Genomic DNA, 57671 nt, shown 5'->3' with positions numbered 1-57671 from the left:
AGATCTGTGCGCTGCCGCCGCTGCGCGGGGTACTGCCAATCAGGGGTACATTCTGTGGCGCCAGCAAGGTTGCCAGACGCGGGTCGAGCATCGGTGCCAACGGCGAAATCAGGGCGAACACGCGCTCCTGCTCCAGCAATTGCTGTAAGGCATGCTCGGCGCTGACCGGGTCGGAGCCAGGGTCCAGTACGACCAGCTCCAGGCGCCGCCCGTGAATGCCGCCTTGCTGGTTGAGTTGCGCTACCCCGTCTTCCAGCACTGCACGTACCACCTGCCCGGCTTCGGCCAGCGGGCCGGAAGCCGGCAGCAAGGTGCCCAGGCGCAGTACGCCCTCCTCTATGCCGGGGTCGCGCTCCTGCGCCAGGCGCTTCAGGTAGGCTGTGAGGTTGCGCTGGTCGGCCATGGTCAGTTCGAAGCGTGGCATGGCCGGGTCCAGGCGGTTGCCAGCCGGGTCTACGCCATGCTGGATGGCCCTGGCCAGGCTGCGGTCGGTATAAGCCGGGTAGCTGCGGCCATTGGCTTCGCGTGCGCCCTGGCCTTGTGCCAGGCGCTGCCAGTCCAGGTTGGGTGGGCGCACGCCGCCTTCGGCGCGGCCACGGCCGTCGTTGCCGTGGCAGCTGGCGCAGGGCAGCACGCTGGCGGGCACGCGGATGTCGCTGGCGCCGACCCGGGCCTGCAATTGTGCATCGCTGCTGGAGACCCCCTCGCGGTAGAGGCGCTTGCCGGCTTGTTCGTGCTCGGTCAGGTCCAGGGCCAATGCACCGCTAGACATGGCAATACCTAATGCGAATGCCAGATAGCGCAATACTCCCTCAATGCCGGCACGAATCCCTGTAGGAGCGGCCTTGTGTCGCGATCGGGCGCGCAGCGGCCGCAAAACAGGCACACCCGCAGGACCTGATGAAACACATTCGCAGGTTCTGCGGCCGCTGCGCGCCCGATCGCGACACAAGGCCGCTCCTACAAGGGTTCGCGTCGGCAGTGGTGAAGTATTGGGCATGATGCTCACCGGCCTGCCAAAGGCTGGGTCAGCAGTTGCATGCGCTGGGCTATGGCTGCGGGCGGTGCATCCGGGCGGATCTTGCTCCAGCGTTTGCCCGCTACATCGCCGGCAATCAGCTGCGTGGAGTGCTGCTCGGGGCTGGGCAGGAACTGGCCAATACGGCCAAGCACCAGGTCGACATTGGCCTTGTCACCGGTCAGAAACAGCCAGTTCGGCCCATCAACCCCCTGCTTCTCGGCAAACGCCTTGAGTGCTTGCGGGGTATCGTTGAGCGGATCGCTGCTGATCGACACGAAAGTCACCTGGCTGGCCAGTTGCGGCCCCATGGCCGCGCGCACTTCGCGCAGCTTGCGGGTGATCAGCGGGCAGGCGTCGGTGCAGTGGGTGAAGATCACGTTGAGCATGACCACGTTGTCCTTGAGCACATCACTGTAAAAACGCAGCTCGCGGCCGTTCTGGTCCTTCAGTACGGTATCGGTGAACCAGGTCTGGGCATCGCGGGTGCCGCCGCCACTGGTCATCGTCTGAGGCGCGGGCTGCGGCACGGGCGCCTGCTCCACATGGCCTTCATGGGCAAACGCCATCGAGCCGAGAATCCACAGGCAGCCGCCCAGCACCAGCCAGTCGAAACCGCGCATGCCGCCGCGGCGGGAGGTTACATTGCTCATGGTTGCACCTCATGGTGGTCGGCAATGGCCGTGCTCTTGGCATGCACCCGACGGGCGCTGAGTCGGTTGATTTCTTCTATCAGTACCGTTGGGTCGGTGAAGCCGTAATACCGCGTCCAGTGCCCGCTTCGCCCGTCACCCACCAGAATCAGCGGCGGGTGCTGACGGAGGTCGGCGCTGAAGCTGCCCAGGCCCTTGAGGGTTTCGGTGACAGCGTACGGCGTGCCGGTCAGCCAGCTCCAGCCCGGCCCCTTCTGGAAGGCCTTGGCGTAATCTTGCAGGCGTTTGGCATCGTCACGCTGAGGGTCGACGCTGATCGACACCATGTGGATCTCTTCCCCTACCCGGCCACCCAGCTGTTGCTGGACTTTGCCCATGATCGACGACACCACCGGGCACACCGTGGTGCAGCTGGTGTAGATGAAGCCCATGACCACCAGATGGTCATTTACCAGGTCTTTCTCCAGGCGTACCGGCATGCCGTCCTGGTTCAGCAGGGAGACGTCGGCAAAACGCACACTGGTCTTTTCCTGGTGAGCCGCCGGCGGCTGCTCGGCATGGCCTTTGTGGTCGTGGCCGGCGTGGGCCATGGCAAGGTTGCTGGCAAGTGCCAGGCTCAGGGCCAGCAGTTGGAAACAATGCTTGGCGTTCATCGCACACTCCTCATGTCAGTGTGGGAAGCGCTGGTCGCTGCGGCCGGCAGGACGCGCAGGCTGGTGTAGTTTTCTTCGGCAAACTTGCGGCCCAACGATGGCGACTGCACATGCAGGTACCAGGCGCCAGCTTCGGACAGTGTCAGGGCTGCCTGATAGACACCCTCCCCCACTTCCAGCAACTGCAGGTTGCGCGGCATTGACGACGGCGCCAGGAAGTAGCGCAGGCTCAGGTCGTTCAGGCCCAGCCGCGGCTGACCGTCGTCACCGACGATACGCACCCGTGCGGTAATGGCGCTGTGCAGTGGCATGGGTTGGTCCAGGCCAATGAACTCCGCATGCGCGCCCTTGCGCTTGCCGGCATTGGGCGCTTCGGCAACATCGGCACTGAAGCAGTGGATGATCTGCGGCTGGTTAAGCAGGAAAGCCACGTCGAACTTGCCGGCAGCGGGCAGTTTCACCGTCGAGCCGTACACCCCGGGCGCCACCTCACGCAGGCTGCGGTCAACGACCAGGGCAGCACGGGCCTGGTGACCACGGTTGTTGTAGCCGGACATCGGCGCGTTCATGCCCTCGGCGTAGAAGTAGGTGGTGTTGTCCACCGGGTTGACCACGAACACCGAGTTGTCATCACGCGACACCGACAACCCCTGGGCCAATGGCAGGTCGCCGGCCTGGCGCGGCGCTGCCGGGCCGGCCTCGAAGCCCTGGACGATCGGCGAGCGCCCTTCGCCCAGGCTGGACAGGTTGATCATGGTCACTTTCGGGGAAGCCAGGCCGCGCACATAGGCATAGCCCTTGGTAAAGGTCAGCTGATAGGGTTCGGCCGCCACCGGAATGTGGTGGATCAGCTTGTCGGTACTGGCATCGATCACCAGGGCCTGGTTCTCAAGGGTGTTGAGTACGACGCCGTAGCGGCCATCGCTGCTGAAGCGCATTGGCCCCAGGCCCTGCTCGGCCTTGACCGTGTGGCGCAGCTGGTGGCTGCGGGCATCGAACACCCTTACGCTGCCTTCCTCGCCATCGACCACGTAAACGGCCTGGGACAGCGCCGAGTAGCTGACCGACAGCGGGTGCGGGCCAACCTTGATGGTTTTGGCCAGGCGCATTTCCGGGATATCAATAACGCTGAGGGTGCCGCTGTCGCGGTTGCTGACGTAGGCAAAACGCGAGTCGGCGCTGAAGGCGATTTCGTGGTGCCCGGTGCCGGTGTTGAAGCTTTTCAGGGTGGTACGCCCTGGCACGTCGATCACCGTCACCCCACCCTTGGCCGGGTCACTGCTGTTGTTGCCCACCCACAACCGGTGCTGGTCCGGCTGCAAGGCTACGCGCAGCGGCTGGTCGCCGGCGTCAAGGTCGGCCACGCGGGTGAAGGTTTCGGTATCGATTACCGCCACCTTGCCGCGCTCGGGGATCGACACGAACACCTGCTTGTCGTCGCCGGTAGCCACCCAGTCCATGGGCCGCCCGGGCAGGTCGATGCGGGCCATGGTGCTGGTCACGCCGCCCACCGAAACGGTCGGATCAATCACCGTCAGGCTGGCGTCGTTGTTCAGCATCAACAAAAAGTAGCTGTTCAGGTCGAGCAGCGGCCTGGCGCCGATGCTGCTTTTGAGAAACAGCGCGACCCGCGCCTTGCAGCTTTGGCTGCGGTCGCCGGTCGGGGCCGACTGCGCCGGGTCGATCCACGCCCCCGGGGCCATGCCCGACAGCGGCTGGCCACTGGCCTGGTCGCTGACCTTGAAGCGGATGCTGGCGAAGGCGCCTTCCTTCAACTCGCCCCCGGCCAGCGGCCGGGCCTCGAAATCCACGGTCACGCCGTCCCGGCTGAGCCGGTGCAGGGCCTGCGGGTCGGCAGGTTCCTGCAACAGCTCGCGGGGATCGCACCAGAGCTTTTCATACGCCACGCCCAGGCCGATCAGCGCTACTCCCAGCAATACCCCCAAGCAAGCAGGGCGAGTCTTGTTATTCATGCTCGCGCTCCCCTTCCGTCACTGCGCCGGGGCCGTTGCCGGCGGCGCTTCGTTGGTCACCCGCAAAATCCCCCACAGCCCAGAGAGGTTGCCGTAGGCGGCGTAGTCGCGGAACAGGTAGTCACCCGCCACCGCGTTGGCACCGCCGGCACTCGGCAGCATGAAGCTGAAGTGCGCCGCTGGCAGTACGCTCTCCTGGGCACCGATGTACATGGCCATCGGGTTGTAGCCGAAGCGCACCGAACCGATGCCAGGCAGGCCCATCGGGTAGCCGTCCACGTCACTCTTCTCGGCCTGGTAGTTGTGCAATGGCCACAGGTGCCCGTCCAGCTGGTAGGTGATGCCACGGCTGCCACCACTGGGCATCAGCACATGGCTGCGCACTGGCTGGCCCGGCTTGGCGTACAGCACCGGGGTTTGCGGGTCACCGCCAACCAGGGCGTTGCTGTAGGCCATGTGCGCGTTGGGCACATCGGCAAAGCCGAAGCCATCGGCATGGCCGAACGGTGCATCCGGCGCCAGGCCAAAGCGCAGCCACAGCGGTTCGGTCTTGTAGTTCATGGCCATGTTGCCGTTGTCTTTCGGGTCCCCCGGCACGCCATTGCCTTCGGTGGCGATGCCTTCGACCGGGCGGCCGTCAGCCCAGCGCATGTTCATCGAGCGCTGCCACACCGTTACCAGGTCGCGGTAATCGGGTTGGCCAGTGACCTTGACCGTGGCCTGGGCCCGGCTGGCGGTGTCCTCGGTCCAGGTTGCGGTCTGCGGCAAGATGCTCATGCCACCCACCAGGCCTTTTTGTGGCTGCTTGATGAAGTCCGACGGCATCAGGTTCAGGCCACCAAACTCGATTGCCGTGGTGTTGATGTTGTCCACCGTGCGGCCCAGTTGCAGCACCGGTTTGCCCTCACGCTCCAGGTGGCCGGCGTAGTACTGGTACACCCGGCTTGGGTAGGCACCGCTGTTGCCCACCCGGGGTGGCACGGTCTGCGCCGGGTTGGCACCCACGTTGGCACCGTCGGACTTGGTGATGTCGTAGGCCAGCAACTGGGCATGCAGGCCCACATGGCTGGACGGCCGCATCAGGTTGTTGTTGAAGGCGGTGGAGCCTTCGCTGTCGAAGCGGTCACGCTTGACCACGTTCTGCATCACGGCCGTGCTTGGCAGGTCTGGCATGACCTGTGGCAGGCGGTTTTCCAGGGTGATGCTGATGCAGTCCCCGGCGTTGGCACGCAGCACCAGCGGCTCCACCGGTACGCCGGCTTTGAGCTTGCCGGTGGTGGCGTCCAGGTCGGCCTTGCGCACATACAGCACGGCGGTCGGGTCATGCAGTGGCGCACTGTGGCCACCCACGGTAAAGGTGGTGCCGTCCTCCTCGTCGACAACCGTCACCTGCGGGATGCTGGTCTTGCGGCTGTTGAACACCAGGGTGCCGCCATTGGCCTTCAGCGGGCCGCCGACATGCTGGCCCACACCGGCCGGGTCGTTGATGCTGACGCCGTTGCGGTTCTCGAGGATGTCGTTGGCCAGCGCCGCGACAATCTCGTAGCTGCGCTTGACGGTGGTACGGGTACCGATGCCGTTGGGGTTGGCCGTGGTTTTCGGGCAGATGCCGTCAAAGTTCACGGTATTGCGCATGGCCACGGGTTGCGTGTTGTTCGGCAGCGGGAAAAGGTCGGCGCGTTGTGCGGTGTAGTTGCGCATCACGCCCCAGATGCCGTTCCAGTAGCCTTCCAGGGCTGCGTCCATGGCGTACAGGTAATCGCCGTTGGTGGCAGCAGAACTGGAAATCATCGACACCGGTGCCATGAAGCCCATCTGTTCGGAAATACCGATCATCTGCGAGGCCTTCCAGCCCGAGTTGGAGCTGTTACCGAAGCCCGAACCGTTTTGCAGCCACTTCACGCCGTGCAAGGTCACGTTGTGCTCCTCCTCGTGGCCACCGGCGTGCAGGCGCAGCCGTACGTTGTCGCCAGAGTAGGTGCGCAGCATGGGCGTGAACGGGTCCCCCGGCTCGCTGCCGGCCTTGTTGATGTGGGGTGGGAACAGTGTGGTGCCGCCGGTAGGGCCAACCGCCGAGGTGATCGCCGAAGGCGCCAGGTTCATGGCCGGGATCGCACGGTCGGTACGGCTCTGCAAGGCATAGCTCAGGTCGCCGGCCAGGCCGTCAGCCTGCATGCCGCGCTTGCCATCGGGGCCGACCTTGTTCGGGTCGAATACCCGCAGGGCCAGCGGCTCGTTGCGGTAGTTGACGACGAACATGCCCGGGTCATCGACCGAAATCGCCTGCGGGCAAGGCCGGCTTGGGCAGCCGGGGGCCAGGCCACCGCGCGACTCGACCACCGATTCAAGCAGGTTGGATGCCTTCTGCCGTACCGGCGGGTTGATGGCGTAGCGGAAGCTGTCGGCTGTGGCCGGGTAAGACTGGCCATTGGGGATGCCGTCCGGGCCTGCGCCCACATAAACACCCGCTTCATAGGCATGCTGGAAGTCGCTGTATTCAAGGAAGAACTCGCGGTAGCTGTCGTTCTTGCCATCGCCATCGTGGTCGCCAGTCTTGATCACCGCTTGCCACGAGGTCGGCCCGCCATCCTGGCGTGTGGCCGGGTTGTACAGTTGCTCGCCGGTTTCGGCGTGGTACCAGGTAGAGCCGGCAGGTTCGGCCAGCACGGTTGCATACAGCCCCAGCTGCTGGTGGGTGGATGGGCCGAGGTGGTCGTGGGTAAAGATGGTGCCCAGGCCACGGTCGACGTTGTTCACGTTCACCAGCGGGTCGGCGAACCAGCGTTGCATGGCTGTGCGCGCGCCCAGCCAGTCGGCCCGGCCAAAGCGGCCAAAGTACGGGTGCTGCTTCGCTTTCGGGCAGGCGGCGGTGCCGTCGCGGCTGTCGCCTTCAGTGCAGCCGTTATAGGCGCGGATGGCATGCACACGCTCGACCACGCTGCCGGGCGAGAGCACCCCGTCTTCATAGTTCCAGCCATTGGCCGAGCCGTCGGCGGCAGTCAGGTCCCACTTGGGCAGGTGGATGTGCTGGCCAATCACGTCGGTCGGGGTACGCACCTGGTAGTCGTCCATTTCGTAGTACGACGGGATCAGGTTGGTGTGGGTGTACATGGTGCAGTCGAAGGTGTTCATGCGCATCACCAGCGGCTCTGGCGGGCGCTGCTTGGTGATCACCGGCCAGGCGTCTTCCCACAGCGCCAGGATACGCGCCTGCGGGAAGTGGTAGCCGACCTTGTTGTACACCGCGTCGAACTGGATATTGGCACCTTTGTAGATGCGCGGGCGGTCGGCGGTGAAGGTGGACGAACCACGGAAGCTCATGCCGGTCAAGCTCTCGCCGCTCGCAAACTCGCCTACCCCCGAGGTTTGGGTCAGGCGCTTGCCGCGGTCATCCATGCACGGCTCGTAGAACGGCGCGCCGGCAGTGGGCAAGGCGCCGTTGGTGCGGAAGGCCTTGGCCACCGGCTGGCTGCCAGGGATCAGGGCGAAGCTGGGGTGCTCGGCCTTGGCGTGGAACTGCATGGCGGCCTGCTCGACATCGGTTCCTTCTTCGGGCAGGTAGATGGGCTTGGCTTTGTGCACCACCTTGGAAAAGTCCAGCTTGGTGGTGGTGGTCACGGCCTCGCCACCGGCAGATACACCGTCCAGCGCATGACGGCCCAGGCCGCCATCCCAGCCGTCTACCTGGTTGGCGTCAAGGTTGGCCCACAGGGCCTTGCCGCTGTCTTTCAGCTGCCGGGCCAGGGCCGGGTCAAGCATGTCCAGTGGCGGGGTTGGCGGGCGGTTACCGACACTGCTTTCCATGCCACCGATCCAGAACGGGTAGCCTGGGTTTTTCAGGCTGCCATCGGCGTCGCGGTTGGCATCAGTGCGGTCGACCAGCGCCAGTGAGCCGACGGCTTTGTGCACCGGCGCCTGGTTGGCGTGGTCGTCATCGCCTTCGTCCTCGTTTTCGTCATCATCGTCGTTGGCGGCTACCAGTTGCTCAGACAGTTTGGGTACCACCACCACCTTGCCAGGCATCGGCGCCATGGCTTTGCCAGGCAGCGGCACGATGGCCGGGATCGGTGTACCCGCAACGATTTCGCCATCGGGCAATGCCCGGGCGCCAGCGGCAGGCTTGCCGCTGCGCTGGGCAAACGGCGTGCTGTGGAAACCATTCTCGCCCTGCCCGCTCACTTCCAGCCGGGTGCCTTCTTCGAACACATCGTGCACCCGCCACATGGCCCACATGCCCTGGGCGAAGTGCGGGTAGAAGTGGCAGTGGTAAATGGCATCGCCTGCCACGCGGTTGCGGTTGCCCGACCCGCCGTTGGCAATCTCGTAGGTGTAGCCGATACCCGGGCCGATGCCTTGGGCGTCGATGTAGTCGGAGTTGTCGTCGTTGGGGTTGAACAGCCACTGGTGACCATGCAGGTGGAAAATGTGCTGTTCATGGCCATTGTGGGTGTTGCGGAATTTAGTGAAATCGCCAATGTAACTGTGGTGCACGTTGGCTGGCTCGGCCGGGTAAAGCGCCATGCTGGCCTTGACCCCCATGGCGCTGGCCGGCGGCGTCTGGCCTGGGCGAATGTTCTCCAGGCCGACGTTGGCCGGTACGTCCACCAGGGTGCCGATATCGCCCACGGTGTGTGCGCTGAGGAAGAACTCCTCGTAGGCGCACGACAGGCAGTCATGCATCGGCCCCACACCCAGGCGGTTGGCGACCACTTCAGCGCCCATGCCGCCGGAGCCGTAGTTGATCATGAACGAATCGCGCGTTGGCTCCAGCACATGGCCCATCACCGGGTCCGCCCAGTAGCCGGGGAAGGCCTGGGTGGCGGCCACTTCATCGGCGAACTGCGAGGCAAAGTCGCGAAATGCTTCTAGACGGTTGGGCAATGCGGGGTTGCGCTTGTTGACGCTTTCCAGCGGGTAGGTCGAACGCGGGAAGCTGCCGTCCGGGTTCGGCCCCATGACAATGGCGTCGGTCTCGCTGTTGAGAATTTCATTGCCGTCGACCATGGCAATGATCGGCTTGCCGGCCTTGCCCTCGCTGATCCACGGTTGAGTCTGCGGGTAACGGGCCTGGTAATCGATGACCGGTTGGCCGGTGGCGGTACGGCCGGTGGTGGCCAGGCGCATTTCTTCTTCGGTCAAGGTGTTGCGGAAGGTTCGCCCACCTTTGGGGACGACCACCACCTGGCCAAACAGGCCATTGGCAACGTTACCTGCACCACCCTGGCCGCCAAAAGTAGCGCCCTGACTGGTGGCAGCAAAGGCCCCCTCGCGCTCGGCGTACAGGGTGTAGCTGCGGGTGTTGCCGGGCGATACCAGGAAGTTGCCATTGCGGCCGGTGTTGGCGGCGATATCGCCAATGCTGTTGACCGCCTGCATGCCGTTCACCTGGAAGCCGACATGCCGGTCATTTACCTGCTCATCAGCGACGAAGTCCTCACCGCCTTCGTTCCCGACTTCGTTCTCCGGGCCTTCCTCTTCGCCTTCCTCCTCGCCTTCGGCTTCGTTTTCTTCAGGATCGATGCCGTGCTTGTTGGGGTTGGCCTGGTAGGCCAGCAGGTTGGTCAGGTTGACCGTGAGGCAGTCACCGGCGGCTACCCGCAGCACAATCGGCCGTGGGCGCTTGTCCGGGCGCAGAGTGACCTTGCCCGGTACCGCAGCCCCGCCCTTGCTGAGGGGGACTTGCTTGTCGTCCACCACATCTTCACGAAGCGCGAACATCATGCCATTGGCGTTTTGCGCGCCAAGGCGGTTGAACATCAGTGGCTGGTCCAGTGCCACCACATTGGCGACCAAGGTGCGCTGGCACTGCACGGCCGCCTCGCTGGTCGATTCCCAGCCTAACAGGGCCAGAACGAGGGATGACAGAAGGGGGCCTTTGCGTGGCGTAGACATGCTGCACCTCCAGAACACAGGAACTCTGCGGAGGTGTGGAGCAAGGTGTGTGCCAGGAGAAGATATCTAATATTTTCAAATGGTTGCGTAGGTAACCGAATCGGATTGGGGAGGATCACCCGGCGGTTTTCCCCGATTTGGGGGCAACGGGTTGCACGACTGAAGGCGACGCAATCACTGTGGGAGCGGCCGTGGCCGCGAACACCGGCGAAGCCGGTGCCATGCACCGAGTAGCCTGCTTCGCGGGCACGCCCGCGCCCACAGAGTGGAGGGTACGACGTCAGCCGACCAGACCGCGTACGCAGAAGTACAGAATCGACGGCCCCATCAGGCACCCCAACCCGGTATGGAAGGTGGCGGTCAACGCGCCATACGGCACCAGCCGCCGATCCGTCGCGGCCAGCCCGGCCGTCACCCCCGACACCGTCCCTGCCAACCCGCCGAACACCATTGCCGAGCGCGGGTTGTCCAGGGCCAGCAGGCGCGCAGAAACTGGGGTGAACACCATCACCAGGATCGCCTTGATCAGCCCGGTGGCAATCGACAGGGCCATCACGTCCGAACTTGCACCCAGCGCCGCCCCGGTCACCGGCCCGACGATATAGGTCACCGCCCCCGCGCCGATGGTGGTCATGCTCACCGCATCGCGGTAACCGAAGGCATAGGCCACTGCCGCACCGACAATGAATGGCAGCACCGTGCCCAGCAGCAGCGCCACCAAGCCAATCATCCCGGCTTTGCGCGCTTCGGTGGCCTGCACCTCGAAGGCCGTGGCCACAATGGCGAAGTCCCGCAGCATGGCCCCGCCCATCAGGCCGATACCGGAGAACAGCGCCATGTCGGCCAGGCCTTTCTGCCCGCCCGTCACGGTGCCGCCTACCCAGGCCAGCACCAGGCCGATGACGATGGCGATGGCCGAGCCGTGCACCCGGCCGAAGGTGAGGTACTTCGACATCACAACCGACAACCACATGATTGCGCCTACCACTGCAAAGGCAGTGATCAGGCCGTTGTGCTCCAGGGCATTTTCAATGATCGGCCACATGTTCAACGACCTCCTGCAGGGGCAACCTGCGCGCGGGTTTCGGGGGTGGTTTCAAGCGCGGGCAAAGGCTCGCCACGGTGGCTGCGGCTGATCAGGGCGATGGTCGCGCCGCACACCAGCACCGCGCCCACTGCCGCCAGCAGCGCTACCGGCCCGCCGTGCAGAGCAGTAACCACGTTCTGCTGGGCGGCCATGGCCACCACCACCGGGATGTACATGGCGCCCCAGAAGCCCACGCCAAACTCGCACTCCTTGCTCATGCCACCGTTGCGGTGCATGTACAGCCGTGCGCAGATCAGCAGGATCATGGCGATGCCGACCCCGCCCACATTGGATTTCACGCCCAGCAACACGCCCAGGAAGTCGCCGACGATAACGCCGGCAAGCGTGCAGACCGCCAGCAGTGCCACACCATAGATGATCATTGTTGTTGTCCTCAGGTTGTGTCGAAGTTGCTTGTTGTTGTTCTTCGTAAACACACATTGATGCGGCCTGCACGGTCATTGTGGGAGCGGGCGTGCCCGCGAAGCAGGCGCCTCGGTGGATGGCACGGGCTTCGCCCGTGTTCGCGGGCTTGCCCGCTCCCACAGGGGTCGCACAAGCTTCCAGATTCAAAACAGGACAGCTCCCAGAATGACAGCGTCTGCCGACTGACATCATCGGTCGTCAGCCACCTCCTGGCGCAGCAGCGCATCCAGGGTGTCCCACCGTGTACCCTCCACGGCCACTACCCTGCCCTGTTCGAACACTGACCGGGCCAGCCCGCTGAGCACGCTGCCGGGTGGTATTTCCAGGTGCAGGCGCACGCCACGTTCAAAGGCGTTGCGCAACGTAGCGCGCCAATCGACCACCCTTGCCATGTTGCCCGCCAGGTCGTCGCGCAGGCGCTGTAGGTCGAACACAGGCCGCGCGCTGCTGCCGCTGAGGTAGGTAATGCGTGGGCGCTGCAACTCGACCGTGGCGAAGGCGCTGGCAAGTTCCGCTGCCGGGCCATCCAGCAACGGGCAATGCGACGGCACGCTGACTGCCAGGCGTCGGGCCACGCCCTGGCCTTGGCGGCGAGCCCTGGCGGCGACCGCAGCCATCGCCGTATCGCTACCGGCGATGACGATCTGGTTTTCACTGTTGAGGTTCGCGACATGCACCTCGCCCCCCACCTCGCTCAGCAAACACTCGACACTGGTCAGGTCCAAGCCGCTGAGTGCAGTCATGCCGTAGCCTTGCGGATAGGCGCACTGCATCAGCTCGCCACGCAGAGCGACCAAGCGCACGGCATCGGCAAACCCCAGGGCGCCCGCCGTAACCGCCGCTGGATAGGCGCCAATCGACAACCCCGCCACGTAATCCGGCGCTGGGCTGCGCTGCATCAGCCAACGTGCCCAGGCCACGCCACTCAGCAGCAGGCACAGCTGAACAGCGCGGGTAGACTGCAGTGCTTGCCGGCTGTCCAGCGCCAGCGCAGCCTGGCCTAGGGTATCGCTGGCTTCCTCCAGCAGCAGCCCTGCGCCCTCAGGCAGACGCTGCAGCATGCCCTCCTGCTGGGCTCCCTGGCCGGGGAAGGCGAACAGGCTACTCATGCGGCACGCTCCATCACTGCCCAAGGGTCGCTGACCAGGCGCGGGCCATGGGGCGACTTGAGCAGCACGCGGCGGGCAAAACCGGCCCATTCGCGCAAGGCAATGGCACCTGCCGGGGTTTCCAGTTGCACATCGATACGGCACGGCGCGCAGTCGAGGATATCCAGCATCTCCCGCGCCTGAGCACGGGTCAGCGATTGTGGTGTGCGCAGCAGCAGGTCCAGGTCACTGTCGGCATGTACCACTTCCATGCCGGTCGCAATCTGGTACCCCACCCCGCCCGTCGGCCCCCAGGCCAGGCCGCTGGCCTGCAATACCGGGGTGACCGAGGCCAGTGCCTGTAGCGCAGGCCATGGGCTTTGTACGTGCACCCGCAGCGCTTCGGGGCCTTGCTGACGCTGGATATCGGCCAGGCGCATCAACGCACCCAAGCGCTGCGCCCGGCCCTGACCACGCACCCCAACCGCTACCCAGCCATCCTCACAGGAGGCACGGCGCACCACCACCGGTCGGCCGCTTGCCAGCACGTTCTGTGCCCACTGCGGCGCGTCGGCGGGCAAGCCCGACACGGGCATCCCCCACAGCAGGTCGTGCGGCCTTGGCGCGTTCATCTCAAGCGCCCTGCCACTGGCGGCGCAGCTGTTCGCGTACCTGGCGCGAGGCACTGCGGTTTTCTCCCGCCAGCCGCGACGACAGGTCGGTGGAGCTACCAATATCGCGCACCGCTTCTGCCAGGCAGGCACGCACCTGAGCAATGTCGGCGGCGCTCGGTGCCTGGGCGTTGTCTACTGTCAGGCGGCGCCACAGCAGGCCCAGCGAGGCGTAGCTGGCCAGGTCGTAGGCCATGGGCGGCACTTCGGCGGCCAGGGCCTCAAGCTGCTCGACGCTGCGCAGGGTAATCCGCGCCGCAGCCGCTTTGCCCATGGCGTGCACCATGACCCCGGTGTCGTCCAGGGCGATCAGGCGCTGGGCCTGGTAGCCGTGGGCCAGGAAGGCGCCGGACATGGCCTTGCCAACCAGCAGACCGATCACCGGGTGCCCGGCCAACCGCGCCTCGGCGTAGGCCTGCACGGCACCGGCCAATGCCTGGTGAATGCCCAACGCTTCCTCACGGCGGCCATAGGCCTGGCTGGGCACATCGATCACCGCGACAATGGCGCGCTTCTGGCCGTTGCGGTCAGCCTCCACCGCCTCGCTCACCGCCTTGGCCAGGCCCCAGCCTTCCAGCAGGCCGACCTCGCCCGAGCGGGCACGGGGGAATGGGTTGTCGGCATCGGGCACCACGGCGATGAAGCGCGCCAGGCGGTTGTCCAGTTCGCCGTCAATCACCCGCAGCGATGCGGGATAACCTGGCAAGGCTTGCCCGCCGGCCAGGCCCGGCAGCCAGTTCAAGGCACGGTTCATTGGGCTTCTCCTTGGTAAAGGACGCGCACGGCGGCGGCATCCAGTTGCGGGCAGTCTTCGCCCAGCCGGGCCAGCCGGTCGAGGAACCAGACGTGCTGGCTGGCGCGGTCTTTGGAGGGTGTGTCGAGCAGTTGCAGCAAGCGTTCGCGCAGCGCATCGATATCATCGGCCACATAGCCGTCCACCAAGCCGCTGGCATGGCGTTGTTCGCCGCCGGTCAGGCTCCAGATGAAGGGACGGTCCTTGGCGTCGTATTCGCCGATGCCGGCCTCCTGTTCGATCACCTGCGGGCCGTTCAGGCCCAGGCGTGCTTCGCGGGTAACCAGCAGGTGGCTGCACAGGCCCGCAGCAATGGACATGCCGCCAAAGCAGCCCACCGAACCTGCGATCAGACCGATCACCGGCTGCAAGGCCCGCAGCTCGACAATGGCCGCCTGGATTTCGGCAATCGCCGCCAGGCCCAGGTTGGCTTCCTGCAGGCGCACACCACCAGTTTCCAGCAGCAACACGGCGCAAGTGGGGATGCCATTGCGGTTATCTTCGATGGCCAGTTCCAGCGCGCCTGCAATCTTGGCACCGCCCACCTCGCCCATGCTGCCCCCCTGGAAGCCACCTTCGATGGCCGCGACCACAGCATGGCGCCCATTCAGCCGGCCCTTGGCGATAACCACACCGTCATCGGCCTGAGGCACGATGCCCTGGCGCGGCAGCCAAGGCGACATCAGCCGGTCGAACGGGCCCAGCAACTCCCGGAAGCTACCTGGGTCTAGCACGGCACGCGCCCGCTGCCGGGCGCCCAGTTCGACAAAGCTGCGGCTGCGCAGCAAGCGTTCGGTGTCAGTCATGGGCAATCTCCTCGAAGCCTTGCTCAAGGCGCAGGCGCACCACGCCCGGGGTGGCGCCAAAGTCATGGATGTCGATGTTCACGGCCGGCCACGCACGGCCCTCGAACAGGCGCTGGAACAGCTGCGCCCAGCGGGCGCCACTGCCGTTGACCGAGGTCACCACCTGGATGTGCAGGCTGCCGGCAGTGCCAGGCTCGATCAGCACTTCGAGGTCGCCGGAGCTGACGCAACCCACCAGCGTGCGGCCGCGGCCCGGTTCGGCGGCGGGGAATTGAAAATTCAGGGTTTCCATGTCACAGGCTCCCGGCTTTGTCGAGGAACAGGCAGGCGGCCAGCAAGTCGGCGGCGCCGCCCGGTGAGGCGTTCAGGTGCAGCAGTTGCCGGTCCAGCTGGCGCAGTTGCCGGCGCCCCGCCAGTGTGGCGCTGCCGCCTTCGGCCAGTACGGCGTGGGCACCTTGCTGGACGGCAGCCAGCCCGGCCGGGCCGCTGCGCCAGAGCACGCAGGTGTCGCTGAGCACGCTCATGATCGCCAGTAACGCGTCGAGCCGGGCGTGCTGCTCGCTGGCACCGGCGGCGCGGCTGCGCTGCAGCTGTGGCAGGCCGTGGGCGATGACGGCGGGGAAGCCTTGTTGTGCCTGTTCGCGGGCGCCGCCGCTGCCGTAGCGGTGGCGGACCTGCAAGCCATGGCTGTGCTGGTGCGGCATGGCCGGGTCGTCGAGCAGGGCTATACGCCCGGCGCGGGCGGCCAGGGTGCAGGCGTCTGCCTGGGTATCGAGGGCCGTGGACGCTACCAGCAGGCCCAGTGCCCAGATGGCGCCGCGGTGAGTGTTGACCCCGTGGGTGGCGGCAAGCATCGCGGCCTCGCCTTCGCGGCCGAGTTGGCCCAGTGAGGCCCGTAGGGCCTGGCCAACCTGACCGCTGGACTGGGCGGCTTCGGCCATGTTGCGCAGGCATGGCCACAGGGCCAGGGCCGAGGCGTGCATCAGGGCCAGGGTCATGTCGTGGTGGGCGCCGTTGCTGCGGCGGTCGACCAGCCCGGGTTTGGGGGACAGGTCGGCTTCGTCGATCAGGGCTTCAACGGCCAGGTCGGCGAGGTGGTCGGCCAGGGGAATTTCGGTTGCCTGGGCTGGCCTCTTCGCGGGCTTGCCCGCTCCCACAGGGACTGCACAAGGCTCAAGGACAGTGGTAAGCCTGTGGGAGCGAGCATGCTCGCGAAGCTGCACATACGGTTGCAAGTCGAGTGCTTTCATCACCAACTCCTGAACCGTGCAGGCGGGTTGTAGAGGCCGCCGGACCACTCGACCAGCTCGGCAATGCTGCGCGCGGCCAGCAGCTCGCGGCTGGCGTCGGTGCGCCGGATGCCAAGGTCTTCGGGCAAGGCGATCAGGCCTTGCTGGCGCATGCGCAGGGTGTCTTTGGGGTCGTGACGCAGGCCAATGGCGGTAACCCCGGCCACGGCGGCGATCATCTGCTGGCGTTCTTCCAGGCTGCGGGCCTTGTACAGGTAGGCAATGCCCTCCTCGGTCAGCAGGTGGGTGACGTCGTCGCCGTAGATCATCACCGGCGCCAGCGGCATGCCGGCCTTCCTGGCCACTTCTACGGCATCGAGGGTTTCCACGAAGGTGGGCTTGCCGCCTTCCTGGTAGGTCTCGACCATTTGCACCACCAGCTTGCGGCCGCGCTCTAGCAGGGTTTCTGGCACGGTCATGTCGAGCCACGCCGGGGTCGCGTGGCGCCGGCCACGCGGGTCGTGGCCCATGTTCGGCGCACCGCCAAAGCCGGCCAGGCGGCCGCGGGTCACGGTCGAGGAATGGCCATCGCCATCCACTTGCAAGGTGGCGCCGATGAACAGGTCGACGGCGTATTGCCCCGCCAGTTGGCACATCATGCGGTTCGAGCGCAGCGACCCATCACGGCCGGTGAAGAACACGTCCGGGCGCTGGGCGATGTAATCCTCCATGCCCAGCTCGGTGCCGAAGCAATGCACGCTTTGCACCCAGCCGGTCTCGATGGCCGGGATCAGGGTCGGGTGCGGGTTGAGCGTCCAGTTGCGACAGATCTTGCCCTTCAGGCCCAGAGACTCGCCGTAGGTGGGCAAGATCAGCTCGATGGCGGCGGTATTGAAGCCGATGCCATGGTTCAGCGACTGCACCTGGTGTTTTTCGTAGATGCCGCGAATGGCCATCATCGCCATCAGCACATGCACCGGTTTGATGTGGCGCGGGTCTCGGGTAAACAGCGGCTCTATATAAAAAGGCTGGTCGGCGACCACTACAAAATCCACCCAGGACGCCGGGATGTCGACCCGTGGCAGGTCGTCCACGCGGTCCACCAGCTGGTTGACCTGGGCGATGACGATACCGTCGCTGAACGCGGCCGGCTCAACCAGTGCGGGGGTGTCTTCGGTGCTGGGGCCTGTGTACAAGTTGCCGTCGCGGTCGGCCATGAAGCCGGCCACCAGGGTGACGTTGGGGATCAGGTCGACCAGCAGCCGCGAGTACAGCTCGATATAGGTGTGGATGGCACCGACTTCGAGCAGGCCATCTTCCAGCAACTGGCCGATGCGCAGGCTTTGCGGGCCGGCGAAGGAAAAGTCGAGCTTGCGGGCGATGCCGCGCTCGAACAGGTCAAGGTGCTCGGCTCGGCTGACGCTGGGCATGATCAGGTGCAGGTCGTGCAGGCGCCCGGGGTCGACCTTGGCCAGCGAGCGCGAAAGGAAGTCGGCCTGCTTCTGGTTGTTGCCTTCCAGCACCACCCGGTCGCCGGGGGCCAGCAACAGTTCGAGGGCTTCGACGATACGTTCGGTGGGCAGCACCACGCCGTCGGCGAGGTGACGGACCCGATCGATGCGGCGCTGCTTTTCGGCGCGCCGCCGCGACCATTGCGGCGGTGGATTCTGAGTTATTGTCATGGTGACCCCACAGTTTCGCTGTCGTGGAGGTCACCTTAGGGCTGTGCTGCCTGGCTGATCAATCAAGCTACAGGCGTATTCGTTACGGTCAGGTTAACGAACTGACCCATCAGGTGATTCGCCCCCAGCAAAAATGCACGATGCCCCTGCATAATTGTCGATTGTGCAAGGCAAATTCGCATGACAGGATCCTGCGATCCTCCAGCGAACTCCAGACTTCACTTGGAAAATCAATAACAAAGCAAGGAGAACGCAATGACTGCGCAAGCTAATACCTCGGCAACCGATCATGTGCTGGCCGAGGTCCGCAACCAGGTTGGCCACCTGACGCTGAACCGCCCCGCCGGCCTCAATGCCCTGACCCTGGACATGGTCCGTAGCCTGCGCCAGCAGCTGGACCAGTGGGCCGAAGACTCGCAAGTGCGCGCCGTGGTGCTGCGCGGCGAGGGGCCCAAAGGCTTTTGTGCGGGGGGCGATATCCGCTCGCTGCACGACAGTTTCAAAGCGGGCGACACGCTGCATGAAACCTTCTTCGTCGAGGAATACGCCCTCGACCTGCTCATCCACCGCTACCGCAAACCGGTACTCGTACTGATGGACGGTTTCACCCTCGGCGGCGGCATGGGCCTGGCCCAGGGCTGCGACCTGCGCGTGGTCACAGAGCGCAGCCGCCTGGGCATGCCCGAAGTCGGTATCGGCTACTTCCCCGATGTGGGCGGTAGCTACTTCCTGTCACGTATCCCCGGCGAACTGGGCATCTACCTGGGCGTCAGCGGCACCCAGATCCAGGCGGCCGACGCCTTGTACTGCGGCCTGGCCGACTGGTACCTGGCCAGTGACCAGCTCACCGCCCTTGACCAGGGCCTGAACCAACTGAACTTTGGCGACAACCCGCTGAAGGACCTGCAGAACCTGCTGGCCACGCTCGGTACCCAGGCGCTGGAAGATGCACCACTGGAAAAACTGCGCCCGGTCATCGACCACTTCTTCGCCCTGCCCAACCTGCAAGCCATTGTCGAACAATTGCGTGCGGTCAGTATCGGTGACAGCCATGCCTGGGCCGTGGCCGTCGCCGACCAGCTGGAAAGCCGCTCACCGCTGGCCATGGCGGTTACCCTGGAGATGGTGCGCCGCGGTCGCCAGCTGGGGCTGGAAGACTGCTTTGCCATGGAGCTGCACCTGGACCGCCAGTGGTTCCAGCACGGCGACATCATCGAAGGCGTGCGCGCCCTGATCATCGACAAGGACAAACAGCCTCGCTGGAACCCGCCGACCCTGGCCGCGCTGCAACAGCAGCGGGTTGACCAATTCTTCGAAGGCCTGTGAGCCCGGGAGTACACAGATGCAAGACCTTGAACTGAGCGAAGAGCAGATCATGATCCGCGACATGGCCCGGGACTTTGCCCGTGGCGAGATCGCCCCGCACGCCCAGGCCTGGGAAAAGGCCGGCTGGATCGATGACGGCGTGGTGCGCAAGATGGGCGAACTGGGCCTGCTGGGCATGGTGGTACCTGAGGACTTCGGCGGCAGCTACACCGACTACGTCGCCTACGCCCTGGCCGTGGAAGAAATCGCTGCGGGCTGCGGCGCCACCGGGGCGATGATGAGCATTCACAACTCGGTAGGTTGCGGCCCGCTGCTGGCCTACGGTACTGCCGAGCAACAACAGCAATGGCTACCGCGCCTGGCCAGCGGTGAGGTGATCGGCTGTTTTTGCCTGACCGAACCGCAGGCCGGCTCCGAGGCGCACAACCTGCGCACCCGCGCCGAACTGGTCGACGGCGAGTGGGTAATCAATGGCGCCAAGCAGTTCGTCAGCAATGCCCGCCGCGCCGGCCTGGCCATCGTATTCGCGGTGACCGACCCGGAGCTGGGCAAGAAGGGCCTCTCGGCGTTTCTGGTGCCTACCGACAACCCGGGTTTCAAGGTGGACCGCAGCGAACACAAGATGGGCATCCGCGCCTCCGACACCTGCGCGGTCACCTTCGACAATTGCCGCATCCCCGCAGCCAACATCCTTGGCGAGCGTGGCAAGGGCCTGGCCATCGCCCTGTCCAACCTTGAAGGCGGCCGTATCGGCATCGCCGCCCAGGCGCTGGGCATTGCCCGCGCAGCGTTCGAGGCGGCGCTGGTCTACTCGCGCGACAGGGTGCAGTTCGGCAAGCCGATCAACGAGCACCAGAGCATCGCCAACCTGCTGGCCGACATGCAGGTACAGGTGAACGCCGCACGTTTGCTGATCCTGCATGCCGCCCGCCTGCGCAGCGCCGGCAAGCCGTGCCTGTCGGAGGCCTCGCAGGCCAAATTATTCGCTTCGGAAATGGCCGAGCGGGTGTGCTCGATGGCGATTCAGGTGCATGGCGGGTATGGCTACCTGGAGGATTACCCGGTGGAGCGCTATTACCGGGATGCGCGGATTACCCAAATCTATGAAGGGTCGAGCGAGATCCAGCGCATGCTGATTGCACGCGAGCTCAAGCACTACCCCCTTTAAAGCGTCGTGCAATACCTGTAGGAGCGGCCTTGTGTCGCGAAAGGGCCGCAAAGCGGCCCCAGCAATTCTTGCATTGGCCCTGCAATCCGGGGGCTGCTATGCAGCCCTTTCGCGACACAAGGCCGCTCCTACAGGGGCCAGCGTTAACCCATCTATCGCCAGTACCGCGAATCATCCACCACCTGCGCATGCCCCTCGAACACCGCCGGCAGTTGCTCCTTGAGGTAATCGATCCACGTACGCACCTTGGCATCCAGGTAGTGCCGCGACGGGTACATCGCATACAGCGCGCTCTCGCGCAGGCGGTACGGCGCCAGCAGCCTGCACAAACGCCCTTGTTCGATCGCCTGGCTGGCCGTATAGAACGGTAACAGGCCAATGCCCATGCCCAATTCACTGGCCACCAGCATGGCGTCGGCAACGTTAGTGGAGAAGTTGTCACTGGGTGTGATCACACACTGATCCACACCTTGAGGGAATACCCAGTCGCCTTCATACATTGGATACGCCATGCGCAGGCAGCGGTGCCCATGCAGGTCCTCAGGGCGCTCAGGCACCCCATGGCGGTCCAGATAGCTGGGTGCTGCGCAGGGGATGCTGAAGATGTTGCCAAGCGGGACGGCAATCAGCTGTGAATCCGGCAGCGCGCCGTCCACGGTAATCACCACGTCATGCCCTTCGGCCAGCGGGTCAGGGTTGCGCTGGGACAACGTCAGCTCGATCACCACTTCCGGGCACAACGCGTTGTAGCCGGCCACCAGCGGCATCAGCAGCAGCCCCAAACCGTGCGGGCAGTGCAAGCGAAGATGGCCGCGAGGCGTGAGGTGCGCACCGCGGGCTTCACCCACCGCCTCTTCGGTCAGCAGCATGATCTGCCGCGCCCGCTCCAGAAACCGCTCACCCGCCTCGCTCATGCGCAGGCGCCGGGTGGTGCGGTGCAGCAGGCGGGTCTGCAGCTGGTTCTCCAGCTCGGCAACAATGCGCGAAACCTGTGCCGCGGAAATATCCAACGCATTGGCGGCGGCAGCGAAGCTGCCACATTCCACCACACGGGCGAACGTACGCATGGCATGCAGCATGTCCATGAGGGTGTGCTCCTTGTTCAGTCTTATTCTTGCGTTACAGGCAGGAATCTATCACGGAACAGCCCATTTATTGTGGATGACCAATGAATACATCATTAGTCATACATTGAAGAAAAGGAGCCTGCCATGAAACGTTCGATCGCTGTCCTTGCCGTTGCCGCCGCCCTTGCCTCTTTTGGTGCCCTTGCCGATGCGGGCAATGCAAAGCCTGCCAGCAACAATTATGAGTACGGCATGCCGCTGGACGTGGCCAAGGTCATCTCCATCACCCCGGCCAGCAACGCCGCAGATTGCCAGGTTGGCACTGCGCACATGGTGTATGTCGACCACCAGGGCCAGAAGCGCGAAATCGACTACCGCGAGATGGGCAATTGCTCGCAGCAGTGAGTCAGGCCAGTATTTGGGTGATCCAGCCCACCTGCTGATTGAAATCGTCGATTTTCGCCTGAGGCACCGCATCACGGGCCCGTTGGAAATTGGCCAGGGTCTGCTGCTTCTGCCGCAGCATGCGCCGCCACTTGACCACAAACGCCTCGCTTTTCTCCTGCATCAACACTGGGCCGAAGTACAGTTGTTCAGCGCTATACACCACCGTGCCGGGCTCGGCGACGATGATTTCGTAGTCGAAGCGGTTTTCCCGTAGCAGCTCTTCGCTGACGATCTGGTAACCATTGCCCGCCAGCCACTGGCGCAGCTCGCGCTCACCGCCATTGGGCTGCAGTACCAGGCGCGTGACGCCGCCAAGGCGCTGCTTGCCGGCCTCGAGGATCTCGCACATGGTGTCGCCGCCCATGCCGCAGATGCTCACCACCGAGATGCGGTCTTGCGGCTCCACCGCTGCCAGGCCATCGGCCAGGCGCACGGTTAACCGGTCTTGCAGGCCGTTTCTGCGCACATTGCCCTGCGCCGAGGCAAACGGCGTCTGCGCCACCTCGCCCGCCACCCCTGCCTCGATCACACCCCGCAGCATCAACGCTACCGGCAGATAACCATGGTCCGAGCCGATGTCGGCCAAGCGGGCGCCCTGCGGCACATGTGCAGCCACGCGCTCCAGGCGCCTGGACAAAGTCTGTTCGTTCAAAATGTGCCCCTGGCTTTGCAATGGGGCGCGATTCTGACGGCGAACGCCGCGCATTTCAAACACCGGGGTGCCCTCGACCCGATTCGCCTGCTCGCGTAGGCTTGCCGTTTTCCTTCCGTAGCAAGGCAAAACACACCATGGCACATGCAGACATCATCTACACCCCGGACCCGGACGCCGAGTCAATTTCGTCCGACGTCGCCGAGTTCAACGGCGTGCTGGTCACCACCCAGATTCCGACCCACGCTGATGGCAGCCTGGAACTGGGCGGCATCGTCGAGCAAAGCGAATGCACCCTGCAGGCGCTGAAAGTGGCGCTGGAAAAGGCCGGCAGCGGCATGGACCGCGTGCTGCACCTCACAATCTACCTCACCGACATGGCCGACCGTGCCGCGTTTAACGAGGTTTACCAGCGCTTCTTCAGCAAGCCATGGCCGGTGCGTGCGGCCGTGGGTGTGGCTTCGCTGGCATTTGAAGGCATGCGCGTAGAAGTCACGGCGATGGCTGCCAAGCGCTGATCTTCGCGCAATACACGATCCCTGTAGGAGCGGCCTTGTGTCGCGAAAGGGGTGCGCAGCACCCCCAGATTCTCAGCTTCGCCGCAGATATCGCTGGGGCCGCTTTGCGGCCCATCGCGACACAAGGCCGCTCCTACAATAAGCGGAATCTGGCAGCCAATCCCGCACCTCCCGGCACCCCGATGATGCCGCCAGCCCGTTTCGCCGCTACAATGCCCGCCTAAACCGTGGCAGCCCGAAAATATAACGATATGTCCCTTCCAAAGAATCACCTGGAACTGCTCAGCCCTGCCCGTGACGTGGCCATCGCCCGTGAAGCGATCCTGCACGGCGCTGACGCCATCTACATCGGCGGCCCAAGCTTTGGCGCACGCCATAACGCCTGCAACGAGGTCAGCGAGATTGCCGAACTGGTCGAGTTCGCCCGCCGCTACCATGCGCGCGTGTTCACAACCATCAACACCATCCTCCACGACAATGAGCTGGAACCTGCGCGCAAGCTGATCCATCAGCTGTACGACGCCGGCGTCGACGCGCTGATTGTGCAGGACCTGGGGGTGATGGAGCTGGATATCCCGCCGATCGAGCTGCACGCCAGCACCCAGACCGACATCCGCACCCTGGAACGGGCCAAGTTCCTCGATCAGGCCGGCTTCTCACAACTGGTACTGGCCCGTGAGCTGAACCTGCAACAAATCCGCGCCATTGCCGCCGAAACCGACGCCGCCATTGAGTTCTTCATCCACGGTGCGCTGTGCGTGGCCTTCTCCGGCCAGTGCAATATCTCCCACGCGCAGACTGGCCGAAGCGCCAACCGTGGCGACTGTTCGCAAGCCTGCCGCCTGCCCTACACCCTGAAAGATGACCAGGGTCGGGTGGTAGCGTTCGAGAAGCACCTGCTGTCGATGAAGGACAACAACCAGACCGCCAACCTGGCCGACCTGGTCGATGCTGGCGTGCGCTCGTTCAAGATCGAGGGCCGCTACAAGGACATGGGCTATGTGAAGAACATCACCGCCCACTACCGCAAAGAGCTCGACGCCATCCTCGAAGGCCGCCCGGAATATGCCCGTGCGTCCAGCGGCCGCACCGAACACTTCTTCTTGCCCGACCCGGACAAGACCTTCCACCGCGGCAGCACCGACTATTTCGTGACCGACCGCAAGGTCGACATCGGTGCCTTCGACTCGCCAACCTTCACCGGCCTGCCGGTGGGTGTGGTGGAAAAGGTCGGCAAGCGCGACATGCAAGTGGTGACCGAAGTGCCACTGACCAACGGCGACGGCCTGAATGTGCTGGTCAAACGTGAAGTGGTGGGTTTCCGCGCCAACATCGCCGAACCACGTGGCGAGTTCGAGGAAGACGGCCACAAGCGCTACCGCTACCGCGTCGAGCCCAACGAAATGCCCGAAGGCCTGCACAAGCTGCGGCCCAACCACCCGCTGTCGCGCAACCTCGACCATAACTGGCAGCAGGCCCTGCAACGCACCTCTTCCGAGCGCCGGGTTGGTGTGGAATGGCATGCTGTGCTGCGTGAGCAGCGCTTGATGCTTACCCTCAGCAGTGAGGAAGGCGTCAGCGTGCAGGTGGCCCTGGACGGCCCGTTCGGCGAGGCCAACAAGCCACAGCAGGCACTGGACCAGTTGCACGACCTGCTCGGCCAGCTGGGTACCACGATGTACCACGCCAGCAGCATCGAGCTGGACGCGCCGCAGGCGTACTTCATTCCCAACTCGCAGCTCAAGGCCCTGCGCCGTGAAGCCATCGAGGCGCTGACCGAGGCACGCATCAAGGCGCACCCGCGTGGCGGGCGCAAGGCCGAAACCACGCCGCCGCCGGTGTACCCCGAGTCGCACCTTTCCTTCCTGGCCAACGTGTACAACCAGAAGGCCCGCGACTTCTACCACCGCCACGGCGTGCAGTTGATAGACGCGGCTTACGAGGCCCATGAAGAGCACGGTGAAGTGCCGGTGATGATCACCAAGCACTGCCTGCGCTTCTCCTTCAACCTGTGCCCCAAGCAGGCCAAGGGCGTGACCGGTGTGCGCACCAAGGTGGCACCGATGCAGCTGATTCAGGGTGACGAAGTGCTGACCCTTAAGTTCGACTGCAAACCGTGCGAAATGCATGTGGTCGGCAAGATGAAAAGCCACATCATCGACCTGCCAACCCCGGGCAGCGCGGTGGCCCAGGTAGTGGGGCACATCAGCCCGGAAGACCTGCTGAAGACCATCGTGCGCGCGCCGCACTGACCCTCGGACAGATCAGTCAGCGTATCTGATGCTTGTGCAGCAAGCGGTAGAAGGTGGGCCGGGAGATCCCCAGCACCTTCGCCGCTACGCTCATGTTATCGCTGTGCCGGTTAAGCACATCGCACAAGGCCTGGCGCTCGGCCCGCTGCTTGTATTCCTCTAGCGTGCCCAGCGGCTGCTGCCCTTGGTCCAGCGTCTGCAGGCCCAGGTCCTGCGCCTCGATCTGCCGGCCTTCGGCCAGCACCAGGCCACGGCGCACCCGGTTGGCCAACTCGCGTACATTCCCCGGCCAGTCATGCCGGCCCATGGCCGCCAGGGCATGGTCGCTGAACGAGCGCGGCCGGCGACCGGTTTCCAGGCTGTAGAAATGGGCAAAATGGCTGGCCAGCATCGACAGGTCACCATGTCGGTCGCGCAGTGGCGCGGTCACCACCTGCAACACGTTCAAGCGGTAATACAGGTCTTCACGGAAACGCCCCTGCTCGATGGCTCTTTCCAGGTCCACGTGGGTGGCGGCCAATACCCGCGCATCCACCGGTATCGGCTGGCTGCCGCCCACCCGCTCGATGTGTTTTTCTTGTAAAAAACGCAGCAGATTGGCCTGCAACTCCAGCGGCAAGTCACCAATTTCATCCAGAAACAACGTGCCACCGTGGGCGGCTTCAATGCGCCCGGTCTTGCGCTGATGGGCACCGGTGAAAGCGCCCTTCTCATGGCCGAACAGTTCGGACTGGATCAGGTGCTCGGGGATTGCCCCACAGTTGATGGCGACGAATGGCTGCTCGCTGCGTTGCGACTGCCGATGCAGGGTACGCGCCACCAGTTCCTTGCCCGTTCCGCTTTCACCACGGATCAGCACCGGCGACTCGGTGGGCGCCAACTTGCCCAGCAACTTGCGCAACTCGCGGATCGGCCGGCTTTCGCCAAGCAGTTCGTGGGTCGCGTCGTCCACCTTGGCGGCCCCTTTGCCACGTAGCCGCGCCATGCCGAATGCCCGGCCAAGGGTGACCTGTACGCGGGATACATCGAACGGCAGGGTGTGGAAGTCGAAGAACCATTCGCAGACAAAATCGCCGACGGCCGGCATGCGCAACTGTTCGGCGCTGAGCACCGCGATCCACTCGGTGTTACTGCGCTTGATCATGTCCTTGACCGCGTCCGGGTGCCTCAGGTGCGAAGCCTGCAAGCGCAACAACCCTACATCACAGGGGTGATCCAGCGCGGCAGCGAGCATGCAGCTGTCCACATCCCAGCCTGCGTTACGCAGGCCCGGCAATAATTGATGGCAGTCATCGCAAGGGTCGACGATGAGCAAACGACGTTGAGCGGCAAGCTGTTGCATGACCGTTCCTTGGCGCCAGTTTTTGGTTTTATGAAGTAAAACAGCAAGTTGTGGCGCCCGTTTAACAGTAGCAACGAAGTTGACGGCGCCCACTACCGTCTGTCTGCTGACGCATTTTTTTACAATGTGACACGGGAATTTTCGCACTTTAACGATATCCCATGGCGGCGCAGGGAAGAACGGATTCAAGCCTGACAAAAAATTTTACATCTAGTGTGTGACTTGCCGCCGGACAACGAGCATCAGTACACATAACCCCGCGCTGCACTTCGCGACCATTGAGGCGACTTTAAAGCAACGCGGACTCACTTCGATGTTTGGGACCATAGAGAGACCGAACCATGAATGCCCCGCTCCGTGTCAACGAAGCACTGCTGATTGCCGACCACGCCTTCGAACCTTTCCAGTGCGTAGCCTGGGATGCACCCAATGGCACTGGTGAGTTGAGCCTGGCAGTGATCGACCGGACCAGCACCCGCATCGGCAGCAAGCAAGTGTCTTCGCGCATCTACTCCGACCCCGCCCAGTGGGCCAGCCTGATCGAAGAAGTGCGCGCCGAACTGTGCGAGAAAGGTTACGACCTGCAACCGTGGTCGATGCCAAAGTAATATCGCCCGGCGAATCAAGTGCGTGCAGCGCCACGCACTTGTTCAAATGCAAAGTTGCTGTTCTGGCAACTTTCACGGTTGCGACACAGTGTCGCATCAATGCTGTTCAGTCCACGGCTTTGAACTGTTGCAGGTGCTGGTAATCGGCTTGCAATTGTTCGGCCAGACGTTGCGCACGACCAACCCGCACCGGTGCCAATTCCATGTCCACCAGCAACGTTGAACAGGGCATAGGCTGTACGGCGTCCCATTTCTGAAGGCGACCATCGGTAAACACCAGGCAGCGTATCTCTTCTTCCGGGTGGGCGCGTTGACGCACCTGCAGCCAATGCCGAGCCTGTTCCAGTGCCGCGATCAGCGGCGTACCGCCACCGGCGCCCAAGGCCTGCAGCCATGGCTGTAATGCAGCCGAAGCCTTCAGGCCGTGGCGCTGCCACTGCGGTGTGCGCCCGCTGGCGGTCAGCAAGGCCAGGCGGGCGCGCTGGCGGTAGGCCTGGTCGAACAGTGCCGCCAGCAGCCCTTTGGTTTGGGTCAGCGCCTGGTGGCGCCGGGTCGAGGCCGAGGCATCGACTATCACCAGCCACAACGCTGCCGGTTTGCCCATGCGGTGTTGCCAGCACAAGTCCTGGCGCTGCAGTGGCCGCCCTTTGAGCAAGGTCGGCAGCCAGGCCACGCGGCCGCTTGCCGCACTGCGCGGGCGACCACGGCTGGCACCGTTCTGCTTGCCTGCGCCCGCTTTGGCATCCGCCCCTTTTGCAGCTGACCGGGGGATGCTCAGGGCTTTTTTGCCCAGTTCGGTACCTCGCGGCGTGCACCGCTGGCCACCGGCTGCGCCGGCAATGCCCCCCAGTCGCCCTGCCCGCCCTGTTCGCCAGGCTTGCTGGCGCCCTGCTGACCGGGCTGCTGGTCCGGCTGCGGCGCCGACGGTGGGTTGGCCTGTGGCGCCACGCGGCGGCGATGGCGCAAGGCGAACTCGGCCACCGCTTCGACATCCACTTCTTCGATGGCCGCACCGCCACGCCAGGCGCAGTGGGCGCGTGCCGCACGCAGCCACACCAGGTCGGCGCGCAACCCGTCGACGCCGGCGGCGTAGCAACGCTCGGTAATCCAGGCCAGCGCCTGGTCATCCAGGGCAATACCGGCCAGGGCATGGCGCGCTGCCTGGCAGCGCTCGCGCAACTGCGCCTGGGCCGCAGCCCATTGCGTGCAGAAAGCCTGCGGGTCACTGTCGAAGGCCAGGCGCCGGCGAATGATTTGCTGGCGGGCCTCAGGCTCAGGCAGGCCCTCAAGGGCCACGTTCAAGCCAAAACGGTCGAGCAACTGCGGGCGCAGCTCGCCCTCTTCCGGGTTCATGGTGCCAATCAGCACGAAGCGGGCGCTGTGCCGGTGCGAGATGCCGTCGCGCTCGATGCGGTTGGTGCCACTGGCCGCCACATCGAGCAACAGGTCGACCAGCGTGTCGGGCAGCAGGTTGACCTCATCGACATACAGTACGCCACCGTCGGCCTGGGCCAGCACGCCCGGGGAAAACTGCGCCTTGCCCTGCCCAAGCGCGGCATCCAGGTCGAGGGTGCCGACCAGCCGTTCTTCACTGGCGCCCAGTGGCAGGGTGACGAACGGGCCCTCGCCAAGCAGGTCGGCCAGGCCACGCGCCAGGGTGCTCTTGGCCATGCCACGCGGCCCTTCGATCAGCACGCCGCCGATTTTCGGGTCGATGGCGGTCAGGCACAGTGCCAGCTTCAGGTCGTCGGCACCGACCACGGCGGCCAGCGGAAATTGCACGGGTTCACTCATTTCAAGCCTGTTCCTCGCCGTCGAGCAGTTGTTCCTCAAGGGCTTCGCGGTAGTCGCCCGGCGCCTGCCACAGCCCGCGCTGCTGGGCCTCCAGCAGGCGCTCGGTAAGGTCGCGCAGGGCCTCGGGGTTGTGCTCGCGCATGAAATCGCGGGTAGCCGGGTCGAGCACGTAGGCATCGGCCAGCCCCTGGTAATGATGGTCGTCGATCAGGTGCGTGGTGGCATCGAAGGCGAACAGGTTGTCGACCGTCGCCGCCATCTCGAAGGCACCCTTGTAGCCGTGGCGCTTGACCCCGTCGATCCACTTGGGGTTGAGCGCGCGGGCGCGGATCACCCGGTTCAGCTCTTCCTTGAGGGTACGGATGCGCGGTCGGTCTACCTGGCTGTGGTCGCCGTGGTAGCTGGCTACCGCCGCCCCGGACAAGGTTTCCGACGCTGCCAGCATGCCGCCCTGGAACTGGTAGTAATCGTTGGAATCGAGCAGGTCGTGCTCGTGGTTGTCCTGGTTCTGCAGCACCGCCTGCACCTTGGCCAGGCGCTGGGCGAACTGGGCGCGGGCCGGAGTGCCGTCGTCGCTGGCGCCGTAGGCGTAGCCGCCGTGGTTGAGGTAGACCTCGGCCAGGTCGTCGCGGGTGTGCCACAGCCGCCCGTCGATCGCGTTCTGCACCCCGGCACCATAAGCACCGGGTTTGGCACCGAACACCCGCCAGCCGGCCTGGCGCGTGGCCTGCTCGGCGTCAACGCCTTGCCCCAGCAGTGTGGCACGCTCGCTGCGTACCCGGGCGGCCAAGGGGTTGAGGTCGTCGGGCTCGTCCAGCGCGGCCACCGCCTGCACGGCGGCATCGAACAGGCGGATAAGGTTGCCGAAGGCATCGCGGAAGAAGCCGGAAACGCGCAAGGTTACATCCACCCGCGGGCGGTCGAGCAAGCTCAGCGGCAGTATTTCAAAATCGTCAACGCGCTGGCTGCCGGTGGCCCACACCGGGCGCACGCCCATCAGCGCCATGGCCTGGGCGATGTCGTCGCCGCCAGTACGCATGGTCGCCGTGCCCCACACCGACAGGCCGAGCTGGCGCAGGTGATCGCCGTGGTCCTGCAGGTGGCGCTCGAGGATCAGGCTGGCCGAGGCGAAGCCCAGGCGCCAGGCCGTGGTGGTGGGCAGGTTGCGCACGTCCACGGTATAGAAGTTGCGGCCGGTGGGCAGCACGTCGAGGCGCCCACGGCTGGGCGCACCGCTGGGGCCGGCAGGCACGAATCGCCCGGCCAGCGCCGCCAGCAGGCCATTCATTTCAGCAGCGCCGCAGGCATCCAGGCTGGGCGCCACCGCTTCGCGCAAGGCCTGCACCACGTCACGCACCGGCTGCCATTCGCTCGATTCAGGCAGCTGCAGGGTGCCGCCCAGCGCTTGTTCGATCACCTGCTGCGCCAAAAGCTCCAGGCGCTCGCGGGTATCGCCACAGGTGCGCCAGGGCTCACTGCTCATGGCCAGAAGCTGCTCAGGGCGTGCGCCCTGCCAGGGCAGCCCAAGCTCACAATCGAGCGGGTCAAAGCCTGGCACCAATGCCTTGGCCAAGGCCCGCAGCAGGCTGGCATTACCGCCACGACCGTCGCCACGCTCAACCCGCAAGAGCGCCAGCAGCGTGTCCAGGCGCAGCCGTCCTTCTGGCGACTGGCCAAACACATGCAGGCCATCGCGAATCTGCGATTCCTTCAGGTCGCACAGGTAGGTGTCCAGGCGCGGCAGCCAGACGGCGGCATCGTCCAGCTGCCCTTCCAGTTGCAGCTCACGGTCGATGTGGTTGACCTTGACCAGCTCGAGGATGTCGCGCTGCAACTCGCGGGCACGCCGCGGGTCGAGTAGCTGCGCTTCGTAGAACTCGTCGGCCAGTTGCTCCAGGTGCCGCAACGGGCCGTAGGTTTCGGCACGGGTCAGCGGCGGCATCAGGTGGTCGATGATCACCGCCTGGGTACGTCGCTTGGCCTGGGCACCCTCGCCCGGGTCGTTGACAATGAACGGGTAGATGTTCGGCAGCGGGCCAAGCAGCGCGTCCGGCCAGCACTGCGCCGACAAGCCGACGCCCTTGCCGGGCAGCCATTCGAGGTTGCCGTGCTTGCCGACATGGATCAGCGCGTCGGCCGCGAATGCGTGGCGCAGCCAGAAGTGAAACGCCAGGTAGCCGTGCGGCGGCACCAGGTCGGGGTCGTGATACACCGCGCTGGGGTCTACCTGGTAGCCCCGGGCTGGCTGGATGCCGACGAAGGTCAGGCCAAAGCGCAAGCCGGCCACCATCAGCCGGCCGCTGCGGTACATCGGGTCCTGCTCGGGCGGCCCCCAGCGCTCCAGCACTGCCTGGCGATTGGCCTCGGGCAAGCGCTCGAAGGCTGCCTGGTAGTCGGCCAGGCTCAGGCTCTGGGCGCAAGGGCGCTGGTCAAGGTTGTCAAGGTCGTTGGTCACCCCGCCGAGCAGCTGGTGAATCAGTTGCGTGCCACTGCCCGGCAAATCGGCCAGCGGATAACCTTCGGCCTGCAGCGCCTGGAGAATGTTAAGTGCGGCAGCGGGCGTGTCCAGGCCGACGCCGTTGCCAATGCGGCCATCGCGGGTCGGGTAGTTGGCCAGCACCAGGGCGACGCGTTTCTGGGCATTGGGCAGGCGCGCCAGCTCGACCCAGCGGCGGGCCAGCTCGGCGACAAAGTCCATGCGCTCGGGGTGGGCGCGGTAGCACACCACATCGGACTGGCTGCGCTCGCTGCGCCAGGCCATGTCCTTGAAACTGACCGGGCGGGTAATGATGCGCCCGTCGAGTTCGGGCAAGGCGATGTGCATGGCCAGGTCGCGCGCGCCCAGTCCCTGTTCGCTGGCCTCCCAGCCGGGCTGGTTGTCCTGCGCGCAGATGGCCTGCAGCACCGGAATGTCGCGACGGAACGGGCGCAGGTTGGGCCGTTCGGGGCTGGACAGGGCAAACCCGGTGGTATTGACCAGCACTTCGGCACCGACCTCGTCCAGCCAGGCTTCGACCTGCTCCAGGCAGGCGCTTTCCTTGAGACTGGCCACGGCGATCGGCAACGGGTTCAAGCCAGCGGCCTGCAGGCGCTGGCAGAACACGTCGATGAATGCGGTGTTGGCCGCCTGCAAGTGGGAGCGGTAGAACAGCAGCGGCGCTACCGGGTAGTCCGGGTGCCAGTGCGGGTACCAGTCTTCCAGTGCCACACTACCCTTGGCCGGGTGATACACAGCGGTGCGCGGCAAGGGTTGCGGCTCGTCCCAGGCATAATCGCGGCCCAGCCACTGGTTGGCCAGGCACTTGTACAGGTTGATGGCATTGGCCTTGCCGCCCTGGCGCAAATAGTGCCAGAGGCGCTCGGCCTGCTCGCCACTGACGCTGCCCAGGCTGGTCAGTTCCGGGTCCGGGCGATCATCGCCCGGCACTAGAATCAGCTGCACGCCACGCGCAGCCAGCTCGACCAGTTGCTCGACGCCATAGCGCCAGTAACCGACGCCGCCGTGCAGCGACACCAGGATGACCTTGGCATGGCGCAGCACCTGGTCGACATAAAGGTCGACCGAAGCGTGGTTCTGCACCTGCATCGGGTTGGCCAGGCGCAGGCTGGGGAAATCCTCAGGCAGTTGCTCGGCGGTATCGGCGAGCAAGGCCAGGTGCGAATCGCCGCTGCAGAGAATCACCAGTTCGGCGGGTGTCTGGCCGAGGTCGGCAATACTGTCATCCGGCACGAAGCCGCCGGGCTGGGTCCGCAGCAGGTGCACGGGTCAGGCGCCCAAGGCCTGGCGCAGGCGCGCTTCCAGCTGGGCAGCGTCGAGGTCCTGGCCGATCAGCACCAGGCGGGTGATGCGCGGCTCGTCGGCACGCCAGGCGCGGTCGAAGTGCTTGTCGAAACGCGTACCCACGCCTTGTACCAGCAGGCGCATCGGCTTGCCCGGGATGGCAGCGAAGCCTTTGGCGCGCAGGATGCCGAACTCCACCACCAGCTGGGTCAATGCATCGAGCAGCAGGCTTTCGTCAGCCTCTGGCAGGTCGATGGAAATGGAATCGAAAGCGTCGTGATCATGGTCGTCATGATCATCGCCGTCGTGGTGCGAATCGTGGTGGGTGCGGCGGCCATCGATGTGCGCCTCGGACTCGGCGCCCACGCCCAACAGTACCTCCAGTGGCAGCTTGCCGCTGCTGGCCTCGACCACCTTGACTGCCGGCGGCAGTTCTTCGGCCACTTCGGCGCGGACCTTGGCCAGGCCTTCGGCGTCGATCAGGTCGGCCTTGTTCAGTACCACCAGGTCGGCGCTGGCCAGCTGATCGGCGAACAGTTCGTGCAGCGGTGATTCGTGGTCCAGGTTAGGGTCGAGCTTGCGCTGGGCATCCACCTGGTCGGGGTAGGCAGCGAAGGTGCCGGCAGCCACGGCCGGGCTATCGACCACGGTGATGACCGCGTCGACGGTGCAGGCGTTGCGGATTTCTGGCCACTGGAAGGCTTGCACCAGCGGTTTGGGCAGGGCCAGGCCGCTGGTTTCGATCAGGATGTGGTCCAGGTCGCCACGGCGTGCCACCAGCTCGCGCATGACCGGGAAGAACTCTTCCTGCACGGTGCAGCACAGGCAGCCGTTGGCCAGCTCATAAACGCGGCCGCTGGCTTCTTCTTCGGTGCAACCGATGCTGCACTGCTTGAGGATTTCACCGTCGATGCCCAGTTCGCCGAATTCGTTGACGATGACCGCAATGCGGCGGCCCTGGGCGTTGTCGAGCATGTGGCGCAGCAAGGTGGTCTTGCCCGAGCCGAGGAAGCCGGTGACGATGGTAACGGGGAGCTTGGCCAGTGTTTTCATGTCGCATTGCCCTTGGCAGAGTGGCGCGGGCATGCAGGACGAGAGCCGCGGGCCAGGTTGGCCGGGCTTGTTCGCCACCGGATCACCCCGCCCGGTTGAAAGTCGAAAACGTTGCGAGGCAGGTCTCCTGGCTTGCACCGTTCCAGTGCGCTGTTCAGTTGAACGGCGGGCTGGCGGGATGACGCCTTCCCGCGCGTTGGCGCAGTGGCTCTGTCGATCCGTTGTCGGTGCTTACAGTTGCGGGGGCAGCCGCGGCTTGTACCGCGTTCCCGTCTTAGCTTCGGCCTGGCCGAAGAACCTCGAAGTGGCAAGGCTACGCAGTGGCTGGCGGGTGGTCAACCATTGCGGGGGGCTTGCCGACAACTCTTGACACCACTGCGGTACAGTGGCGACTTTGCCCACTGTCAAGGACGCCCCATGCCCCTCGCCCCCGCCATCCCGGTACTGCGCATCTTCTCGGTCGACAAGGCCAGGGAGTTCTACATGGATTTCCTCGGTTTCAGCCTGGACTGGGAGCACCGCTTCAGCCCGGACCTGCCGTTGTACATGCAGATTCACCGCGATGGCCTGATCCTGCACCTTACCGAGCACCATGGCGATGCCTGCCCCGGCTCTACAGTGTTCGCCCGCCTCGACGACTTGCGGGCGCTGGAGCATGAACTGCAAGGCAAACAGTACGGTTACGCCTGGCCCGAAGCCGAGCGCCTGGACTGGGGCCTGCAGATGCAGGTATGCGACCCGTTCGGCAACCGCCTGCGCTTCTGCCAGCAGATCGATGACGAGGCCAACCTGTGAAGGCGCTGGGCAAACGCGAAATGGCCCGCCTGGAGCGGGAGTTGGTAGCGTGCCTGACGGACGCCTGTGAAACCGCCAAGGCAGAAATCGTCGGCTTCACCTGGCTTACCCATCGTCTCGATCCCGAGCATTTTCCGGCCAGCCTGCGTATTACTTGGGTGTTTGAACAAGAGGCCGACAAAGTCGCTGCTGTGGCGGGTGAAGCAAAGGCACGCATGCTTGCGCTGACCCGTCAGGCGTTGGACCACGCCGGCATACAACTGGATCACCCGGCCTGGCATGTACGGTTTGACAGCGAAGAGGCCTGCGAACAGAGCCACGGAGGCGACTGGGCCAAGCGCTTGACGGGGCGCTGAGCCCAGGGCCAGACAAGCTCGGGCGCCGCTCGCGCGGCGCATCGCCGGCAAGCCAGCTCCCACCCTGACCGCGCCGGCCTGACGCCATGCGCAGTACCTGTAGCTCCACCCTGACCACGCCGGCCTGCCGCCATGCGCAGTACCTGTGGGAGCTGGCTTGCCGGCGATGAGGCCAGTGCAGGAAACCCATACACGGCGGGCGGTACTTTACCCGCCCCCGACGGGCCGTTAGGCTACGCACTCCCCCATCACGAGGTGTTCGTCCAATGCGCCATTGATGCCGCCGTCCATTCGACGGCCAGTCTTCAGCCTCCGGTTTGCTCCGGAGATGTCGCGGCATTTGTGGAGTTGTGCATGACGAACACGTCGATCCTGACGCTGGACAGCGTCTCCTTGGCCTTGCCTGATGGCCGGCTACTGTTTACCGACCTTAACGAAACCTTCGACCAACGGCGTACCGGCCTGGTCGGGCGCAATGGCGTGGGCAAGAGCCTGCTAGGGCAGGTTCTTGCCGGCCAGCGTGCACCGAGCAGCGGCCAGTGCAGGCGCCGGGGGCCTGTCCATCTGCTGAACCAGCAGGTAATCGAGCGCAGCACCACGCTTGCCGACCTGGCCCAGGTGGGGTCGGTGGTTGCGGCGCTGGAGCGCATCGAGCAAGGCAGCATCAACCCCCAGGATTTCGACACCGTTGCCGAGCGCTGGGATATCCGCGAGCAATTGCAGATGCACCTGCAGCGCAACGGCCTGGGTCACCTTGACTGGCGCCAGCCCGCACGCAGCCTGAGCGGCGGCCAGGCCATGCGCGTGGCGCTGGCAGGCGCATGGCTCAGCGGTGCCGACTACCTGATACTCGACGAACCGAGCAATCACCTGGACAGCAACGCCCGTGCCCAGCTGCTGAGCATGATCGAGGCCTGGGACCGAGGTTTGCTGGTAATCAGTCACGACCGCAGCCTGCTGGCGCACATGGCGCGCATTGTCGAACTATCCAGCCTGGGGTTGCAGGCCTATGGCGGCAACTACAGCTTCTATGCAGCACAAAAAGCCAGCCAGATGGCGCAGGCCCAGCAGCAACTTGCCCGACTGAAGCAGCAGCAACAACGCCAGGCCCGTGAACTGCAGCGCCAGCGCGAAGACCAGGAACGCCATCAGGCCCGGGCCGGGCGTCAAGCCAGGCATGCCAACCAGGCCAAGATCCTGGTCGACCGCCAGCAGGAGCGCAGCCAGGCCACGGCGGGAAAGCAGCACCGCGACCATCGCGACGCCCGGCAAGCATTGCTGGGCAAAGTGCATGACGCCGCCCGCCAGGTCGAGCAAGCCACTGCGATTACCTTGCATGCCCCCACGCCCCAGCGTCATGCGGGCCGCGAAGTGTTGGCGTTGCAGGCACTTCGCTTGCCCCATGGCACCCGCAAACCGCTTGACCTGCGCTTGTGCCTGGGCCAGCGGCTGGGCCTGATCGGCGCCAATGGCAGTGGCAAGTCCACGCTGCTACGGCTGCTGAACGGGGAATTACCGGCGTCGCCCGACACGTTGCGCCGCAGTGGCGAAACCGCCTTGCTCGACCAGCACTGCAGCACGCTGGCAGGCCACAGCAGCGTGCTTGAACACCTGCGCCAAGCCAACCCGGTGCTGGCCCAGGGCGAATTGCGCAGCCGCCTGGCACAACTGGGCCTGGATGCGGCCCGCGTCGAGTTGCCCAGCAGCCTGCTCAGCGGCGGCGAGCGGATGAAGGCAGCGCTGGCCGCCGTGCTGTACCGCGAGCGGCCACTCGACCTGTTGCTGGTGGACGAACCCGGCAACCACCTGGACCTGCCGTCACTGGCAGCCCTGGAGCGCATGCTCGGGGAGTTTCGCGGGGCGCTGATGGTCGCGTCCCATGATGCGGTTTTGCTGGAAAACCTGGCACTGGATGAGTACCTGCGGTTGTAGGAACCGAAAAAAAAGCATCGCAGGCTATCAATTCGTGACTGGCCGTTCCCGATCCGCGACGGATGTATTATGGTGACGTGGTGCGCATATAACAGCAGCCCGAGCGATCGGGCACTTGCAAGACAATGAGGGTGTCATGAGCAACGAAAGCATTAACTGGGACAAGCTGGGTTTCGACTACATCAAAACCGACAAACGCTACCTGTCCGTATGGCGCAATGGCGAGTGGGACAAGGGCACCCTGACCGACGACAACGTGCTGCACATCAGTGAAGGCTCCACGGCCCTGCACTACGGCCAGCAATGCTTCGAAGGCCTCAAGGCCTACCGTTGCAAGGACGGCTCGATCAACCTGTTCCGCCCGGACCAGAACGCCGCCCGCATGCAGCGCAGCTGCGCGCGCCTGCTGATGCCGCATGTGCCGACCGATGTGTTCATCGAAGCGTGCAAACAAGTGGTCAAGGCCAACGAAAAGTTCGTGCCACCGCACGGCAAAGGCGCCCTTTACCTGCGCCCGTTCGTGATCGGCACCGGTGACAACATTGGCGTGCGCACCGCCCCCGAGTTCATCTTCTCGGTCTTCGCCATCCCGGTGGGCTCGTACTTCAAGGGCGGCATGAAGCCGCACAACTTCCAGATCTCCAGCTTCGACCGCGCCGCCCCACAAGGCACCGGCGCAGCCAAGGTGGGTGGCAACTACGCTGCCAGCCTGCAGCCAGGCGCTGAAGCCAAGAAGGCCAACTTCGCCGACGCCATCTACCTCGATCCGCTGACCCATACCAAGATCGAAGAAGTCGGTTCGGCCAACTTCTTCGGCATCACCGCCAACAACGAGTTCGTTACCCCGAAATCGGCCTCGGTGCTGCCAGGCATCACCCGTCTGTCGCTGATGGAACTGGCGCAATCGCGCCTGGGCCTGACCGTGATCGAAGGCGATGTCGAAATCAGCAAGCTGGACCGCTTCATCGAAGCCGGCGCTTGCGGTACCGCTGCGGTGATTACCCCGATCGGCGGTATCGAGTACAACGGCAAACTGCACGTGTTCCACGACCTGGAAAAAGTCGGCCCGGTTACCCAGAAGCTCTACAACGAGCTGACCGGCATCCAGAGCGGTGATGTTGAAGCACCGGCAGGCTGGATCGTCAAGGTCGCCTGAGGCGCATCAGCTGTATGAAAACGGGGCATGCCAGCGATGGGATGCCCCGTTTTTTTTGAATGTGTTGATGACCCTGTGGGAGCGGGCGTGCCCGCGAACACCGGCGCAGCCGATGCCATCCACCGTGTCGCCTGCTTCGCGGGCTTGCCCGCTCCCACAGGGAATGTGCAAGCTTTCGGCTTTGCGCGAACAACTTTATGCCACGCGACGCTGCATCAGCAGATGCCGGGCTTTGTCGAACGCCCAGTTGTACAGCACGGTGTAAGGCAGGATGATCACGAAGAAACCCAGCTCCACCATGAACGCCTGCAGCAGCGAAATATCCAGCATCCACGCCGCCACCGGCAGGCACCACACCACCAGCCCGGCCTCGAAGCCCAGGCCGTGCACAAAGCGCGCACTGGCCTTCCAGGATGCGTTCGGTCTGCACCCAGCGATCAACTAGCGCGTTATAAACCATGTTCCACAGCATGGCGATCATCGACAGGGTGACCGCCAACGCACCCGCCGTCGCCAGCGATTTGCCCATCACCCAGGACAACAGCGGTGCGCACAGCAGCACCGCGAATACTTCGTAGCCCACGGCGTGTACCAGGCGTTCGGTGAAAGAGACCGTTTTCATTGCAAATTCCATCCATTGCGTGAGTCGTGCTTCCTATTTTCTTTGATAGAACTGATACTCGCGACATAGCTACCATCGGTTTTATCAATACCATGCGCTACTCACCCGAGGCTCTGGTCGCCTTTGTCGAAGCCGCATCGCTGGGTTCGTTTTCTGCGGCGGCACGCAAATTGCGCAAAAGCCAGTCCACGATCAGCATCGCCATCGCCAATTTCGAGGCCGATATCGGCTGCTCGCTGTTTGATCGCGGTGGCCGCCACCCCACGCTGAACGAAGCGGGGCGACAGGTGCTAAGCCATGTCGAAGCGATCCTGGACGCCAGCGCCCAGCTCGATGCCCTGGCGGTAAGGCTGGCGCAAAACGTCGAGGCGCTGGTCTCGGTGGTGATGTCGGACAGCTATAGCGTCACCTTCCAGGGCGCGGTGATGGCTCGCTTTGCACAGCACTACCCGCACACCGAATTGCGCTGCGGCCCGGCGGAAGACGCCGATGTGATCGAAATGGTCCAACAGGGCCTGGCCCAGGTCGGCATTCTTGCCACGCAGCCCAGCTACCCCGCCGACGTGGCAGTGGCGCGCTTGCCGGAGCAGGCAGAGTTCGGTGTGTATGTGGCCAGCGGGCACCCCTTGGCAGGCCGTGCAACCGTGCAACCGCAACACCTTGAAAACGCGCGGCAGCTCTACATCAAGACCTATGCCCCCAGCCTGCACCGCGGCCGCGGCCAGGCCTGGTCGGCACCGGATTACCTCACCCTGCTGGAATTTGCCGTGCGCGGGTTTGGCTGGGCCGAACTGCCCAGGGCGCTGGTGGCGCGGTTTGGCAACGAGCTGGTGGAGTTGCAGATAGCGGGTTACCCGCGCCGGGTGGATATGGATGTGGCCTGGTCGAGCCGGCGGGCGCTTGGGCCGGCGGGGCAATGGCTGGTGCGGCAGATGCTGGGGCAGTAGGTCTCAACCTGCCAGAATTTGGGGCTGCTGCGCAGCCCATCGCGACACAAGGCCGCTCCTACAGGGGTCATGTTCTCTTGTAGTGCGCCATAACACAACAACCAGTACACCCAGCGACAAGCCTTCCCCACGCCCTGCCCCGTAGCCTGTCACCACGCGCCGCCCTGCCGCGGCACGCAGCCAAAGCACAAGAACAAACGTTGGTGACCTATGCAGACAGTAGATCCGATCACCCTTGCGGTTGTCCGGGGTGCGCTGGAGACAGCGCAACGCGAAATGACCCTGACCCTGGAAAAGACCGGGCGCTCCAGTGTGTTCAACCTGGCCCACGACTATTCCAACTCGCTGTTCGACCACCTGCCGGAAATGATCCTGCAAGGCCAGGACATACCCATCCATCTGGGCTCGCTTATCCCGGCCATGAAATGCGTGGCCGAATTCTTTGGCGACGATATTGCCGAAGGCGACGTGATCTACCACAACGACCCCGCCTACAAGGGCAGCCATATTCTCGACTGCTGCATGTACAAGCCGGTGTACTACCAGGGCGAACTGGTGTTCTGGACGGTGTGTAAAGGCCACCTGACCGACATCGGCGGCCCCGTACCGGCCGGCTACAACCCCGATGCCAAGGAGATCTACGCCGAAGGCCTGCGCATTCCGCCGGTCAAGCTGTGGGAAAAGGGCAAGCGCCGCGAAGACGTGATCAACTTCATGCTCACCAACATGCGCGCCCGCCCCTATCAGGAAGGCGACCTCAATGCCCAGTACGGCGCCTGCAAGGTTGGCGAGCGGCACTTGCTGGAGCTGCTGGACAAGTACGGCGTGGCCCAGGTGCGGGCGTGCATTGCCGAGCTGAAGCACATGGCCGACCGGCACATGCGCGCGCTGTTGCGCGACGTGCCGGACGGTGACTACAGCGGCACCGCCGTGCTCGAAGATGCAGGCCACGGTCTGGGCGAGCTGGCAATCACCGCCCATGTGCAGATCCGTGGTGACCAGGCCCATGTGCGCATCGACAGCCCGCCGCAAGTGCCCTACTTCATCAACTCCTACGAAGGCAACTCGGTCTCGGGCGTATACCTGGGGCTGATGATGTTCGCCCAGGTAGCGCCGCCCTACAACGAAGGCCTGTACCGTTGCGTAACGGTCGATGTCGGGCCCAGGGGTACCTTGTGCAACGCCGAGGAACCGGCGCCCCACGTCAACTGCACCACCACGCCAATGGAAACCTTGGCCGATGCTGTGCGCACCGCGCTGGAACAGGCCTCGCCACAGCGGGTCACGGCCTCCTGGGGGCACACCAGCGGCATCAACATCGCCGGCCACGACCCGCGCAACGGCAACAGCGAGTACGTGACGATGGTACTGGCCTCGATCATTTCCGGCGCCGGTGCCAACCAGGTGATGGATGGCTGGCACGCCTGCGGCCCGCTGTGCTGCTTCGGGGCGCTGATGAGCGGTGATATCGAGCTGCTCGAACACGCCTACCCGGTGCTGATCCACCGCTACAGCCTGATGGCCGACAGTGGTGGCGCCGGTGAATTGCGCGGTGGTTCGGGCACCCGCCTGGAGATCGAGCCGCTGGACCACGCCATGACCGTGGTCGGTTTCGGCGAGGGCCGCCAGTTGCCCACTGCGGGCGCGGCCGGGGCACGCAACGCCCTTCTCGAGCCCAAACTGGGCCGGCTGATCCATCGCCACGCCGACGGTAGCGAAGACCACTACACGCAGAACCCGATGCTTACCCTGCAGCCCGGTGAGCGGATCATCAACATCAACCCGGGTGGCGGTGGCTACGGCGACCCGCTGCGCCGTCCGGTCGCAGCAGTGCTGGAGGATGTGCGCAGCGGCCTGGTCTCGCCACAAGGGGCAGCCCTGGAGTATGGCGTCGTCGTCGATGACGATGGCCGCCTCGACGAAACCGCAACCCGCCTTGCCCGCGCCCAGCGCTGACCGGAGAACCATCATGCGTAATCAATATCGCCTGGGCATCGATGCCGGCGGCACCTTCACCGATTTCATCCTGGCCGACCGCGACGGCGGCGTGCAGCTGTTCAAGGCCCCGTCCACGCCGCAGGATGGCACCTTGGCCATCCGCGCCGGCCTGGCGCAGATCGCCGACGCCACCGGGCGCAGCCCAGCCGAGCTGATCGCCAACTGCGACTTGTGCATCAACGGCACCACAGTGGCCCTCAATGCGCTGATCGAGCGCACCGGGGTCAAGGTGGGCCTGCTGTGCACCGAAGGCCATGAGGACAGCCTGGAAATCCGCCTGGGCCACAAGGAAGAAGGCCACCGCTACGACGCCCATTACCCGCCGGCGCACATGCTTGCCCCACGCCATCTGCGCCGCCCGGTAGGTGGGCGCATCCTCGGCGATGGCCGTGAGCACAGCCCGCTGGACGAGCGCGCCATTCATGACGCCATCGACTACTTCCGTGCCGAAGGCGTGCAGGCCGTGGCCATTTCCTTCCTGTGGTCGGTGCGCAACCCCAGCCACGAGCAGCGGGCCGCCGAGCTGGTACGGGCCGCCCTGCCCGGGGTGTTCGTCTGCACCGGCTGCGAGGTGTTTCCACAGATTCGCGAGTACACCCGCACCTCCACCACCGTGGTCAACGCCTACCTCAGCCCCGTGATGGCGCGCTACGTGGCGCGCATCGATAGCCTGTTCCAGGAGCTTGGCGCGCAGCAGCCAGTGCGCTATTTCCAGTCCAACGGTGGCCTGGCGCCCGGGCACCTGATGCGCGAGCGCGCCGTCAATGCGATCAACTCCGGCCCCGCTTCGGCGCCACAGGCAGGGCTGGCGGTGGCGAGGCCGTTCGGTATCGATAACGTCATCACCGTAGACATGGGCGGCACCTCCTTCGACATCACCCTGACCAACGCGGGGCGCACCAACTTCAGCAAGGACGTCGACTTCCTGCGCCAGCGCATCGGCGTGCCGATGATCCAGGTGGAGACCCTGGGCGCCGGCGGCGGCTCCATCGCCCACCTGGACGAGTTGGGCATGCTTCAGGTGGGCCCACGCAGCGCCGGTGCCATGCCTGGCCCGGTGTGCTATGGCAAAGGCGGTAGCGAACCCACGGTAACCGACGCCAACCTGGCCCTGGGCTACCTGCCCGACGGCGCACTACTGGGCGGCAGCATCCGCCTGAACCGCCAAGCCGCACTGGACGCTATCCGCAGCAAGATCGCCGAACCGTTAGGTATCAGCGTGGAACGCGCAGCATTCGGCATCACCACCCTGGTAAACCTGAACATGGTGAACGGCATTCGCCGCGTGTCCATCGAACGCGGCCACGACCCACGCGACTTCGCCCTGATCGGCGCTGGTGGCGCGGCGGGCATGCACGTGGTGCGCCTAGCCGAGGAAATCGGCATGCAGACCGTGTTGATCCCCAAGGTGGCCTCAGGCCTGTGCGCGTTCGGCCAGATCCTGTCCGACGTGCGCTACGACCAGCTCACCAGCCTGTCCATGCGACTGGACGGCGGGCACGTCAACCTGGCGCAGCTCAACCAGGCCCTTGCCGAGCTGCGTCAACAAGGCCTGGCAAACTTGCGTGAAGACGGTTTTGGCGACCAAGCCAGCAGCTGCCACTACACCCTGGAAATGCGCTATCTGGGGCAGATCCATGAATGCAGCGTGGAGCTGCAGCAGCATGCACTGGATGACGCGGGCCTGGCCGCACTGATCAGCCGCTTTCACAGCCGCCACCAGACCCTGTACTCGTACAGCGAGCCTGACAGCCCGGTGGAGCTGGTGAACCTGGAGTGTTCGGTAATGGGTCACCTGCCGCGTCCGCCACAGCCCGAGTTGCAGGGCCAGGCCCAACCACCCGCGCCTGCCCCGGAAGGTGTCCGCCCGATGCTGTTCAGTGCCGAGGGCGAATGGCAACCCACACCGGTGTTCAACGGCAACCGCCTGTTACCTGGGCAGACCGTGCATGGCCCCTGCGTGATCGAGGAAGACACCACCAACATCGTCCTGCCACCCGGCTGGCAGGCGCGCCTGGAGCCTTCGGCCACCTACAGGGTGACACGCGGGGCTTGATCAAAGGGTCGGCGTGCGTCGATCATGGGCCTGAAGCCGCCCGGCAACCTTGCGCTGCCGGGCGGTTTGCACAATAACAAGAGCTGCTTGAGTAGCTTGCCTGCAGTTCCTTTTTTCAATGCTGCCCTCTTTGAAAAAGGACCCACCATGCCCACAGAAATCTCGACCCACAGCTGGGCACAGCCGGAGCGCCAGGCGCGCTGGGCCGAAGCCATCAGTGACACCTATTTCCCGTTGAGCCTGGAGTTTGCCAGCGAGCAGCCATTCGATGGCCACCTGCAGCGCTGGAGCACGCCCAGCACGCCACTCAGCCTTTCACGCCTGCGCTCCAGCCCGCTGGGCTACTCGCGCAGCAAGGCGCACGTTGGCCAGGACCATGAGGCGTTCTACCTGGTCACGGTGCCGCGCAGCAGCGAAGTACACTTCGAACAGGACGGCCACCCGCTCAGTTGCAGCCCGGGCGGGTTCATCGTCGAGCGCGGCGATGCGCCTTACCGCTTCCATTACGGCACGCAGAACGACCTGTGGGTGCTCAAGCTGCCCGAGCGGGCACTCAAGGCCAACCTGCTCGGGCACAAGCGCTATACCCGGCATTGCTTCGATGCCAGCCAGGGCCTGGGGCGTATCTTTGTAGAGCAACTGGACCTGTGCGCCCGCCATTTCGACGCCAGCCCGGCCGCTGCCCGGCACCTACTGCTGGAACAGGCTTCGGCCACGCTGCTGCTGGCCCTGCAACAGGATGAGCGAGTACTGGGCAGCGAAGGCAATAACCTCAGCACCCTGCACCTGACACGGGTCGAGCAGTATGTGCAGCAACATCTGGGCGACCCCGAACTGTCGCCACCAACCATCGCCAGCGCCTGCGGGCTGTCGTTGCGCTACCTGCACAAGCTGTTCGCGATCACGCCCTACACCCTTGGCGAGTGGGTGCGCCAACAGCGCCTGGAGGCCGTGCACCGACAACTGCGCGACCCGCATTGCCACCTGGCCATCGGCGAGCTGGCGTTCCGTTGGGGTTTTACCGACCAGGCGCAATTCACCCGGGCGTTCCGCCAGCACTACGGGTGCACGGCGCGAGAAGTCAGGGCGGCGCGATTGCAGTGATTGTCGGGCTCAATCCCCTGCCGCCACATCCACTACCTTCCAGCTGTCATCCGGATCAAAGCGTTTCATCTCCTTGGCCAGCCTGTCGCCATGTGGCCCGAGGTCTTTCTCGAACACCTGGCCGTCATGGCTGATCATGAAACTCATCACACCGGTGTCGTTGTACCTGGCCGGCCAGGCGACCATGGCGAAACCACGGCTCATCTGGCTGCCGATCAGGTAGCTGTAGGCGCCACCGGGGGCGGATGGGCCTTGTCCGTCAAGGATGCGGAAATGGTAGCCATACCAGTCATCGCCAACCACATCCTGGCCGAACAGCGGCCCCAGCGGGCTGACCTGGCCATCGCCGTCGTCATCCCAATACAGCCCGTCATGCTTGCCGGGCTCGCTGAAAATCTTCTGCGCGTACTCCAGCGCACCGTTGCCGTTGTGGTCCTGGGTGGCGTATTCCATTTGCGCATCGTGATAGGCCAGCAGCGACTGCAGAACACCCAGCTCGTTGCGCCCGATGCGCCGGGCGCGGATTTCGGCGCTGCCGGCCTTGAGGTCGAAGCGCCAGCCCTGGCTGCTTTGGGTCAACGGTATGGGCAAGGTCCAGTGGGCGTTGCCCACCGCCAGGATAGCCTTGCCCTCGCCTGCCCTGTCGATACTGTGCTGCGCGTGATACTGCTGCAAAAAGGTGTCCACGTCGCTGCGTTGCACACCGCCACGCGGTATGTAGGTGCGCCAGTCATCACCCAGCAACTGGGCCAGGCGGGTTTCATCGGCCTTTTCCGTGCCCAGCGCCGCAATGAAGGACTCCACGGCCTTCTCCGGCGTCGGGAATGCCTCCTGTGCGGCCGCCAGGGAAGCCCATGCCAAGCCTGTCGCAAGCAGCATTGCTGCAAATACTGGACGTTTCATCGACGGCCTCCTCCGCCACGACGCACTGGCGCACTGGGCCGGGAGATCTGGTGGCCGGCAGCACGGGATGCATTGGGCCGCTGGGCAAACGACTGGCTGGTACGACCGCGGTTGGCCTGCAGGTTGGTGCGTGACGGCGAACGTACGCCATCAAAGGCATTGTTACGCGCCCGGCCGGCGCTGTTGGCCGGCCGGTTCTGTGCCACCTGCCGGCCTTGGGTATTGCGTGTTTCCTGGCGACGGTCGGTTGCTCTGGCAGTGTCGCCACGGGATTGCATGCGGTTGCCCACCGACTTACCCGCCTGCGCCTCGCGCATTTGCTGGCGTGCCTGGCGGTTGTCGGTGGCCGGCCGTTCCATACCCGCGCGGTCCATCGAGGCCCGGGCCTTGTCCCGGGCCTGCGCCCGCTGGGCGTCGTCGCCACGGAAGGCGGTGCGCTGGGAGGCACCGTCCAGTTGGCGGCCATACTGCTGGCGGCTGCGGGCATCGCGGTAAGGCACCCCTTCGCGGTTGGCGGCATTGTGCTGCCATTTGTTCTGGTTGTTGGTGATGCGGTTGTTGGCGTTGATGTTGTTGTATCGGTTGACGTCGATGTCGATGTCGTTGTTGCCCCAGTCGCAGTCGCCCCACAACGAGGCGACGACCGCCACGCCGGTACCGAAGGCCAGGCCGGCCACCAGCGCGGAACCGGCGTAGTACATCGGCGGCGGCGGGTAGTACACGGGCGGCGAGGCTGGGTAGGCCCAAGTACCATAGGTGGTGGTGGGGTTGTAACTGGGCACGTACACCACTTGCGGCTCGGCAGGCTGGATGATGATGGTGGATGGGGCACTGCTGGAAGCCTGTGTTGCCGGGGCGGCCTGCACGGTCACGTTCTGGTACTGGTTGCTTTGCAGGTTGCCGGCAGCCTGTGCCTGGTGACGCAAGCGCTGTACCGCGCCCATGACATCGTCGGGCTGCGCCAGGAACGCATCACCCAGGCGCTGCACCCACGCCGGGTCCTGGCCCAAGGTCGCGAGCAGTTGTGGGAAGGCTACCAGCGCTTGTACGCTCGGGTCCCACGGCTGCTTCGCGACCTGTTTGACTGCAGCATCGCCCGACGCCTTGGGGTTGGCCTTGGACCAGGTGACAGCTTCGCTCACCTGTCCCGGGTAAGTGGCGGCCATCAATACCTGAGCCAGCAGCGGGTCGGGGTACAACGCAACCGGCGCCAGCATCTGGTCCAGCTGCTCTTGCGTGAACACCGGGGTCTTGGCCGCGACCGTGTCGGCTTGCGGGGCTGGGTCGGGGGCTGGTACGTCCTGCGCCAGCGCCAGGCCGGGGGCGGCGTTCAGGCACATAAGCGCTGACAGCAAAGCAAACAATGGCATGCGCATCGCTTATCCCCATGAGGTCAGATCGCGTGGGTTAAGGGTAGCAATGGCGATGCTTTTAGCTAGAGGCGAGCGTGCAAACTTTTAGCACTGATGCTTGCGTCAATAGTGACTATCGAACAAGGCAATTTCTACTGAGCGGCCCGGCTTAATAACCTAGCGCCATCGATTCGAACCTGGCGAATCCCCGCATTCCGGAGCTGCTCGATGAACACCAAGGCCCGCCTTTTCCTCACTGCCCTGGCCGCTACCGGCATTGCCGTACTGGCTGGCTGTGCCAACCACCCTGAACTGCGCACCTACAGCGCTGAAGAAACCCGCCAACTGCAACTGGAAGCGTTGCAGCGCCGCGGCCTGTCCCTGGACGACTACGAGCAGCAACGGCGGGTAATCCAGCGTGCCGGCAACCTGCCCGTGGTGACCGAAACCGCCGACGCAGACCGTTCCACCAAAGGCTGAGTGGGGCAGGTAACGGTTCCCTCCTTGCACCTGCGCAGGTATGCTTTACCGCTCAACCGCAAGCCTTCCAGGACGGAGACCATGACCAGGCCCCTTCTGTTGCTGAGTGCTGCATTGCTATTCAGCCCGGTGCTGCTGGCCCAGCAGATAAAACGCGAACTGGGCGACTTCGACTTCACACTCGGCACCACACCCTCGCGCAGCATGGCCCAAGGCCTTATCTCACCCAGTGCCGTCGGCGCATTCCACGGTGGCCTCGACTTCAGCCACCCCAACGGCTGGTACCTGGGGCAGTACGCCCCAAGCATGGGCGTCACCCCCAACTCGACCCTGCGCCTGGACAGCTACCTGGGCTACAAGCACCATTTCGACAGCAGCCTGGGTTATGAGGTGGGGTTGATCCATTACAGCCAGCCGAATATCGCAGGCCCCGACAGCTATGCCCTGTACGGCGGCATCTCGGTGCTGGGCAACCGCTTCGGCGGCGCGTTGCGCGACAACCCCGGCAACCGCACCGGCACCCTGTTCGCCGACTTCGGCCAACTGCCCCTGTTCGATGTCGACTTCACCGTCAAGCTCGCCCATCATCGCCTGGGCACGCCGTTCACCATTGGCGACGGCAGCCAGGTGAGTGCCTTTTCCGACTGGTCGCTGGAGCTGTCGCGGCCCTGGCTTGGCATCGACTTGAACCTGATCTACAGCAACTCCAGCCTCGCTGGCGGCGGTTGCGATGCGTATTCGGGGATCAACACCTATTGCGACAGCGTGGTCACGCTAAAGGCGCAGCGCAGTTTCTTCTAGCGCCGTGGCGCCAGTGCCAGTGCAATACCGCCCAGCACCACCACGCACGCGATCAGCAAGCGCAACGACAATGGCTCGCCAATCAGGACAACGCCGCCCAGTGCGGCAATTACCGGCACACTTAGCTGCAGGGTTGCTGCCTGTTGCGCACTTACCTGCCTGACCACGCCATACCACACGGCGTAGCCCGCGCCAGAGGCCAGCACGCCGGAGCCCAAGGCATATAGCAAGCCCAGCGGTGTGAGGTGCGGGCCAGCGCCCAGCAACAGCATCGGTAGCAGTAGCGCCAGGCAAGGCAGGCTACGGGCAAAATTGCCGGCAGTATCGGCCAGTGGCCTGGGCGAGCCTCTGCCCAGCAACGTGTACACGCCCCAGGCCACACCTGACAGGGCCATCAGCAAGGCACTGGCCAAGGGTGGCGCCGCTGCACCCGGCAACAACAGCACCAGCAGGCCGGCAAAGGCGATCAACATGCCCAGCAGCGTGCGTGCGGTGATGCGTTCACCTTTGTACCAGGCAAACCCGAACATGGTGATCTGCACTGCACCGAACAGCAGCAATGCTCCCGCACCTGCGCCCAGCTGCAGGTATGCAGCAGAGAACAAAAAGGCGTAGAGGAACAGGGCCAGGCCGCCACGCCAACTGCCACCCATGGCCAGCACCGGTTTGCGCAGGCGAATCAACAACAGCAGAAATAAAGCACCACTGGCCAGGCGAACCACAGTGAACGAAGCCGGGTCGATGGCCCCGTCCTTCAGCGCCAGCCGACAGAACACCGAGTTGGCGGCGAAGGCTATCAGGCTGAAGAGTGCAGGCCAGACCCAGGCCTTGGCATTGCGGTCGGCAAGCGTGGTGGTGCCGGTGCTCATGGTGTGGTCACCTCTGAGGGAATATTGTTGTTATCGCGGCCATGCCGGTACCGATATACAACAAAGGGGTTCCAAGACGCCACCACAGCATCATCAAGCGCTAAAGCGCTGCCACAGCATCGATTTCCACCAGCATGCCATCCAGCGCCAGGCGGGGTACCGGGATCAGCGTGCAAGTAGGTTTCATGTGCGGGCCCCATGCCCTGTCGGCTTCGGCCACCCATTGGCGCAGCCGCGCTTCGGAATGCTCCACAATCAGCAGGGTCAGCTTGAACACCTGGGCCAGGCTGGCGCCTTTGGACGCCAGCGCCAGCTCAAGGTTTGCCAGTGCCTGACGGGCCTGTTCGGCAAATAATGGCGACAACTGCCCGGTGCTGTCCTCCCCGCCCTGGCCGGCGATGAACAGCAGGCGGCTGCCCGCGCGCACTTCGGCGATATGAGAATAGGCATTGCCGCTGGGGTCGTACAGGCCCTCAGGGTTGCCAAGCTGGAATGCGGTTGATTGGGTCATGACAAGCCCTCGCTCGGTTGGAAGAGCGGGGCAGTATCAGACCTGAAGTTAACTCGAGGTCAAGCGCAGGGGCGCGCCCCACGCCTGACGCTGGCGCGGTCATTTCTCCTGCAGTACTGCCCTGCCCTTCACCGCCCGCGGCCCGCGCCAGGCCCAGAACAACAACCCCGGGAATGGTGCGTAGACGACGAATACGACCCACAGCATCTTGCGCTCGGCGCGCCGATCGCTGCCGATGATGTGCCAGATGGCCCAGATTTCCAGCAGGATGACCAAGGCTGCGATGATGATCCAGATCGTTCCGATTTCCATGAGCGCTCTCCCATTTGGCATGTAATGGGTTGGGTCACAAATGGCGCTAAGGGTTCAGATTGATTTGATTGCGACCACCGTTTGCTGCGAATGGGCTGCAAAGCAGCCCAATTTGCACTGATTAGTCAGCCAGACGCCAGGTAGTCGCGCCCTTGCTGTCTTCCAGCACCACACCCATTGCAGTCAACTGGTCACGAATGCGGTCCGACTCGGCCCAGTTCTTGTCCGCACGCGCCTGCAGGCGTGCCTGAATCAGGCCTTCCACCTCGGCAGCATCGACCTTGCCCTCGGCACCGGCACGCAGGAACTCATCGGCCTCCAGCTGCAGTACACCCAGCACCTCACCCAGCTCACGCAGGCGGCCAGCCAGGCCGGCAGCAGCTTGCGGGTCGCTGTCGCGCAGGCGGTTGATCTCACGCACGAGGTCAAACAATACGGCGCAGGCTTCAGGGGTACCGAAGTCGTCGTTCATCGCCACGCTGAAACGCTCGACAAACGCTTCGCCGCCCTTGGCCGCCACCCGTGGCAAGCCGCGCAGGGCGTGGTAGAAGCGCTCAAGCGCGCCCTTGGCATCGCGCAGGCTGTCTTCGGAGTAGTTGATCGCGCTGCGGTAGTGGCTGGCCACCAGCAGGTAGCGCACCACTTCAGGGTGGTACTTCTCGAGCACATCGCGGATGGTGAAGAAGTTGTTCAACGACTTCGACATCTTCTCGCCGTTGATTCGGATCATGCCGCAGTGCATCCAGGCGTTGGCGTACTGCTTGCCAGTGGCTGCCTCGCTCTGGGCAATCTCGTTCTCGTGGTGCGGGAACTCCAGGTCGCTGCCACCGCCATGAATATCGAAGCTCTCACCCAGGCAGCAGGTGGACATCACCGAGCACTCGATGTGCCAGCCCGGACGGCCCGGGCCCCATGGCGATTCCCAGCTCGGCTCGCCCGGCTTGACGCCCTTCCACAGCACGAAGTCCAGCGGGTCCTGCTTGGCTTCGTCGACCTCGATGCGCGCACCGATGCGCAAGTCTTCGATCTTCTTGCGCGACAGCTTGCCGTAGCCGACGAACTTGCCGACGCGGTAGTACACGTCGCCATTGCCCGGGGCGTAGGCGTACCCCTTGTCGATCAGGGTCTGGATCATCGCGTGCATGCCGGCGATATGGTCGGTGGCACGCGGCTCCTGGTCTGGCGGCAGGATGTTCAGGCGGCGCTCGTCTTCGTGCATCGCGTCGATCATGCGGGCGGTCAAGGCGTCGAAGCTTTCGCCGTTCTCGTTGGCCCGGTTGATGATCTTGTCATCGATGTCGGTGATGTTGCGCACATACGTCAGCTCGTAGCCGCTCTTGCGCAGCCAGCGGGTGACCAGGTCGAAGGCCACCATGCTGCGGCCATGGCCCAGGTGGCAGTAGTCGTACACGGTCATGCCGCACACGTACATGCGCACCTTGTTGCCATCCAGCGGCTTGAAGGTTTCCTTCGCTTTGCTCAGGGTGTTGTAAATGGTAAGCACGGCGTTTCCTCAGCTGCCCCAGGAGTCACGCAGGGTGACAGTGCGGTTGAACACCGGGCGGCCCGGCTGGCTGTCTTTCAGGTCGGCGCAGAAGTAGCCTTCACGCTCGAACTGGAAGCGGTCCTCGGGCTGCGCCTGGGCCAGCGACGGCTCGGCACGGCAACCGCTTAGCACTTGCAGCGAGCCAGGGTTGATGTTGTCCAGGAAGCTGCCGCCCTCCTCGGTCTTTTCCGGGTTCGGCGAGCGGAACAGGCGGTCGTATAGGCGCACTTCGCACTCGACGCTGCCCTCGGCCGGCACCCAATGGATCACGCCCTTGACCTTGCGGCCTTCAGGGTTCTTGCCCAGGGTGTCCGGGTCGTACGAGCAACGCAGTTCGACGATATTGCCGTCGGCGTCCTTGATGGCCTCGTCGGCGCGAATCACGTAGCTGCCACGCAGGCGCACTTCGCCGCCCGGCTCCAGGCGCTTGTAGCCCTTGGGCGGTTCTTCCATGAAGTCATCGCGGTCGATGTACAGCTCGCGTGCGAATGGCAGCACGCGCACGCCCATGTCTTCCTTAGGGTGGCGCGGCAGCTCAAGCTGCTCCACCTGGCCTTCCGGGTAGTTGGTGATGACCACTTTCAGCGGGCGCAGCACGCACATGGCGCGCGGTGCGGTGCGGTCCAGGTCGTCACGGATGCTGAACTCGAGCATCGACATGTCGACCACGCCATCGGAGCGGTTGGTGCCGATCATCTCGCAGAAGTTGCGGATCGACGCCGGGGTGTAGCCACGGCGACGGAAGCCGGACAGGGTCGACATACGCGGGTCGTCCCAGGCGTCGACGTGCTTTTCGTCAACCAGCTGCTTGAGTTTGCGCTTGGACGTGATGGTGTAGTTCAGGTTCAGGCGGCTGAACTCGTACTGGCGCGGGTGTGCAGGCACCGGCAGGTTGTCGAGGAACCACTCGTACAGCGGACGATGCCCTTCGAACTCCAGGGTGCAGATGGAGTGGGTGATGCCCTCGATAGCGTCCGACTGGCCGTGGGTAAAGTCATAGTTGGGGTAGATGCACCATTTGTCACCGGTCTGGTGATGGTGGGCATGGCGGATGCGGTACAGGATCGGGTCGCGCAGGTTCATGTTTGGCGAGGCCATGTCGATTTTTGCCCGCAGCACGCACTCGCCGTCCTTGAACTCGCCGGCCTTCATGCGGGCGAACAGGTCGAGGTTTTCTTCCACGCTACGCTCGCGGAACGGGCTGTTCTTGCCCGGCTCCTTGAGGTTGCCGCGGTATTCCTTGGCTTGATCAGGGGTCAGGTCGCAGACATAGGCCTTGCCACGCTTGATCAGTTCGACCGCCCAGTCGTGCAACTGGTCGAAGTAGCTGGACGCATAACGCACGTCGCCGGCCCAGTCGAAGCCCAGCCATTTGACGTCGCTTTGAATGGCGTCGATGTATTCCTGGTCTTCCTTGGCCGGGTTGGTGTCATCGAAACGCAGGTGGCAGACGCCCCCGAATTCCTTGGCCAGGCCGAAGTTGACGCAGATCGACTTGGCATGGCCGATGTGCAGGTAGCCGTTAGGCTCCGGCGGGAAGCGGGTAACGATGCTGCTGTGCTTGCCCGAGTCCAGGTCGGCCTGGATGATCGGCCGCAGGAAGTTCGCAGGGACAGCGGGGGCGCCTTTGGCAGCGGCGTTGGGCGCGTTGTCGGCAGTGGGCTTGCTCATAGGATCCTTGAATGCACGTGTCCGGCCTGGGTAGGCCGATTGAATCAAAGGGCCTATCATAGCCGAAGCAGTCAAGCTGCTGACAGTCGGGCCCGGACAAACTGGCGTGATTTATCACGGCTTTTTGCCCAAGCCTGGCAAAATGGCCAGTGCGCGCCATGTGTCGTGAGCGCCTGAACATGCGTCAGGTGATAACCGGCGCCCTGCGCACCCTAATTCCCGATTGCCTTGAAAAAGCGAGTTTCAGCATGTCCAAAGTCAAACTGACCACCAACCACGGCGACATCGTCATTGAACTGAACGCTGAAAAAGCCCCGATTACCGTGGCCAACTTCATCGAATACGTCAACGCAGGCCACTACACCAACACCGTGTTCCACCGCGTGATCAAGGGCTTCATGATTCAGGGCGGCGGTTTCGAGCCAGGCATGAACGAAAAGCGTGACAAGCGTGCCAGCATCCAGAACGAAGCTGACAACGGCCTGAAAAACGCCAAGTACACCATCGCCATGGCCCGCACCATGGAGCCGCACTCTGCGTCGGCGCAGTTCTTCATCAACGCCTCCGACAACGACTTCCTCAACCACAGCGGCAAGAACGTACAGGGCTGGGGCTACGCGGTATTCGGCGAAGTGATCGAAGGCCGTGAAGTGGTTGATGCCATCGAGAAGGTCGCCACCGGTTCCAAGGCTGGCCACCAGGACGTACCAAAAGAAGACGTGATCATCGAGAAAGCCGAGATCATTGAGTGATACTGCTGATCTCCGATCTGCATTTGCAAGAAGAGCGCCCGGACATTTCCCGGGCGTTTCTTGATCTGCTAGACGGCCGTGCCCGCCACGCCAAGGCGCTGTACATCCTGGGCGACTTTTTCGAAGCATGGATCGGCGACGATGCCATGACCCCCTTCCAGCAGTCGATCTGCCAGGCCATGCGGCGGCTGAGCGACAGCGGTACGGCTATCTTCCTGATGCATGGCAACCGTGACTTCCTGATTGGCCAGGCTTTCTGCGACGCTGCGGGCTGCACATTGCTGAGCGACCCCAGCGTGATCGAGCTGGGCGGTGAGCAGGTGCTGCTGATGCATGGCGACACTTTGTGCACCCGCGACCTGGGTTACATGAAGATGCGCCGTTTACTGCGCAACCCGCTGAGCCTGTGGGTGTTGCGGCACCTGCCGCTGTCGGCCCGCTACAAGCTGGCGCGCAAGCTGCGCAGTGAAAGCCGCACGCAAACCCGGATGAAGTCCACCGAGATTGTCGACGTCACGCCCGAGGAAGTCCCCAAGGTGATGGCGGCGCACGGCGTGCGCACGCTGGTGCATGGCCATACCCACCGGCCGGCGATACACAAGCTGGTGGTTGATGGGGAACCGGCACGGCGCATCGTGCTGGGCGACTGGGACCGCCGCGGCTGGGCCTTGCAGGTGGATGAGCAAGGGTTTCAGCTGGCACCGTTCGAGTTTTCCTGACGCGCATTGCATGCCCCATGCAGGAGCGGCCTTGTGCCGCGAAAGGGCCGCACAGCGGCCCCAGATCTCAGCATAACCACCGAAATTGCTGGGGCTGCTCCGCAGCCCTTTCGCGGCACAAGGCCGCTCCTGCAAGGTCGCAGTCGCGGCAGAAAGCGCTACTGTTGCGCCACTGCCCCTTTGTCCCGCTCACTGATCACCACTTCCCGATACGCCGGGTCTGCCTTGATCTGCGCTTCTGTAAACGGAATCACCGCCAGCTGCTTGGCCGCAAAGGCCTTGGTCTGGTCGCTGGCATGCACCGAAGCCGCTTCGCTCGACTGCGAGGACGCCAACAACCCACGAGCCTCTGGCCCCTTGTCGGTGAAGCTGACCAGTTGCAGGTAGCTGGTACCGCTGACCACCAGCCGCTTACCCTGCCCGTGCGGCACACTGTACATCGCGTTGTACACCCCCAGCGCCTGCGGGCCACCCGGTACCGGTGTGCCGTCGAGCGCCTGCTGCACCTGCCCCCAACGCGCCTCCCCGGCTACGCCGCTGTCGTTCACCTGCTTGAGCGACGCCAGTGCAGCATCATGAACCAGCTTGCGCACGGCCGCCTGCTCCACCGCCAAACCACGCGGCGTGTGCTGCGGGTCGGCCGGGTCAAAGGCCACCCGCCAGCTTTCCGGGTGTTCGGCCACGGCATCGAACAGGTTCTGGAAGTGCACCAGGCCAATACCACTGTCGAGGTCGGCCTTGCCGTTCCAGGCAGCCAGGCTGCTGCACACGGCCTGTACATCTGCGCCTGCGCCCTCGCACCATTGCAGCAGGTCTGGCAGCACCAGGCTGGCCAGGTAGACCTCGTCGTCGGTCACCATGCGCTGCAGGTCATCAACGCCCAGCCTTGCCGTGCCCTGCAGACGCTGCAGGGCAAAGCGGCCGCGCATGCCCAGCGGCTGGTCACTGCGGCTGACCAGGGGTGAGTATCCGGTCAGCGGCTGCGCCGGATTGGCCATCCAGGCCGGGTCGTTGGAGTTCTGCACGAAATCCTGGCGCTCAAGGCTCGGCAGCAGTCGCGCCGGGAAGATACCCGGTTGCGCAGCTTGCGCGTCAACCTTCCACTGACACGCGCTACGCGCCCCATCCAGCACCACCAAGCGCCCTTGTGCCTGCGGGTTGCTGCAAGCGGCCAGCAGTTGCTGGTCGACATACGGCACCACCGATTGGTTAAGGTACAAAGCACGACCACCCTGGTCCACGGCCAGGGTGTTGACCCAGGGGATGCCTTGCAACTGTTCGACCGAGCCTTTCAACGCTGCCAGGCTGTCGGCACGGTTGATCTGGTACCACTGCTGCAACACCCGGGTGTTGTCCAGGTTGGCGTCACGCAAGCTGTAGGCCGCATGCGCATCCCAATCCAGGCGCCCGGGCCATTGCACCACCGGGCCGAATTGCGAACTGTAGACCTGCCGCTCCACTTGGCTGAGGCTGCCATCCTCGGCCTTGACGGCGACGCTGATGGTTTGCCGGGCCAATGGCAGCGACTTGCCATCCAGCAGGTAACGGGTCGGGTCCTTGGGGTCTAGCTGAAGGCGGTACAGGGTGAAGTGCTTGGAGGTATCAACGGTGTGCGTCCAGGCCAGATGCCTGTTGAAACCGATATTGACCACTGGCAGGCCCGGCAATGCCGCGCCCATCACATCGAGCTGACCGGGGATGGTCAGCTGCATCTGATAGAAACGCATGCCGCCCATCCACGGGAAGTGCGGGTTGGCCAGCAACAAGCCGCGGCCATTGAACGAACGCTGCGCCCCTACGGCCACCGCATTGCTGCCGCGCTCCGTGGCAAAGCGTTCTTGCCGCGCCAGCGCTGTGGCGAAGCCTGCCGAGGTCTGCCGGCTGGCCTGCGCAGGTGGTTGCGCACCCGCCAGCGCCTCGACGAACTGCCCGACGCCACCCTCGGCCAATAGCCGGCGGGTCAGCTTGACCAGGTCCTGGCTGGTGATCGGCCGCAGCCACTCACCGTTGCCACATTCGGCGGGCAAGCCTTCGCGCCGGCGCTCGGCCAGCGCCCGGTTGTAGCCGCTGGCATAACCCGCCAGCAGTGCCTGCACCTGCGCCGGTTGCGCCTGCAGGAACGCATCGACCGCCCCTGGGCTGTTGAGCCAAGTAAAGAACACGTCGCTGGCGAGGTTGTCACGCTGCTCCAGGGTCTTGCCCTTGGCACCGAAATGGCGTGAGCGCTCACCGCTCACAGTCAGCACCTCGTTGGCCAGCAGGCACAGGTTGTCCTGGGCGTAGGCATAGCCGACGCCATAGCCCAGGCCGCGCTCATCCTTGGCCACGATATGCGGCACCCCGTAACTGGTTCGACGGATCTGCGCACTGGCATCGGCGGCGGGCTGCGCTTGTACGGCAACGCTGAAGGCCGCCAGTGCAGCGGCGAGGCCTGCGCAAGTCATGGGACGAGAAATTGGAAACACGGGCACTCCTGGGATTCGGGGTCTATCCCGATCAGACGAATGTCCAGATGAAAATTTTACGTATTACAAGGCGATGGAACGTCTTGAAGAGGAACAGGCATATTTTTTCAAGAGTGGGTTGCAGTTTTTGCGTTCTCATTCGTCCTAGTTAGTGAGGCAACCACATATCGGGTTAGTCCACGAAAAGGAGCATTCACATGTACAACCCGCAACCCTCGACCCAGGCTGGGCGCGTCCCAGGCAAAGCGCCCAACGGACAGGACGCTTTTTCTGAAGAACGCATCGGCAACGAACAGATCCGCGAGCTGCTGCGCACTTTCGGCCTGCGCACCAGCCTGATCAGGC

General features: G+C 64.4%; 48 protein-coding genes, 1 pseudogene and 1 riboswitch (2 of these 50 only partly in view). Of the genes and pseudogenes, 19 read left to right on the top strand and 30 right to left on the bottom strand.

Annotated features, from left to right (window positions below; translation table 11 throughout):
• The 14 genes from JOY50_RS06155 to mdcA form a co-directional block, all read right to left on the bottom strand.
• Positions 1–772, bottom strand: the 5' portion of a protein-coding gene (locus tag JOY50_RS06155; protein WP_192902518.1) for an ABC transporter substrate-binding protein. The gene continues 713 nt to the left of window position 1, outside the view; only the first 772 of its 1485 coding nucleotides appear in the window; the start codon lies at positions 770–772; the stop codon falls past the left edge of the window.
• A 233-nt stretch (positions 773–1005) separates the two neighbouring features.
• Positions 1006–1671 (bottom strand): SCO family protein, encoded by a 666-nt coding sequence (locus tag JOY50_RS06150; protein WP_243054921.1) that lies wholly within the window; start codon positions 1669–1671, stop codon positions 1006–1008.
• Positions 1668–2324 carry an SCO family protein gene (locus JOY50_RS06145; protein WP_028613850.1) on the bottom strand — a complete coding sequence of 219 codons (657 nt, stop codon included), beginning with the start codon at positions 2322–2324 and terminating at the stop codon, positions 1668–1670. Before JOY50_RS06145 ends, JOY50_RS06150 begins: the two co-directional genes overlap by 4 nt.
• A complete protein-coding gene (locus tag JOY50_RS06140; protein ID WP_028613849.1) occupies positions 2321–4297 on the bottom strand; it encodes a cytochrome D1 domain-containing protein in 1977 nt (658 codons plus the stop codon). Before JOY50_RS06140 ends, JOY50_RS06145 begins: the two co-directional genes overlap by 4 nt.
• A gap of 18 nt (positions 4298–4315) precedes the next feature.
• Positions 4316–10189, bottom strand: coding sequence for a manganese-oxidizing multicopper oxidase MnxG (mnxG, locus tag JOY50_RS06135; RefSeq protein ID WP_243054920.1), 5874 nt, complete (start codon positions 10187–10189; stop codon positions 4316–4318).
• A 280-nt stretch (positions 10190–10469) separates the two neighbouring features.
• On the bottom strand, positions 10470–11234 hold the full coding sequence (madM, locus tag JOY50_RS06130; protein ID WP_016499447.1) for a malonate transporter subunit MadM: 765 nt from the start codon (positions 11232–11234) through the stop codon (positions 10470–10472).
• Positions 11235–11236: 2 nt separating this feature from the next.
• A complete protein-coding gene (madL, locus tag JOY50_RS06125) occupies positions 11237–11659 on the bottom strand; it encodes a malonate transporter subunit MadL (protein WP_132840527.1) in 423 nt (140 codons plus the stop codon).
• Positions 11660–11890: 231 nt separating this feature from the next.
• Positions 11891–12811, bottom strand: coding sequence for a malonate decarboxylase subunit epsilon (gene mdcH / locus JOY50_RS06120; RefSeq protein ID WP_132840525.1), 921 nt, complete (start codon positions 12809–12811; stop codon positions 11891–11893).
• Entirely contained in the window at positions 12808–13422 is a 615-nt protein-coding gene (locus JOY50_RS06115) for a malonate decarboxylase holo-ACP synthase (protein ID WP_132840523.1), read from the bottom strand. The genes mdcH and JOY50_RS06115 overlap by 4 nt, the downstream gene beginning before the upstream one ends.
• A 1-nt stretch (position 13423) precedes the next feature.
• Positions 13424–14215 carry a biotin-independent malonate decarboxylase subunit gamma gene (mdcE, locus tag JOY50_RS06110; RefSeq protein WP_132840521.1) on the bottom strand — a complete coding sequence of 264 codons (792 nt, stop codon included), beginning with the start codon at positions 14213–14215 and terminating at the stop codon, positions 13424–13426.
• Positions 14212–15060 carry a biotin-independent malonate decarboxylase subunit beta gene (locus JOY50_RS06105; RefSeq protein WP_132840518.1) on the bottom strand — a complete coding sequence of 283 codons (849 nt, stop codon included), beginning with the start codon at positions 15058–15060 and terminating at the stop codon, positions 14212–14214. The genes mdcE and JOY50_RS06105 overlap by 4 nt, the downstream gene beginning before the upstream one ends.
• Positions 15053–15352: a malonate decarboxylase subunit delta gene (locus JOY50_RS06100; protein WP_028613842.1), complete on the bottom strand. Its 300-nt coding sequence runs from the start codon at positions 15350–15352 to the stop codon at positions 15053–15055. Before JOY50_RS06100 ends, JOY50_RS06105 begins: the two co-directional genes overlap by 8 nt.
• 1 nt (position 15353) lies before the next feature.
• Entirely contained in the window at positions 15354–16310 is a 957-nt protein-coding gene (locus JOY50_RS06095) for a triphosphoribosyl-dephospho-CoA synthase (RefSeq protein ID WP_132840515.1), read from the bottom strand.
• Positions 16310–17971: a malonate decarboxylase subunit alpha gene (gene mdcA / locus JOY50_RS06090; RefSeq protein WP_132840513.1), complete on the bottom strand. Its 1662-nt coding sequence runs from the start codon at positions 17969–17971 to the stop codon at positions 16310–16312. The genes JOY50_RS06095 and mdcA overlap by 1 nt, the downstream gene beginning before the upstream one ends.
• A gap of 255 nt (positions 17972–18226) precedes the next feature.
• Between mdcA and JOY50_RS06085 the strand changes: the two genes are divergently transcribed.
• Positions 18227–19297, top strand: a complete 1071-nt coding sequence (locus tag JOY50_RS06085; protein ID WP_132840510.1) for an enoyl-CoA hydratase/isomerase family protein — start codon at positions 18227–18229, stop codon at positions 19295–19297.
• A 16-nt stretch (positions 19298–19313) separates the two neighbouring features.
• Positions 19314–20465, top strand: a complete 1152-nt coding sequence (locus JOY50_RS06080; protein WP_063423805.1) for an acyl-CoA dehydrogenase family protein — start codon at positions 19314–19316, stop codon at positions 20463–20465.
• A gap of 152 nt (positions 20466–20617) precedes the next feature.
• Here the strand turns inward: JOY50_RS06080 and JOY50_RS06075 are convergent, their stop codons facing one another.
• Complete coding sequence (locus JOY50_RS06075; RefSeq protein ID WP_132840506.1) at positions 20618–21550, bottom strand: LysR family transcriptional regulator; 933 nt, start codon at positions 21548–21550, stop codon at positions 20618–20620.
• A gap of 126 nt (positions 21551–21676) precedes the next feature.
• Here JOY50_RS06075 and JOY50_RS06070 point away from each other — a divergent pair, with 126 nt between their 5' ends.
• Positions 21677–21937, top strand: coding sequence for a DUF2790 domain-containing protein (locus tag JOY50_RS06070; RefSeq protein WP_028613836.1), 261 nt, complete (start codon positions 21677–21679; stop codon positions 21935–21937).
• A 1-nt stretch (position 21938) separates the two neighbouring features.
• Here the strand turns inward: JOY50_RS06070 and JOY50_RS06065 are convergent, their stop codons facing one another.
• The gene (locus tag JOY50_RS06065) at positions 21939–22631 is read right to left on the bottom strand and encodes a tRNA (adenine(22)-N(1))-methyltransferase TrmK (RefSeq protein WP_132840504.1); all 693 of its coding nucleotides are present in this window, start codon (positions 22629–22631) and stop codon (positions 21939–21941) included.
• Positions 22632–22768: 137 nt separating this feature from the next.
• Here JOY50_RS06065 and JOY50_RS06060 point away from each other — a divergent pair, with 137 nt between their 5' ends.
• Entirely contained in the window at positions 22769–23149 is a 381-nt protein-coding gene (locus JOY50_RS06060) for a RidA family protein (RefSeq protein ID WP_016499416.1), read from the top strand.
• Between the two features lie 251 nt (positions 23150–23400).
• Positions 23401–25401: a U32 family peptidase gene (locus tag JOY50_RS06055; protein WP_138737116.1), complete on the top strand. Its 2001-nt coding sequence runs from the start codon at positions 23401–23403 to the stop codon at positions 25399–25401.
• A 16-nt stretch (positions 25402–25417) separates the two neighbouring features.
• On the opposite strand, the gene JOY50_RS06050 is transcribed toward JOY50_RS06055, so the two are convergent.
• On the bottom strand, positions 25418–26743 hold the full coding sequence (locus tag JOY50_RS06050; RefSeq protein WP_046811314.1) for a sigma-54 dependent transcriptional regulator: 1326 nt from the start codon (positions 26741–26743) through the stop codon (positions 25418–25420).
• 341 nt (positions 26744–27084) lie between these two features.
• On the opposite strand from JOY50_RS06050, the gene JOY50_RS06045 reads away from it, so the two are divergent.
• Complete coding sequence (locus JOY50_RS06045; protein WP_013972506.1) at positions 27085–27351, top strand: hypothetical protein; 267 nt, start codon at positions 27085–27087, stop codon at positions 27349–27351.
• Between the two features lie 106 nt (positions 27352–27457).
• Here the strand turns inward: JOY50_RS06045 and JOY50_RS06040 are convergent, their stop codons facing one another.
• The 4 genes from JOY50_RS06040 to cobW form a co-directional block, all read right to left on the bottom strand.
• On the bottom strand, positions 27458–28024 hold the full coding sequence (locus JOY50_RS06040) for a VWA domain-containing protein (protein ID WP_243054919.1): 567 nt from the start codon (positions 28022–28024) through the stop codon (positions 27458–27460).
• A gap of 101 nt (positions 28025–28125) precedes the next feature.
• Entirely contained in the window at positions 28126–29145 is a 1020-nt protein-coding gene (locus tag JOY50_RS06035) for an ATP-binding protein (protein ID WP_243054918.1), read from the bottom strand.
• Between the two features lies 1 nt (position 29146).
• Positions 29147–32908 carry a cobaltochelatase subunit CobN gene (gene cobN, locus JOY50_RS06030; protein ID WP_132840492.1) on the bottom strand — a complete coding sequence of 1254 codons (3762 nt, stop codon included), beginning with the start codon at positions 32906–32908 and terminating at the stop codon, positions 29147–29149.
• 3 nt (positions 32909–32911) lie between these two features.
• Positions 32912–33979, bottom strand: coding sequence for a cobalamin biosynthesis protein CobW (gene cobW, locus JOY50_RS06025; protein WP_085623274.1), 1068 nt, complete (start codon positions 33977–33979; stop codon positions 32912–32914).
• A 99-nt stretch (positions 33980–34078) separates the two neighbouring features.
• Positions 34079–34296, bottom strand: a riboswitch (cobalamin riboswitch).
• 100 nt (positions 34297–34396) lie between these two features.
• On the opposite strand from cobW, the gene JOY50_RS06020 reads away from it, so the two are divergent.
• The 4 genes from JOY50_RS06020 (at position 34397) to JOY50_RS06005 (ending at position 38218) form a co-directional block, all read left to right on the top strand.
• Complete coding sequence (locus JOY50_RS06020) at positions 34397–34774, top strand: glyoxalase superfamily protein (RefSeq protein ID WP_243054917.1); 378 nt, start codon at positions 34397–34399, stop codon at positions 34772–34774.
• A complete protein-coding gene (locus tag JOY50_RS06015) occupies positions 34771–35130 on the top strand; it encodes a hypothetical protein (RefSeq protein ID WP_132840489.1) in 360 nt (119 codons plus the stop codon). The genes JOY50_RS06020 and JOY50_RS06015 overlap by 4 nt, the downstream gene beginning before the upstream one ends.
• 354 nt (positions 35131–35484) lie before the next feature.
• Positions 35485–37062: an ATP-binding cassette domain-containing protein gene (locus JOY50_RS06010; RefSeq protein WP_243054916.1), complete on the top strand. Its 1578-nt coding sequence runs from the start codon at positions 35485–35487 to the stop codon at positions 37060–37062.
• 136 nt (positions 37063–37198) lie between these two features.
• Positions 37199–38218 carry a branched-chain amino acid aminotransferase gene (locus tag JOY50_RS06005; protein ID WP_016487380.1) on the top strand — a complete coding sequence of 340 codons (1020 nt, stop codon included), beginning with the start codon at positions 37199–37201 and terminating at the stop codon, positions 38216–38218.
• A 195-nt stretch (positions 38219–38413) separates the two neighbouring features.
• Here JOY50_RS06005 and JOY50_RS06000 read toward each other — a convergent pair.
• Positions 38414–38840: pseudogene (locus JOY50_RS06000) on the bottom strand (multidrug/biocide efflux PACE transporter).
• Between the two features lie 92 nt (positions 38841–38932).
• Here JOY50_RS06000 and JOY50_RS05995 point away from each other — a divergent pair.
• The 4 genes from JOY50_RS05995 to JOY50_RS05980 all read left to right on the top strand — a co-directional run bounded on the left by JOY50_RS05995 (position 38933) and on the right by JOY50_RS05980 (position 44945).
• Positions 38933–39787, top strand: a complete 855-nt coding sequence (locus JOY50_RS05995) for a LysR family transcriptional regulator (protein ID WP_132840483.1) — start codon at positions 38933–38935, stop codon at positions 39785–39787.
• A gap of 210 nt (positions 39788–39997) precedes the next feature.
• Entirely contained in the window at positions 39998–41743 is a 1746-nt protein-coding gene (locus JOY50_RS05990; protein WP_132840481.1) for a hydantoinase B/oxoprolinase family protein, read from the top strand.
• Positions 41744–41756: 13 nt separating this feature from the next.
• The gene (locus JOY50_RS05985; RefSeq protein WP_243054915.1) at positions 41757–43841 is read left to right on the top strand and encodes a hydantoinase/oxoprolinase family protein; all 2085 of its coding nucleotides are present in this window, start codon (positions 41757–41759) and stop codon (positions 43839–43841) included.
• A 147-nt stretch (positions 43842–43988) separates the two neighbouring features.
• On the top strand, positions 43989–44945 hold the full coding sequence (locus tag JOY50_RS05980) for a helix-turn-helix domain-containing protein (RefSeq protein WP_132840476.1): 957 nt from the start codon (positions 43989–43991) through the stop codon (positions 44943–44945).
• Positions 44946–44954: 9 nt separating this feature from the next.
• Here the strand turns inward: JOY50_RS05980 and JOY50_RS05975 are convergent, their stop codons facing one another.
• Entirely contained in the window at positions 44955–45848 is an 894-nt protein-coding gene (locus JOY50_RS05975) for a DUF2950 domain-containing protein (protein WP_028613822.1), read from the bottom strand.
• Complete coding sequence (locus JOY50_RS05970; protein ID WP_243054914.1) at positions 45845–47224, bottom strand: DUF3300 domain-containing protein; 1380 nt, start codon at positions 47222–47224, stop codon at positions 45845–45847. The genes JOY50_RS05975 and JOY50_RS05970 overlap by 4 nt, the downstream gene beginning before the upstream one ends.
• Before the next feature lie 204 nt (positions 47225–47428).
• On the opposite strand from JOY50_RS05970, the gene JOY50_RS05965 reads away from it, so the two are divergent.
• Positions 47429–47680, top strand: a complete 252-nt coding sequence (locus JOY50_RS05965; RefSeq protein WP_132840472.1) for a hypothetical protein — start codon at positions 47429–47431, stop codon at positions 47678–47680.
• An 81-nt stretch (positions 47681–47761) separates the two neighbouring features.
• Positions 47762–48481: a TorF family putative porin gene (locus JOY50_RS05960; RefSeq protein WP_132840469.1), complete on the top strand. Its 720-nt coding sequence runs from the start codon at positions 47762–47764 to the stop codon at positions 48479–48481.
• Here JOY50_RS05960 and JOY50_RS05955 read toward each other — a convergent pair.
• The 5 genes from JOY50_RS05955 to JOY50_RS05935 form a co-directional block, all read right to left on the bottom strand.
• A complete protein-coding gene (locus JOY50_RS05955) occupies positions 48478–49350 on the bottom strand; it encodes a DMT family transporter (protein WP_132840467.1) in 873 nt (290 codons plus the stop codon). The two genes, JOY50_RS05960 and JOY50_RS05955, sit on opposite strands and share 4 nt — an antisense overlap.
• Positions 49351–49450: 100 nt before the next feature.
• Complete coding sequence (locus JOY50_RS05950) at positions 49451–49861, bottom strand: RidA family protein (RefSeq protein WP_028613817.1); 411 nt, start codon at positions 49859–49861, stop codon at positions 49451–49453.
• A 99-nt stretch (positions 49862–49960) separates the two neighbouring features.
• Positions 49961–50173, bottom strand: coding sequence for a PLDc N-terminal domain-containing protein (locus JOY50_RS05945; protein WP_028613816.1), 213 nt, complete (start codon positions 50171–50173; stop codon positions 49961–49963).
• 121 nt (positions 50174–50294) lie between these two features.
• Positions 50295–51677 (bottom strand): cysteine--tRNA ligase, encoded by a 1383-nt coding sequence (gene cysS, locus JOY50_RS05940; protein ID WP_132840465.1) that lies wholly within the window; start codon positions 51675–51677, stop codon positions 50295–50297.
• 9 nt (positions 51678–51686) lie between these two features.
• Positions 51687–53390: a glutamine--tRNA ligase/YqeY domain fusion protein gene (locus JOY50_RS05935; RefSeq protein WP_132840462.1), complete on the bottom strand. Its 1704-nt coding sequence runs from the start codon at positions 53388–53390 to the stop codon at positions 51687–51689.
• Positions 53391–53638: 248 nt separating this feature from the next.
• Here JOY50_RS05935 and JOY50_RS05930 point away from each other — a divergent pair, with 248 nt between their 5' ends.
• Both JOY50_RS05930 and JOY50_RS05925 read left to right on the top strand, forming a co-directional pair.
• Positions 53639–54142, top strand: coding sequence for a peptidylprolyl isomerase (locus tag JOY50_RS05930; RefSeq protein WP_132840460.1), 504 nt, complete (start codon positions 53639–53641; stop codon positions 54140–54142).
• The gene (locus tag JOY50_RS05925; protein WP_132840458.1) at positions 54139–54861 is read left to right on the top strand and encodes a UDP-2,3-diacylglucosamine diphosphatase; all 723 of its coding nucleotides are present in this window, start codon (positions 54139–54141) and stop codon (positions 54859–54861) included. Before JOY50_RS05930 ends, JOY50_RS05925 begins: the two co-directional genes overlap by 4 nt.
• A 158-nt stretch (positions 54862–55019) precedes the next feature.
• Here JOY50_RS05925 and JOY50_RS05920 read toward each other — a convergent pair whose 3' ends face one another.
• Positions 55020–57326, bottom strand: a complete 2307-nt coding sequence (locus tag JOY50_RS05920; RefSeq protein ID WP_243054913.1) for an acylase — start codon at positions 57324–57326, stop codon at positions 55020–55022.
• 197 nt (positions 57327–57523) lie between these two features.
• On the opposite strand from JOY50_RS05920, the gene JOY50_RS05915 reads away from it, so the two are divergent.
• Positions 57524–57671, top strand: the start of a protein-coding gene (locus tag JOY50_RS05915; RefSeq protein ID WP_243054912.1) for a fe2+ zn2+ uptake regulation protein. It continues 227 nt past the right edge of the window; the window shows 148 of its 375 coding nt (coding positions 1–148); it begins with the start codon at positions 57524–57526; its stop codon lies off the right edge, out of view.

The sequence above is a fragment of the Pseudomonas sp. BP01 genome (assembly GCF_022760795.1).
Classification (GTDB): Bacteria; Pseudomonadota; Gammaproteobacteria; order Pseudomonadales; family Pseudomonadaceae; genus Aquipseudomonas; species Aquipseudomonas putida_Q.
This window is presented reverse-complemented; position numbering and strand designations above follow the sequence as displayed.

Coding starts and splice junctions, on each gene's coding strand:
- JOY50_RS06150 (WP_243054921.1), bottom strand. CDS start 1,671: ATGAGCAATGTAACCTCCCGCCGCGGCGGCATGCGCGGTTTCGACTGG.
- JOY50_RS06145 (WP_028613850.1), bottom strand. CDS start 2,324: ATGAACGCCAAGCATTGTTTCCAACTGCTGGCCCTGAGCCTGGCACTT.
- JOY50_RS06140 (WP_028613849.1), bottom strand. CDS start 4,297: ATGAATAACAAGACTCGCCCTGCTTGCTTGGGGGTATTGCTGGGAGTA.
- mnxG (WP_243054920.1), bottom strand. CDS start 10,189: ATGTCTACGCCACGCAAAGGCCCCCTTCTGTCATCCCTCGTTCTGGCC.
- madM (WP_016499447.1), bottom strand. CDS start 11,234: ATGTGGCCGATCATTGAAAATGCCCTGGAGCACAACGGCCTGATCACT.
- madL (WP_132840527.1), bottom strand. CDS start 11,659: ATGATCATCTATGGTGTGGCACTGCTGGCGGTCTGCACGCTTGCCGGC.
- mdcH (WP_132840525.1), bottom strand. CDS start 12,811: ATGAGTAGCCTGTTCGCCTTCCCCGGCCAGGGAGCCCAGCAGGAGGGC.
- JOY50_RS06115 (WP_132840523.1), bottom strand. CDS start 13,422: ATGAACGCGCCAAGGCCGCACGACCTGCTGTGGGGGATGCCCGTGTCG.
- mdcE (WP_132840521.1), bottom strand. CDS start 14,215: ATGAACCGTGCCTTGAACTGGCTGCCGGGCCTGGCCGGCGGGCAAGCC.
- JOY50_RS06105 (WP_132840518.1), bottom strand. CDS start 15,060: ATGACTGACACCGAACGCTTGCTGCGCAGCCGCAGCTTTGTCGAACTG.
- JOY50_RS06100 (WP_028613842.1), bottom strand. CDS start 15,352: ATGGAAACCCTGAATTTTCAATTCCCCGCCGCCGAACCGGGCCGCGGC.
- JOY50_RS06095 (WP_132840515.1), bottom strand. CDS start 16,310: ATGAAAGCACTCGACTTGCAACCGTATGTGCAGCTTCGCGAGCATGCT.
- mdcA (WP_132840513.1), bottom strand. CDS start 17,971: ATGACAATAACTCAGAATCCACCGCCGCAATGGTCGCGGCGGCGCGCC.
- JOY50_RS06085 (WP_132840510.1), top strand. CDS start 18,227: ATGACTGCGCAAGCTAATACCTCGGCAACCGATCATGTGCTGGCCGAG.
- JOY50_RS06080 (WP_063423805.1), top strand. CDS start 19,314: ATGCAAGACCTTGAACTGAGCGAAGAGCAGATCATGATCCGCGACATG.
- JOY50_RS06075 (WP_132840506.1), bottom strand. CDS start 21,550: ATGGACATGCTGCATGCCATGCGTACGTTCGCCCGTGTGGTGGAATGT.
- JOY50_RS06070 (WP_028613836.1), top strand. CDS start 21,677: ATGAAACGTTCGATCGCTGTCCTTGCCGTTGCCGCCGCCCTTGCCTCT.
- JOY50_RS06060 (WP_016499416.1), top strand. CDS start 22,769: ATGGCACATGCAGACATCATCTACACCCCGGACCCGGACGCCGAGTCA.
- JOY50_RS06055 (WP_138737116.1), top strand. CDS start 23,401: ATGTCCCTTCCAAAGAATCACCTGGAACTGCTCAGCCCTGCCCGTGAC.
- JOY50_RS06050 (WP_046811314.1), bottom strand. CDS start 26,743: ATGCAACAGCTTGCCGCTCAACGTCGTTTGCTCATCGTCGACCCTTGC.
- JOY50_RS06045 (WP_013972506.1), top strand. CDS start 27,085: ATGAATGCCCCGCTCCGTGTCAACGAAGCACTGCTGATTGCCGACCAC.
- JOY50_RS06035 (WP_243054918.1), bottom strand. CDS start 29,145: ATGAGTGAACCCGTGCAATTTCCGCTGGCCGCCGTGGTCGGTGCCGAC.
- cobW (WP_085623274.1), bottom strand. CDS start 33,979: ATGAAAACACTGGCCAAGCTCCCCGTTACCATCGTCACCGGCTTCCTC.
- JOY50_RS06020 (WP_243054917.1), top strand. CDS start 34,397: ATGCCCCTCGCCCCCGCCATCCCGGTACTGCGCATCTTCTCGGTCGAC.
- JOY50_RS06010 (WP_243054916.1), top strand. CDS start 35,485: ATGACGAACACGTCGATCCTGACGCTGGACAGCGTCTCCTTGGCCTTG.
- JOY50_RS06005 (WP_016487380.1), top strand. CDS start 37,199: ATGAGCAACGAAAGCATTAACTGGGACAAGCTGGGTTTCGACTACATC.
- JOY50_RS05995 (WP_132840483.1), top strand. CDS start 38,933: ATGCGCTACTCACCCGAGGCTCTGGTCGCCTTTGTCGAAGCCGCATCG.
- JOY50_RS05990 (WP_132840481.1), top strand. CDS start 39,998: ATGCAGACAGTAGATCCGATCACCCTTGCGGTTGTCCGGGGTGCGCTG.
- JOY50_RS05985 (WP_243054915.1), top strand. CDS start 41,757: ATGCGTAATCAATATCGCCTGGGCATCGATGCCGGCGGCACCTTCACC.
- JOY50_RS05980 (WP_132840476.1), top strand. CDS start 43,989: ATGCCCACAGAAATCTCGACCCACAGCTGGGCACAGCCGGAGCGCCAG.
- JOY50_RS05975 (WP_028613822.1), bottom strand. CDS start 45,848: ATGAAACGTCCAGTATTTGCAGCAATGCTGCTTGCGACAGGCTTGGCA.
- JOY50_RS05970 (WP_243054914.1), bottom strand. CDS start 47,224: ATGCGCATGCCATTGTTTGCTTTGCTGTCAGCGCTTATGTGCCTGAAC.
- JOY50_RS05965 (WP_132840472.1), top strand. CDS start 47,429: ATGAACACCAAGGCCCGCCTTTTCCTCACTGCCCTGGCCGCTACCGGC.
- JOY50_RS05960 (WP_132840469.1), top strand. CDS start 47,762: ATGACCAGGCCCCTTCTGTTGCTGAGTGCTGCATTGCTATTCAGCCCG.
- JOY50_RS05955 (WP_132840467.1), bottom strand. CDS start 49,350: ATGAGCACCGGCACCACCACGCTTGCCGACCGCAATGCCAAGGCCTGG.
- JOY50_RS05950 (WP_028613817.1), bottom strand. CDS start 49,861: ATGACCCAATCAACCGCATTCCAGCTTGGCAACCCTGAGGGCCTGTAC.
- JOY50_RS05945 (WP_028613816.1), bottom strand. CDS start 50,173: ATGGAAATCGGAACGATCTGGATCATCATCGCAGCCTTGGTCATCCTG.
- JOY50_RS05935 (WP_132840462.1), bottom strand. CDS start 53,390: ATGAGCAAGCCCACTGCCGACAACGCGCCCAACGCCGCTGCCAAAGGC.
- JOY50_RS05930 (WP_132840460.1), top strand. CDS start 53,639: ATGTCCAAAGTCAAACTGACCACCAACCACGGCGACATCGTCATTGAA.